Source organism: Pseudohaliea rubra DSM 19751 (assembly GCF_000764025.1).
GTDB lineage: Bacteria > Pseudomonadota > Gammaproteobacteria > Pseudomonadales > Halieaceae > Pseudohaliea > Pseudohaliea rubra.
Window position 1 is genome coordinate 1 of sequence record NZ_KN234752.1, and the last position, 57,671, is coordinate 57,671.

General features: G+C 67.3%; 49 protein-coding genes (1 of these 49 running past the window's edge). 25 read left to right on the forward strand and 24 right to left on the reverse strand.

Translation table 11 applies throughout. The features are described 5' to 3' along the window. On the forward strand, positions 1-949 hold a 949-nt coding region (locus HRUBRA_RS04585; protein ID WP_035514956.1), incomplete at its 5' end, for an esterase-like activity of phytase family protein. Here the strand turns inward: HRUBRA_RS04585 and HRUBRA_RS04590 are convergent. Then, positions 934-1,947: an adenosine deaminase gene (locus tag HRUBRA_RS04590; RefSeq protein WP_052094388.1), complete on the reverse strand. Its 1,014-nt coding sequence runs from the start codon at positions 1,945-1,947 to the stop codon at positions 934-936. The genes HRUBRA_RS04585 and HRUBRA_RS04590 overlap by 16 nt on opposite strands. 104 nt (positions 1,948-2,051) lie before the next feature. Here HRUBRA_RS04590 and HRUBRA_RS04595 point away from each other — a divergent pair, with 104 nt between their 5' ends. The 3 genes from HRUBRA_RS04595 (at position 2,052) to HRUBRA_RS04605 (ending at position 4,105) form a co-directional block, all read left to right on the forward strand. Then, positions 2,052-3,413, forward strand: coding sequence for an 8-oxoguanine deaminase (locus HRUBRA_RS04595; RefSeq protein WP_035514958.1), 1,362 nt, complete (start codon positions 2,052-2,054; stop codon positions 3,411-3,413). Between the two features lie 90 nt (positions 3,414-3,503). Next, on the forward strand, positions 3,504-3,779 hold the full coding sequence (locus HRUBRA_RS04600) for a type II toxin-antitoxin system Phd/YefM family antitoxin (protein ID WP_035514960.1): 276 nt from the start codon (positions 3,504-3,506) through the stop codon (positions 3,777-3,779). Continuing rightward, positions 3,779-4,105 (forward strand): type II toxin-antitoxin system RelE/ParE family toxin, encoded by a 327-nt coding sequence (locus HRUBRA_RS04605; RefSeq protein WP_035514961.1) that lies wholly within the window; start codon positions 3,779-3,781, stop codon positions 4,103-4,105. The genes HRUBRA_RS04600 and HRUBRA_RS04605 overlap by 1 nt, the downstream gene beginning before the upstream one ends. Positions 4,106-4,198: 93 nt before the next feature. Here HRUBRA_RS04605 and HRUBRA_RS15690 read toward each other — a convergent pair whose 3' ends face one another. The 8 genes from HRUBRA_RS15690 to HRUBRA_RS04650 form a co-directional block, all read right to left on the reverse strand. Then, the gene (locus tag HRUBRA_RS15690; RefSeq protein WP_268870532.1) at positions 4,199-4,333 is read right to left on the reverse strand and encodes a hypothetical protein; all 135 of its coding nucleotides are present in this window, start codon (positions 4,331-4,333) and stop codon (positions 4,199-4,201) included. Between the two features lie 514 nt (positions 4,334-4,847). Further along, positions 4,848-6,962 carry a nucleoside hydrolase gene (locus tag HRUBRA_RS14865; RefSeq protein WP_084592449.1) on the reverse strand — a complete coding sequence of 705 codons (2,115 nt, stop codon included), beginning with the start codon at positions 6,960-6,962 and terminating at the stop codon, positions 4,848-4,850. Further along, complete coding sequence (locus HRUBRA_RS04625; protein ID WP_052094389.1) at positions 6,962-8,251, reverse strand: allantoate amidohydrolase; 1,290 nt, start codon at positions 8,249-8,251, stop codon at positions 6,962-6,964. The genes HRUBRA_RS14865 and HRUBRA_RS04625 overlap by 1 nt, the downstream gene beginning before the upstream one ends. A gap of 19 nt (positions 8,252-8,270) precedes the next feature. After that, positions 8,271-9,512 carry a pyridoxal-phosphate-dependent aminotransferase family protein gene (locus HRUBRA_RS04630; RefSeq protein WP_052094390.1) on the reverse strand — a complete coding sequence of 414 codons (1,242 nt, stop codon included), beginning with the start codon at positions 9,510-9,512 and terminating at the stop codon, positions 8,271-8,273. Between the two features lie 3 nt (positions 9,513-9,515). Beyond that, positions 9,516-10,370: a sulfite exporter TauE/SafE family protein gene (locus tag HRUBRA_RS04635; protein ID WP_236629783.1), complete on the reverse strand. Its 855-nt coding sequence runs from the start codon at positions 10,368-10,370 to the stop codon at positions 9,516-9,518. Further along, on the reverse strand, positions 10,367-11,971 hold the full coding sequence (locus HRUBRA_RS04640) for a gamma-glutamyltransferase family protein (RefSeq protein ID WP_035514964.1): 1,605 nt from the start codon (positions 11,969-11,971) through the stop codon (positions 10,367-10,369). The genes HRUBRA_RS04635 and HRUBRA_RS04640 overlap by 4 nt, the downstream gene beginning before the upstream one ends. Then, a complete protein-coding gene (locus tag HRUBRA_RS04645) occupies positions 11,968-13,083 on the reverse strand; it encodes a purine nucleoside permease (protein ID WP_084592450.1) in 1,116 nt (371 codons plus the stop codon). The genes HRUBRA_RS04640 and HRUBRA_RS04645 overlap by 4 nt, the downstream gene beginning before the upstream one ends. Continuing rightward, on the reverse strand, positions 13,080-14,660 hold the full coding sequence (locus tag HRUBRA_RS04650; protein ID WP_236629784.1) for an adenosine deaminase family protein: 1,581 nt from the start codon (positions 14,658-14,660) through the stop codon (positions 13,080-13,082). Before HRUBRA_RS04650 ends, HRUBRA_RS04645 begins: the two co-directional genes overlap by 4 nt. 244 nt (positions 14,661-14,904) lie before the next feature. On the opposite strand from HRUBRA_RS04650, the gene puuE reads away from it, so the two are divergent. The 3 genes from puuE (at position 14,905) to HRUBRA_RS04665 (ending at position 19,112) form a co-directional block, all read left to right on the forward strand. Then, on the forward strand, positions 14,905-15,828 hold the full coding sequence (puuE, locus tag HRUBRA_RS04655; protein ID WP_035514965.1) for an allantoinase PuuE: 924 nt from the start codon (positions 14,905-14,907) through the stop codon (positions 15,826-15,828). Beyond that, entirely contained in the window at positions 15,821-16,426 is a 606-nt protein-coding gene (locus HRUBRA_RS04660) for a cupin domain-containing protein (protein WP_084592451.1), read from the forward strand. Before puuE ends, HRUBRA_RS04660 begins: the two co-directional genes overlap by 8 nt. Positions 16,427-16,721: 295 nt before the next feature. Then, positions 16,722-19,112, forward strand: a complete 2,391-nt coding sequence (locus HRUBRA_RS04665) for a TonB-dependent siderophore receptor (RefSeq protein WP_035514966.1) — start codon at positions 16,722-16,724, stop codon at positions 19,110-19,112. A 456-nt stretch (positions 19,113-19,568) separates the two neighbouring features. On the opposite strand, the gene HRUBRA_RS04670 is transcribed toward HRUBRA_RS04665, so the two are convergent. Beyond that, positions 19,569-20,927, reverse strand: coding sequence for a uracil-xanthine permease family protein (locus HRUBRA_RS04670; protein ID WP_052094391.1), 1,359 nt, complete (start codon positions 20,925-20,927; stop codon positions 19,569-19,571). A gap of 149 nt (positions 20,928-21,076) precedes the next feature. Between HRUBRA_RS04670 and HRUBRA_RS04675 the strand changes: the two genes are divergently transcribed. The 8 genes from HRUBRA_RS04675 to HRUBRA_RS14610 all read left to right on the forward strand — a co-directional run bounded on the left by HRUBRA_RS04675 (position 21,077) and on the right by HRUBRA_RS14610 (position 29,001). Continuing rightward, complete coding sequence (locus HRUBRA_RS04675; RefSeq protein WP_035514967.1) at positions 21,077-21,295, forward strand: AtzG-like protein; 219 nt, start codon at positions 21,077-21,079, stop codon at positions 21,293-21,295. Then, positions 21,292-22,674 carry an AtzE family amidohydrolase gene (locus tag HRUBRA_RS04680; protein ID WP_035514969.1) on the forward strand — a complete coding sequence of 461 codons (1,383 nt, stop codon included), beginning with the start codon at positions 21,292-21,294 and terminating at the stop codon, positions 22,672-22,674. The genes HRUBRA_RS04675 and HRUBRA_RS04680 overlap by 4 nt, the downstream gene beginning before the upstream one ends. Positions 22,675-22,730: 56 nt before the next feature. Then, the gene (locus HRUBRA_RS04685) at positions 22,731-23,744 is read left to right on the forward strand and encodes an adenosine deaminase (RefSeq protein ID WP_035514970.1); all 1,014 of its coding nucleotides are present in this window, start codon (positions 22,731-22,733) and stop codon (positions 23,742-23,744) included. Between the two features lie 67 nt (positions 23,745-23,811). Beyond that, positions 23,812-25,044 carry an NCS2 family permease gene (locus tag HRUBRA_RS04690; RefSeq protein ID WP_052094408.1) on the forward strand — a complete coding sequence of 411 codons (1,233 nt, stop codon included), beginning with the start codon at positions 23,812-23,814 and terminating at the stop codon, positions 25,042-25,044. A 30-nt stretch (positions 25,045-25,074) separates the two neighbouring features. Then, positions 25,075-25,659: a phosphoribosyltransferase gene (locus HRUBRA_RS04695; RefSeq protein ID WP_236629786.1), complete on the forward strand. Its 585-nt coding sequence runs from the start codon at positions 25,075-25,077 to the stop codon at positions 25,657-25,659. Between the two features lie 65 nt (positions 25,660-25,724). Further along, positions 25,725-26,657, forward strand: coding sequence for a ChaN family lipoprotein (locus HRUBRA_RS04700; RefSeq protein WP_035514972.1), 933 nt, complete (start codon positions 25,725-25,727; stop codon positions 26,655-26,657). Beyond that, positions 26,654-27,238 carry a nucleotidyltransferase family protein gene (locus HRUBRA_RS04705; protein ID WP_035514974.1) on the forward strand — a complete coding sequence of 195 codons (585 nt, stop codon included), beginning with the start codon at positions 26,654-26,656 and terminating at the stop codon, positions 27,236-27,238. The genes HRUBRA_RS04700 and HRUBRA_RS04705 overlap by 4 nt, the downstream gene beginning before the upstream one ends. Before the next feature lie 134 nt (positions 27,239-27,372). Further along, the gene (locus HRUBRA_RS14610; RefSeq protein WP_052094392.1) at positions 27,373-29,001 is read left to right on the forward strand and encodes a GGDEF domain-containing protein; all 1,629 of its coding nucleotides are present in this window, start codon (positions 27,373-27,375) and stop codon (positions 28,999-29,001) included. Here the strand turns inward: HRUBRA_RS14610 and HRUBRA_RS14615 are convergent. From HRUBRA_RS14615 to HRUBRA_RS04735, 5 genes are read right to left on the reverse strand one after another with little or no spacing between them, the layout of a single operon-like run. Next, on the reverse strand, positions 28,998-30,038 hold the full coding sequence (locus tag HRUBRA_RS14615; protein WP_052094393.1) for a tetratricopeptide repeat protein: 1,041 nt from the start codon (positions 30,036-30,038) through the stop codon (positions 28,998-29,000). The genes HRUBRA_RS14610 and HRUBRA_RS14615 overlap by 4 nt on opposite strands. Positions 30,039-30,088: 50 nt before the next feature. Next, positions 30,089-31,429, reverse strand: a complete 1,341-nt coding sequence (locus HRUBRA_RS04720; protein ID WP_035514976.1) for an ATP-binding protein — start codon at positions 31,427-31,429, stop codon at positions 30,089-30,091. Next, a complete protein-coding gene (locus HRUBRA_RS04725; RefSeq protein ID WP_035514979.1) occupies positions 31,426-32,109 on the reverse strand; it encodes a response regulator transcription factor in 684 nt (227 codons plus the stop codon). Before HRUBRA_RS04725 ends, HRUBRA_RS04720 begins: the two co-directional genes overlap by 4 nt. A 2-nt stretch (positions 32,110-32,111) precedes the next feature. Next, a complete protein-coding gene (locus tag HRUBRA_RS04730) occupies positions 32,112-32,468 on the reverse strand; it encodes a hypothetical protein (protein WP_035514981.1) in 357 nt (118 codons plus the stop codon). A 40-nt stretch (positions 32,469-32,508) separates the two neighbouring features. Then, complete coding sequence (locus tag HRUBRA_RS04735) at positions 32,509-33,024, reverse strand: glycine zipper 2TM domain-containing protein (RefSeq protein ID WP_052094394.1); 516 nt, start codon at positions 33,022-33,024, stop codon at positions 32,509-32,511. Between the two features lie 166 nt (positions 33,025-33,190). Between HRUBRA_RS04735 and HRUBRA_RS04740 the strand changes: the two genes are divergently transcribed. Continuing rightward, positions 33,191-33,673: a hypothetical protein gene (locus HRUBRA_RS04740; protein ID WP_035514983.1), complete on the forward strand. Its 483-nt coding sequence runs from the start codon at positions 33,191-33,193 to the stop codon at positions 33,671-33,673. Positions 33,674-33,717: 44 nt separating this feature from the next. On the opposite strand, the gene HRUBRA_RS04745 is transcribed toward HRUBRA_RS04740, so the two are convergent. Next, positions 33,718-35,436 carry a gamma-glutamyltransferase family protein gene (locus HRUBRA_RS04745; RefSeq protein ID WP_035514984.1) on the reverse strand — a complete coding sequence of 573 codons (1,719 nt, stop codon included), beginning with the start codon at positions 35,434-35,436 and terminating at the stop codon, positions 33,718-33,720. A gap of 148 nt (positions 35,437-35,584) precedes the next feature. Between HRUBRA_RS04745 and HRUBRA_RS04750 the strand changes: the two genes are divergently transcribed. From HRUBRA_RS04750 to HRUBRA_RS04760, 4 genes are all read left to right on the forward strand, one after another. Further along, entirely contained in the window at positions 35,585-36,805 is a 1,221-nt protein-coding gene (locus HRUBRA_RS04750) for an aspartate aminotransferase family protein (RefSeq protein ID WP_035514985.1), read from the forward strand. 4 nt (positions 36,806-36,809) lie between these two features. After that, the gene (locus HRUBRA_RS15125; protein ID WP_144244383.1) at positions 36,810-36,941 is read left to right on the forward strand and encodes an arginine N-succinyltransferase; all 132 of its coding nucleotides are present in this window, start codon (positions 36,810-36,812) and stop codon (positions 36,939-36,941) included. Next, entirely contained in the window at positions 36,938-38,416 is a 1,479-nt protein-coding gene (gene astD, locus HRUBRA_RS04755; RefSeq protein WP_035514986.1) for a succinylglutamate-semialdehyde dehydrogenase, read from the forward strand. Before HRUBRA_RS15125 ends, astD begins: the two co-directional genes overlap by 4 nt. Positions 38,417-38,516: 100 nt before the next feature. After that, a complete protein-coding gene (locus HRUBRA_RS04760; RefSeq protein ID WP_052094395.1) occupies positions 38,517-39,746 on the forward strand; it encodes a hydrolase in 1,230 nt (409 codons plus the stop codon). Between the two features lie 388 nt (positions 39,747-40,134). Here HRUBRA_RS04760 and HRUBRA_RS04765 read toward each other — a convergent pair whose 3' ends face one another. Next, entirely contained in the window at positions 40,135-40,344 is a 210-nt protein-coding gene (locus tag HRUBRA_RS04765) for a cold-shock protein (protein WP_035514987.1), read from the reverse strand. A gap of 385 nt (positions 40,345-40,729) precedes the next feature. Here HRUBRA_RS04765 and HRUBRA_RS04770 point away from each other — a divergent pair, with 385 nt between their 5' ends. From HRUBRA_RS04770 to HRUBRA_RS04785, 4 genes are all read left to right on the forward strand, one after another. Further along, positions 40,730-41,770 carry an efflux RND transporter periplasmic adaptor subunit gene (locus HRUBRA_RS04770; RefSeq protein ID WP_236629787.1) on the forward strand — a complete coding sequence of 347 codons (1,041 nt, stop codon included), beginning with the start codon at positions 40,730-40,732 and terminating at the stop codon, positions 41,768-41,770. Continuing rightward, complete coding sequence (locus HRUBRA_RS04775) at positions 41,763-44,897, forward strand: efflux RND transporter permease subunit (protein ID WP_035514990.1); 3,135 nt, start codon at positions 41,763-41,765, stop codon at positions 44,895-44,897. Before HRUBRA_RS04770 ends, HRUBRA_RS04775 begins: the two co-directional genes overlap by 8 nt. Before the next feature lie 139 nt (positions 44,898-45,036). Further along, positions 45,037-47,433 (forward strand): TonB-dependent receptor, encoded by a 2,397-nt coding sequence (locus tag HRUBRA_RS04780; protein WP_035514992.1) that lies wholly within the window; start codon positions 45,037-45,039, stop codon positions 47,431-47,433. Between the two features lie 155 nt (positions 47,434-47,588). Further along, positions 47,589-49,019 carry an alkaline phosphatase D family protein gene (locus tag HRUBRA_RS04785; protein ID WP_201771535.1) on the forward strand — a complete coding sequence of 477 codons (1,431 nt, stop codon included), beginning with the start codon at positions 47,589-47,591 and terminating at the stop codon, positions 49,017-49,019. Positions 49,020-49,341: 322 nt separating this feature from the next. Here the strand turns inward: HRUBRA_RS04785 and HRUBRA_RS04790 are convergent, their stop codons facing one another. From HRUBRA_RS04790 to HRUBRA_RS04800, 3 genes are read right to left on the reverse strand one after another with little or no spacing between them, the layout of a single operon-like run. After that, positions 49,342-50,487 carry an aminotransferase class V-fold PLP-dependent enzyme gene (locus HRUBRA_RS04790; protein WP_052094397.1) on the reverse strand — a complete coding sequence of 382 codons (1,146 nt, stop codon included), beginning with the start codon at positions 50,485-50,487 and terminating at the stop codon, positions 49,342-49,344. Then, the gene (locus HRUBRA_RS04795; RefSeq protein WP_035514996.1) at positions 50,484-51,653 is read right to left on the reverse strand and encodes a PrnB family protein; all 1,170 of its coding nucleotides are present in this window, start codon (positions 51,651-51,653) and stop codon (positions 50,484-50,486) included. Before HRUBRA_RS04795 ends, HRUBRA_RS04790 begins: the two co-directional genes overlap by 4 nt. 41 nt (positions 51,654-51,694) lie before the next feature. After that, positions 51,695-53,926 (reverse strand): S9 family peptidase, encoded by a 2,232-nt coding sequence (locus HRUBRA_RS04800; RefSeq protein WP_084592453.1) that lies wholly within the window; start codon positions 53,924-53,926, stop codon positions 51,695-51,697. A 303-nt stretch (positions 53,927-54,229) separates the two neighbouring features. Between HRUBRA_RS04800 and HRUBRA_RS04805 the strand changes: the two genes are divergently transcribed. Next, a complete protein-coding gene (locus HRUBRA_RS04805) occupies positions 54,230-54,697 on the forward strand; it encodes a hypothetical protein (protein WP_035514999.1) in 468 nt (155 codons plus the stop codon). Between the two features lie 75 nt (positions 54,698-54,772). On the opposite strand, the gene HRUBRA_RS04810 is transcribed toward HRUBRA_RS04805, so the two are convergent. From HRUBRA_RS04810 to HRUBRA_RS15760, 4 genes are all read right to left on the reverse strand, one after another. After that, complete coding sequence (locus HRUBRA_RS04810; RefSeq protein WP_035515001.1) at positions 54,773-55,615, reverse strand: alpha/beta fold hydrolase; 843 nt, start codon at positions 55,613-55,615, stop codon at positions 54,773-54,775. Then, positions 55,612-56,568, reverse strand: coding sequence for a cupin-like domain-containing protein (locus tag HRUBRA_RS04815; protein ID WP_084592454.1), 957 nt, complete (start codon positions 56,566-56,568; stop codon positions 55,612-55,614). Before HRUBRA_RS04815 ends, HRUBRA_RS04810 begins: the two co-directional genes overlap by 4 nt. Then, the gene (locus tag HRUBRA_RS04820; protein WP_035515004.1) at positions 56,565-57,197 is read right to left on the reverse strand and encodes a chalcone isomerase family protein; all 633 of its coding nucleotides are present in this window, start codon (positions 57,195-57,197) and stop codon (positions 56,565-56,567) included. The genes HRUBRA_RS04815 and HRUBRA_RS04820 overlap by 4 nt, the downstream gene beginning before the upstream one ends. A gap of 299 nt (positions 57,198-57,496) precedes the next feature. Further along, a protein-coding gene (locus HRUBRA_RS15760; RefSeq protein WP_084592455.1) for a type II toxin-antitoxin system HicA family toxin crosses the window boundary here: on the reverse strand, positions 57,497-57,671 show its 3' portion. The gene runs 26 nt beyond the window's last position; the window shows 175 of its 201 coding nt (coding positions 27-201); its start codon lies off the right edge, out of view — the gene reads right to left on this strand; its stop codon occupies positions 57,497-57,499.

Below are 57,671 nucleotides of genomic sequence, written 5' to 3' on the forward strand. Positions count from 1 at the left end.
CGACGACCTGCGCGCCGCGTCCTGCCCACGGGGCACCCCCTTCGCCCCGCTGCCGCCGATCCCTCTGGACAGCACGCCGGTGGAGCTCGCAGCCATCGACGCGGACGCCGACCTGCCCGGCGCAGCGTTCGCCGGCGGCTGGCACCTTGCCAGCACGGACCCGGCCTTCGGCGGCCTGTCCGGGCTGGCAGTCCGCGCCGACGGGGCACTGCTGGCGATCACCGATCGCGGCGCCTTCGTGGTCATCGAGCTCCGGGACGGCATCCCCGCCAGCGCGCGCCTCGCGCCCATGGGGCTCGAGACGGCCGACGACAAGACGGCTCGCGACGCCGAGGGGCTGGCGCTTCACGAAGAGCTCGCCCTGGTCAGCTTCGAGCACCGGCACCGGGTCCTCGCCTTCGCCCTGGGCCGCTGCGGCGCCGCAGCCCGAGGCGCACCGGTCGCGGCCTTCGGCGCTGCCGTCAGCGGCCTTTCACGCGCGCTGGCAGCCAACGGTGGCGCCGAGGGACTGGCGGTCACGCCCGGCGGGGCTCTCCTTCTGGGGCTGGAAACGAACGACGACGGGCTGCCGCTGGCGCAGCTGACCGAAGCCGGCACCGCCGCCGTCAGCACACGCATCGCGCCGAGAGGCCGGCCGGTGCTCACGGGCCTCGACGCGACCGCCACGACGCTCTACGCCGTGCTCCGGGACTACCTGCCGGGTGTCGGCAACCACATCGAGGTGCTGGCCATGCCCCTCGGCCCCGGCGGGCCCGCAGCGAGCAAGGTGCGCCGGGTGCTGCGGCTGGCGCCGCGCCACGGCACGGACAACTTCGAGGGGATCGCGCTAAGCCGCCGGGCCGACGGGAGCCTGCGCCTCTGGCTGGTTGCCGACGACAACTTCTCGCACCGGCAGCGGACCCTGCTCTACGCCTTCAACCTGGGGGATGATCCTCAGCCCTCGCCGTAGGCCGCCAGGTCCTCGCGCAGCCGTGCGCGCGCCGCCGACGACAGGAAACTCGCATCGATAGCGTTAGCGAGCAGGCGCCGGGCCGTGGGGATAGCGAGGCCGAGTTCCCGATGCAGGGCGAGGAAGTTCTCCGTGAGGTACCCGCCGAAGTAAGCCGGATCGTCGGAATTCACGGTCACCGCCACCCCCGCCTCGAGGAACTGCGGCAGGGTGTGGTCCGCGAGCCGGTCGAAGACACGCAGGCGCACGTTCGACAGCGGGCAGACCGTGAGCGGAATGCCCTCGCGGGCGAGACGCTCGACCAGCGCCGGGTCCTCCACCGCCCGCACGCCGTGATCGATGCGCTCGACACCGAGCACGTCAAGGGCGTCGCGGACGAAGGCGGCAGGTCCCTCCTCGCCGGCATGGGCTGTAAGCCGGTAGCCGCGCTCCCGGGCGGCAGCGTAAAGCCGCACGAAGTCCGCTGGCGGATGGTCGCGCTCGGCGCTGGCAAGGCCGATCGCGACGAAATGCTCGCGCCAGGGCTCGGCAGCCTCGAGCTGCGCCAGGGCCTCGGCTACCGGCAAGTGGCGCAGGAAGCTTAGGATCAGCGCCACCGACTGCCCCCAGCCCCGGCTCGCATCGTCGATGGCGGCGCTGAAGCCGGCCATGACCGTGTCGAGGGAAACGCCCTGCGGCGCATAGGTCTGCGGCTCGACCATGATCTCCGCGTGCACGATGCGCTCGCTGCGACACACGGCGAGGTAGTCGCCCATGAGGTGATAGAAGTCCTCCTCTGTACGCAGTACGGAGGCGCCGTGGTAATAGAGGTCGAGGAAACTCTGCAGGTCCGTGAAAGCGCAGGCCGCTTCCACGTCGGCCTCGCTCGCGTAGGGCAGCGCCACGCCGTTCTTCTTCGCGAGCTCAAGCAGGCGCCGGGGCTGCAGCGAGCCGTCGATGTGCAGGTGCAGCTCGCATTTCGGGGCGCCGCGGATCCAGCGTTCGAAGTCTTCACTCACGGGGGCTCTCCTCGCCGGTCATCAAGGCGCCCGATAATGGCCCCTGGCCCGCCGCGACGCAACGCGGCCGTGCTAACGTAGGCGTTTTTCTGCGGAGACTCACCGTGCAGGAACGCGAACCCGACCCCCTCTGGCTCGCCGAGCCGGCGGCCTGCTGGACCGGCGCCGATGCCGGCGGCGGCATCGTCATCAGCGGTAACCGCATCGTCGAGCTGGTTCCGGCGGGCGCTACGGCGCGCACCCCGGGGGCGCGGCGCGAGTCCGTGGCCGGCCTCGTGCTGCTACCCGGCCTCATCAACTGCCACCACCACTTCTACCAGACCCTGACCCGCGCCTTTCCCCCAGCGCAGGAAAAGGAACTTTTCGAGTGGCTGCAGGCGCTCTACCCGGTCTGGGCCGGGCTCGATGGCGAGGCCGTCACCGTCTCCACGACGCTGGCGCTCTGCGAGCTGCTGCTCTCGGGCTGTACCACGGCCGTGGACCACCACTACCTGTTTTCCGCGCGCACCGGCGATGCCATCGACCGGCAGGTCGAGGCCGCCGCCGAACTCGGCGCGCGGGTCGTGCTCACCCGCGGTTCCATGAGCCTCGGCACCTCCCGCGGCGGCCTGCCCCCGGACAGCGTCGTGCAGGACGAGGACGCCATCGTCGCCGACTGCGAGCGGCTGCTGGCGCGCTACCACGACCCGGCGGACGACGCGCTCTGCCAGGTCGCCCTCGCACCCTGCTCGCCTTTTTCCGTCTCCGGCGAGCTCATGGCCGCCGTCGCCGCGCTGGCGGCCGAACGCGGTGCACTTCTCCACACGCACCTCGGCGAAACCGAGGACGAGAACGCGTTCTGCCTCGCGCACTACGGCAAGCGCCCGGTGGATTATCTTGAAGCCGCCGGCTGGCTGCGCCCGGGTACCTGGCTGGCCCACGGCATCCATTTCTCGGACGCGGAGATCGCCCGCCTGGGCGCCGCGCGCGTGGCCGTGAGCCACTGTCCCTCCTCCAACCTCTTCCTCGGCTCCGGCCTCTGCCCGGCGCTCGACCTCGAAGCCGCCGGCTGCCCCGTGGGGCTGGGCGTCGATGGCTCGGCCTCCAACGACCACTCCAATCTCATGGAGGAGGTCCGCCAGGCGCTGCTCGTACAGCGGCTGCGCTACGGCAGCGCGGCCGTCGGCGCCACCGACGCCCTGCGCTGGGCAACAGCAGGGGGCGCAACGCTGCTGCAGCGCCCGGCCCTGGGCCGGATCGCCGCGGGAGCCGTAGCCGATCTCGCCCTCTTCGACCCGATGGAGGACCTGCGTTTCTCCGGCGCCGGCGACCTGGTCACGGCGCTGGTCACCAGCGGCGCGCGACGCGCACGGCACGTCATGGTCGACGGCCGCTGGCGGGTCCGCGACTACACGGTGGAGGGGGTGGACCTCGACGCCCTGCGCGCCCGCCATGCCGCCTGCGCACGGCGGCTGCAGGCGGGGTAATACCCGGACGCGCCGGGGCCCCGGCCTGACGCTGCTGATTGCTACATGACTTTTTTCGGACTATATTTGGTCCTGCAAAGGAGCGTGGACATGAAACTATCGAAACAAATCAAGCCGATCAGTTACCTGAAGGCCCATGCCGCAGAAATCGTGCGCAACCTGTCGGGGCAAGGCGAACCTCTGGTTATCACCCAGAACGGCGAAGCCAAGGTCGTGCTGCAGGGCATCGAAAGCTATGAGCAAACTCAGGAGACCATGGCCCTTCTGAAAATTCTCGCGCTCGGCTCCCGCCAGCTTGAGGACGGCAACGTCCAGCCCGCCGGCGATGTCATCGAGCGGCTTCGAGGCCGCAGCAAAAATCGCTGATGACCTTTCAGGTATTTCTGACCGACGATGCGTCGGCTGATCTGGAGGAGTTGTACGACTACGTTGCGTTCCACGATGCGCCGGAAAAAGCGGATTATCTTCTCGAGCAAATAGAGAAAGCTTTTTCGAGCCTCTCCGACAACCCTGAGCGAGGAGCCTATCCCAGGGAATTGCTGGCCATCGGGCTTCGCGAGTACCGTGAGATCTTTTGGGGGCCCTACCGCATCATCTACCGAGTCATGACCGGAAATGTTTACATCATGGTGATTGCCGACGGCCAGCGCGACATGCAAACACTACTGCAGCGACGCTATTTACGGGCCTGAACATCGCGGCACCACCCACGCACTCGCCGAATACATTCCCGCGCTTCGAACGCCATGATTGAAAAAATACAGTAAATTCAAGCGCTATCCGTGTCAGCTGATGCCAACCAGGCTCCCGAACAGCCTGGCTTCGACCACAGCGACCGCAAGCCGGTCGACGAAGAGCACGTGGTCGGCAGGCCCGATGTCTGTCTGGTACTCGCGCACGGCCACGCCGGACAGCCGCACCTACGGGTTTTTCCAGAAGAACGTGGTCAGCGAGTACACGCACGAGAAGGCCGTCGCCGACAAGGGCCAAAGTCGTCAACCCCGATCAGATCCGCACTGTCATCCGCACCTTCCGCGACAAGTGGCCGGAGCTCTTTCCCGGCCGCAGGGAGCTGCCGAAGACCCTGATCTTCGCCAAGACCGACAGCCACGCCGACGACATCATCCAGACCGTCCGCCAGGAGTTCGGCGAGGGCAACGATTTCTGCTGCAAGATCACCAACGGCGCCAGGAATCCCAAGTCCTCGCTCTCGGCCTTCCGCAACGACTACTACCCGCGCATCGCCGTGACCGTGAACATGATCGCCACCCGCGATGTTGCGCCGTTTCAAAACGCCGGTCTGACCGTGATCAACCCCTGGAGCACCGAATGAACACCGCCCTCATCGTTTCCAAAGTCTGGAGCTTCTGCACCACACTGCGCGACGACGGTGTCACGGCGACTACCTGGAGCAGCTGACCTACCTGATCTACCTCAAGATGGCGGACGAATATGCCCGGCCGGCGGCTGCGGCGTGGTCAGCGTATCGATAAACAGGGAAAACGCCGCCTCGGCATCGGTCTCGAGGCATACCTTAGCCGGCGTGCGACCGCTGTCGGGGGCCGGCCGCATGACACCGGCGCTGGCGGCATCGAGGTGCCGCCGCGGCGAGCCGTCGGCGGCCTGGTCGGGCATGGACAGGTCTGACCCGGGCAGCCAGGGTTTATCGGTCCCTGCGGCGGCCACCGCGAGCGGCAGGGACTCTCCGCGGCAGAAGCGCGCGGGATCGACCACGGTCATCGCTGCAAGGACATCCCAGTAGTAGTACTCCCCGGAATCGATAAACCAGTCGTTGGCGTCGAGCACCCGGTCCCACCAGGCCGCCGCCGGGTTATCGGCCCGGGCCTTCAGCTCTGCGGCGACCGCCGGGGTCACGCGCACGTCGTTGGTCACATCCAGGCCCACGACCTCCACGGGGATAGGACCGGCGAAGACCCGGTCCGCCGCGACCGGATCCACATAGAGGTTCCACTCGGCACGGGTGTTCGGATGGTCGTCCGTAAAGCCGGGCACAATGATATTTCCCGCCTCGTTCAGGTTGCCGCCCATGACCACCAGCCGGTCGACCTTCGCCGCATCCTCCGGGTAGCGCTCGAGCCACTGGGCGATGTTCGTCAGCGGGCCCGTGGCCAGCAGCGTCACCGGCCGGTCGCTGTCCGCGATCGCCGCGTGGATGAGCGCTACCGCGTATCCGTCCCACGGTGCGCGCCCGCTCGGCGGCACGGCAACGCCCGACAGCTTGTCCATATCGTCCTGCCAGGGCTCCGGGAACACGAAGTAGCCGTCCAGGGGCACCGGATCGCCGCAGGCTGCGGGAATCGCCGCGCCCGCGGCAGCCAGGTCTGCCAGAGCGAGGGCGTTGGCCACCCCCGGCGCGCAGTGTGCCTCACCGCTGCCCGCCACAGTGATGGCGCGCAGGTCCACCCCCGGGTGTCGGGCCAGGAACAGCAGCGCCGCCCAGTCGTCGATGGCCATGTCCGTATCGAAAACCACCGGCGTCGGCCGCGGCGGCGCCTCGGCAAAGCGCTCCCAGTCGGCGAGCAGGGCCTTGAGGGCGGCGGCACCGACCCGGTAGGCGGCCTCCAGCGCCGGCCGGCCCTCGTCCGGGTACGGCGCCGTGGTGCTCCAGGCTGCCGTCTTCCCCGGCGGCGGTCGGGTGAAGTTACTCGCCGTGCGCAGCACCAGTATCCGGTCCGTGTCTACAAGACCAAGGCGGGCGAGCCGGTGCAGGGCCGTGAGCGTACCGCTGTCCTCCATGTTCGAGGTCATGAATTCCCGGTCGGCGCCTGCGTAGAGCGGCACCCAGTCGTTGGCCCAGCGGTTCAGGAGCTCGCCGTGCCAGTAGGTGCTGGCCGAAAGGGTCTCACCGACGGTGACAAAAGGCGGCCGCTGGGCGTTCGGGAAACCGTCGTAGGCGGCGCGGAAGGCCTTCAATGCCGGCGTATCGGGCAGCGGCACATCCCGGGTCTGCTGAAAGGCCCAGTCCGCCAGCGCCGGGTTCAGGGCAAAGCTGATCGTGTCCAGGGTCCAGCCCGTGGACACGTCCTGGGGGCCCTGCGCGGGCTCTTCCGCGCCCAGGGGGATAAAACCGTAGGGCCAGCTGTCTGGAATCTCCCGGCCATCGATCTCATAAACCAGGTCGCCATCGACCACGGCGCGGGCCCAGGCAGCGGAGCCCAGGGACAGGTCCTCCGGGTCGGCGCCGGCGATGCCGGCCACAAGCCAGTAGGCGCGGGAGAGGTCAAAGCGCTGGTCGAGGCCCAGGGCCATGATCGATGCAGTCGCGTTGGGGATACCACCCCCCACACAGAGCAGCAGCACCCCCTCCTCGGTCAGGAACAGCGGGTATTCGCCGAGGGGAAAGGGATAGCTTTCGGCGATGGCCGACCGCTCGACCCAGTACTGCAGCTCCCCGGGACGGTCGCCGGTTGGCTCGCCGTACTCGAACATGGTGACCACCACGGCGCGCACGGGCACCGGCTCGGCCAGCGCCGCAGGCGCGAGCACGGCAGCGAATAGCGCACCGTACAGGGTCAGAACGAAACGCATCAGGGGTTCTCCTCTCCTTCGCGGGCCGCCAGGGCCCGCAGGGTCAATTCCAGGGCGGCGAGGGCCGCGGCAACATCCTCCTCCGTCACCGCCTCCGCCGGATGATGGCTGATTCCGCCGGCGCAGCGGACGAAGAGCATGCCGACGTCAGTGATCGGCGCCAGGCTCATGGCGTCGTGGCCGGCCCCGGAGACGATGGAGACGGGGCTCAGGCCCAGGGCCAGCACCGCATCCTCGAGCACGCGCTGCAGCCAGCTCGCGCACTCGACCGCTGTGGCCCGGTGCGTCTCCTCCCAGCTCACGCGCATGCCCCGGCTGGCAGTAAGCCGGCCGATCTCATCCTGCAGCGCCTCCACCGCAAGATCCCGGGTGCGGTCACGGCCGGCGCGGATGTCCACGCTGAACTCGCAGTCTCCGGGGATCACGTTCGGCGCCCCAGGGTAGCAGCGCAGCTGGCCCACGGTGGCGACAATCTCGAAGCGTTCGGCGATACGCTCCACGAGGTGCACAGCGCCGGCGGCGGCCACCAGCGCATCCTGACGCATGTTCATGGGCACCGTGCCGGCGTGACCGGCGCGGCCGCTGACCCGCACGCGGAAACGCCGGGCACCGGCAATGCTCGGTACCACGCCGAGAGGCTGGTTGTTGTCCTCAAGCACCGGCCCCTGTTCGATATGGACCTCGAGATAACCCACAAGGTCCTCTCCCGCACGACTGGCACGGCCGATGTTGGCGGGATCGCACCCGAAGGCCGCCAGGGCATCACCGAGGGTCGTGCCGTCACCATCGCGCAGGTCGAACCAGGCCGGCTCCCAGCTGCCGGCTACGGCACGGCTGCCGAGCAGCGTGGTGCCAAAGCGGGCGCCCTCCTCATCACCGAAGCCGAGGAGATCGACATGAAACGGTAGCGCCTCGCCCGCGGCACGCAACGCCGCCATGGCCTCCAGGGCGAGAAGCACGCCAAGGATGCCGTCATACTTGCCGGCATTGCGCACCGTATCGAGGTGTGAGCCCAGGAGCAGGGTCCGGTGAGGCCCTGGCCCCGGGGCGGCAAGGCGGCCGCACAGATTGCCGGCGGCGTCCTGCCAGGCGGCGAGCCCCGCGTCCTCCAGCCAGCCGGAGACCCGGGCGTTGCAGCGCGCGTGCTCTTTTGTCAGGTAGCTGCGGTAAACACCGTCCGGCAGCGAGGAGAGCGCCGCCAGCTCGTCACAGCGCGCCATGATCCGGGCTGCCGCCGAGCGCTGGGCTGGGGTGGGCTCGAAGGCGGGCAACTCCGGCGGCGCGTCCATGGTCAGGCGTACCCCGGCGTCACGAGAACGCGCCGAGGGCGGCGGCTACCGCCTCGCCGGGCGGTGCGGCGAAGCCCTCGCAGCGCAGGCACTGCTCGAGACAGGCCAGGGTAGTGAGCACTGTATCGCGGCGGGCGTTGTAGCCCATGGTGCCGATACGCCAGATCACTCCGTGCAGCGGACCGAAGGACGTGCCGATCTCGATGCCGAAGTCCGCCAGCATGCGGCCGCGAACCGCCTCACCGTCCACGCCCTCGGGAATGTAGACCCCCACCACGTTGTGCATACGATGCGCCTGATCCCCGAAGAGGGCCAGGCCCAGGGCCGCAAGCCCTGCGGCGAGGGCATTACCGGCGATGCGATGGCGCTCCACGACCTCGTCGATGCCTTCCTCGAGGGCAATGCGCGCGCACTCGCGGGCGCCGTAGAGCATGCTCGTGGCTTCCGTATGATGGTTGAGCCGGGCCTCACTCCAGTAGTCCATGATCATGGCGAGGTCGAAGTAGTTCGAACGGATGCGCTCCCCGCCGGCGTCCTCATCATCGGCGGCCCGGATGCCCCGCTCGACGTGACGCCGCGCCTGGATCACCGCCGCCGCGCGGTCCGAGAGGGTCACCGGGGCAATGCCCGAGGGCCCGCCGAGGCATTTCTGCAGGCCGGCGGATACGGCATCAAGGCCCCAGGCGTCTGTCTCGAAGGCATTGCCGACAATGGAGGCGGTGCAGTCGCAGTAAAACAGCACATCGCGCTCGCGGCAGAGGCGCCCGAGCTCGTCCAGGGGCTGGCACATCGTTGTCGAGGTATCGCCCTGCACCGTGGCCAGGAGCTTCGGCCGCACGCGATCCAGGGCCTCGGCAACCTGAGCCGGGTCGCAGACCTCCCCCCAGGGTACGGCGATGGTGTGCACCTCGGCGCCGCAGCGCTCGGCGATCTCTGTGAGAAGCTGGCCGAAGCGGCCCATGATGGGCACAAGCACCCGGTCGCCGGGTTCGAGCAGCGACACGAGGCAGGCCTCGATACCACCCCGGGCCGTGCTGTCGACCATAAAGGTCCAGCGATTCTCTGTGCGGAAAACGCCGCGGTAAAGCGCCATCGTCTGGTTCATGCAGTCGGTCATGGCCGGATCGAATTGCCCCACGAGCTGGTAGGACATAGCGCGGAGCACCCGCGGGTCGCAGGTAATCGGCCCCGGGCCCATGAGCAGGCGCGGCGGCGGCAGGAAGCTGGCGCGCAGCGCCGGCGGCAGGTCATTGAAGTTCATGGATCACCCTCCTTGGCTGAGCAGGGGGCCGAGCACGGGCCCGGCCAGTTGCCACAACATGCGGCCTCCCACCACGAGGAGGAAAACCGAGAAAATACGCTTCAGGGCCACGCCCGACAGCCTGCCGCCGATCTTCACGCCCAGTGGCGCGAACAGCATGGTCATGGGCACGATGGCGAGGAAACCCGGCAGGTTCACCGCGCCGACGGTGCCGACGGGGGCATCCGCCGGCGTCTCCGGCAGCACCAGCATAAGCAACGCCCCGGGCAGGGCGATGACAAGCCCGAACAGGGCCGAGGTGCCGACGGCCCGGTGGGCGACCACGTTGAAAGCCGTCATGGCGGTGACCCCGAGGGTACCACCACCGATGCCCATCATGACCGAAATCCCGCCGATCACCGCAGCGATCAGCCACTGCCAGGGCTGGGCCGGCAGGCCCTCCCGCAGCGGTGGCGCGTTCGGTCGGAACAGGTTGTTGAGGGCTATGGCCAGGGCCACCGCACCGAAGACACCGGTAAGCAGAAGCCCGTTGACCCGGGACGCCGTGATGCTGCCCAGCACCACGCCCGCGACCATGGGCGGCAGCCAGGCGCGGAACAGGTCGAGATCGATATTGCCCCGGGCGTGGTGGGCCCGCGCCGAGGCGATGCTGGTGGGCACGATCGTCAGCAGCGAGGTACTGGTGGCGATGAGCATGGCCGATGACGGCGAGATGCCGAGGGACTGGAACACGAGGAACAGCACCGGAACGATGACAATGCCGCCGCCGACTCCGAGGAGGCCCGCGAGGATCCCGGCGAGGACACCGGCGCCAAGCAGCGCAGCCAGCACCGGCAGCCACTCGACCACAGCGCTCACAGCGCGGCACCGGCGGTGCCGACCGGGGCTGCACCATCACTGCGCGGATCTGTTGCCGCCGTCACGCTGCCGTCCGCGGCCTGGCAGACAGCCCCGGCGTGGCCCAGGAGCTCACTCCGCGCCGGCACCTCGCGCAGGGAATGGCCGAGGGCGCGCAGCCCCGGGGCGAGCCGCGGGAACAGATCCGCCTCCAGCTTGAGGTCCTGGCTGTCGTCGCCCCAGGTCCGGCCGAGGAGCCAGCGGCCGCGGGCAATCGCATCGGCGAGGGATTCACCGCCGTAGTGATAGCGCGTAAACAGCGCCGCCTGGGTCTGCGGCTGCCCTTCCCCCCCCATCGTGCCGTAGGCCAGGCGCCGCCCGTCGTCGAAAAGCGCCAGCGCCGGGTTAAGCGTGTGCCGCGGCTTGCGCCGCGGGCCCAGGGCATTGCGGTCATCGGGATTGCGGCTGAAACCGAGGCCGCGGTTGTTCCAGCTGAGGCCGTAGTCCGGGTGCACCAGGCCGGCACCGAATTCCCAGTAGACGCTCTGGATAAAGCTGACCAGACAGCCGTTGCGATCCACGGCGCCCATCCAGACCGTATCGCCGCGCTCCGCGGACCGCGGCCAGGGGCTGGCGCTCGAGTCATCGATGGCGGCGGCGTGTGCGCGCAGTGCCGCTGGCTCGAGCAGCGTCGGCCAGCGCTCGGAGAGGCGGGACGGGTCCGCAACCTCCGCGTCACGAACCGTGAAGGCGCGCTTGGTGGCCTCCACCAGTGCGTGCACGGCTTCCAGCTCCGAGGGTGACGGGTGTGCCCGCCGCCAGACGTCGTGGATGGCAAGGATGAGCAACGAGGCAATGCCCTGGGTCGGCGCCGGCAGGTTGAACACGCGGGCCCCGGCGAGGCGCGCGGAAAGCGGCGTAACCCGCCGCGCCCGGTAGGCAGCAAAGTCGTCGCGGCGCAGGGGACTGCCCTCGGCTGCGAGCCAGTCGGCAAGCTCGGCAGCCAGTGCACCACGGTAGACCGACTCGGTGCCCTCGGCGGCAAGGCGCTCGAGAAAGACGGCCAGCCCCGGATTGGCGAGGGAGTCACCGGCGGCAAGGGGCCGGCCCTGCGGGCAGAAGACCGACTGGTAACCCGCCGCCGCCGCGAGTTCGGGCTGTACCTTTTCACTCGCCGCAGCAAGGCTGGCAGTAACCTCGATACCGTCACGGGCAAGGGCCGCCGCCGGCGCCAGAAGCTCACCGAGGGGCCGGGGCCGATAGCCGTACTCGGCCGCGCAGGCCCGGGCCTCGCGCCAGCCGTCGAGGGTGCCGCCAAGGCAAAGCGCCGCCGGACCACCGCGGGCCGGCACGCCGTCGAGGCCCTGCCCGGCATACCACTCCGGCGTGGCCAGGGCCGCGCTGAAGCCGCAGGCGTCGATGGCCACGGGATTCTCCCCCGGCGCCTGCAACAGCCAGAAGCCGTCGCCACCGAGGCTGTTCATGTGCGGATAGACCACGCTGATCGCCGCCGAGGCGGCGACCATGGCGTCGATGGCGGAGGCCCCATCCTCGAGCAGCGCCTGGCCCACCTGCGCCGCCGCCGCGTGCGGCGCGCTGAAAGCGACCTGTCGACGGCTCACGGCGCGTCGAGGTCCGCCGGGGTCGGGGTGCGCTCGCTGTAGGTCTCCCAGTTATCGAGCAGCGTGTCGATCACCCGGGAGCCGACGAGGTAGGCCGACTCCAGGGACGCATCGAGCCCGGCATAGCCCTCGTTCTCGGCAAGCAGATTCTCCGCGGCGCTGACCCCGGGCGGCGGCATGGTGTAGTTGCTGGCCGTGCGCAGGACCATCACCCGGTCGCGATCCACGCGACCGGCACGGTCCAGCCAGATGATGGACTGCATGGTGCCCGTTTCCTCCATGGCGGAGGTAACGAACTCCCCTTCGCCATCGGTCCAGTAGTCCACCCAGTCGTTCGCCCAGTCGTTGAGGATCTCGCCGTGCCAGAAGGTGAGCGCCGCGAGATTGTCACCTTTGAGCACAAAAGGCGGCTTCTGCGCATTGGGGTGCTCGGTATACAGCGCACGCGTTTCAGCGAGGGACTCATAATCCGGCAGCTCGACATCCTTCGTCAGCTGGTAGGCCCACTCCGTGAGCGCGGGGTTGAGGCGGAACATTTCCCCGGTCGGTTCCGGCCGGTCCTCGTCAAACGGCTCATCGGTGTAGCGGGCGAGGTAGCCATACTTCCAGTCCTCCGGCATTTCGCGAGGATCGATCTCGTGGGCGAGGTCACCGTCCACCAGATACTCGGCCCAGGCGGCGGAGCCGATGGAGGCATCCTCCGGATCGACGCCGGAGATGCCCGCTACCAGCCAGTAGGCGCGGGTCAGATCGAAGCGCTGGTCCATGCCGAGCATCATCACCGAGGCCGCGGCCTTGGCCGTGCCGATACCGGTCACCATGACCAGCAGCTTCGACGCCGGGTCGTAGTAGAGGTCGTGGTGCGCGGGGAAGTCGATGCGCTCGCTGAGGTCGCGGCGCTCCAGCCAGAGCTGGAACTCGCCGGCCTGGTCGTCCCGGTCCTCGCCGATCTCGAACATGGTCACGAGGACCGCGCGGACCTCCTTCGGCGCCGGAGTTGCAGGCGCCCCGGGCTCGGCGGGCGGTGGCGACGCAGGCTCGCAGGCGGCGAGGGCTAACAGGGCGCCGAGGCACAGGGCCAGGACGGAGGCCAGAGAGAGAGAGCGGATCATGGGGACTCCTCGGTTTCAGGGGATGCGGGTTCAGGGGATGCGGGTTCAGGGGATGCGGGTTCAGGGGGTACAGGTTCAGCGGGTACGGGGGCGAGGTCACAGAGCGCGTAGCGGCGGCAGAGGAAGCCGTGGCTGCGCGCGTTATCGGCGAGCGCCGCCGCGGGATCGTCGGCCAGGCGCCGCTCGAAATCGGCGAGGTGCAGGGCAAAGCGGCTCAAGAGCTCTATTTTCAGGCGCTCCGGAGCAAAGCTATGGCTCAGGCTGTTGCGCGACAGCAGCACCAGCTCATCCCAGGACAGGTTGAACTCGCGCACCGCGACGAAGAACTCATCGGTAAGGTTCGAGTCCCACATGCCGCGGTCGTCGGTGGACAGCGCCACGGGAATGCCCGTGCGCAGGTACTCGGGAAAGGGGTGCTGCGCGTAGTCATCGACGTACTCGAGCAGCAGGTTAGAGATCAGGTTGATTTCCACCAGGTAGGGGCCGTGGCGCATGAGCCGCATGGTAGCCGGGTCGGTGATCAGATTGACCCCGTGGCCGATGCGGTCAGCCCCGAGGAGCAGCGTGTCGCGGACATGGTGGTTCGGCTCGTCCACCTCACCGGCGTGAATAGCCAGGCGCACGCCGTGATGTTCCCGGCGCAGTTCCCGGAGCGTGTCGAGAAAACGCAGCGGGTACCCCTTATCGTTGTCCTCGCGGCCGACCATGTTCACGGCGACGAAGAGGTCCCGGTTGCGGGCGACGAAGGCGTACAGCGTACGCAGCATGTCCTCGGCGTTCGGTGCAAAACGCAGAAGCGCCACCTGCAGCTTGAGGGCGACGCCCGTGGCCACGGCGTCCGGCTCGCGCAGGCGCTGCCGGTAAACGTCCGCCATCTCGTCCGGCGTCAGTCGGCTCCCGTCGGGGCGCAGGAAACCAAGCACCCCGACCATGGTCTCGAGGTACAGCAGACCCTCCTGCCCGAAGGCCTGCATGTTGCGTACCAGCGCATCGGCGGTGAAGTACGGGTTCAGATAGAGATCGCCCATACGCTGCCAGTGGGTTTGAAAGAATTCGTCACGACCTTCGTGGGCCTTGTCGAGCACCATGCTGTTGAGCCAGGCCCGACGCTGCTCTGCATCGAGCTCCTCGAGGCGCACGAATTCGCCCTGCTCGCAGGGCGGCAGCTGCTCCCAGGTGCTCTCCTGCACCGTCAGAAACAGAAGCAGATAGGGGTCCTGGCCGAAGGCGTCGCCGCCGTAGGGCCGACAGTTGTCGATGCGAACGCGGGTGTAGAAATGATAACCGTGCTCCCGCTGGGCCAGGGCAAGGTCGTAAAGCCAGTCATCGAGTACAGAGCCGGAGAGGTGATTGTGCAGGTCACCACCCTTGGGCATGGCGTAGAGGAAGCGGTAGAGCTCCACGGCTGTGGCCTCGGCCTTGAAGCGCTCGAACCACGTTCCCGTGTCCGGCGCCGGCACCGCGGCCCCTACGCCCCCGGCGAAAGCCGCAAGCAGCGCGGCGGCTGCAAGGCACAGGCCACCAGCCCAGCCACGGCGCCGGCGCGGCGGCGTTGGCGAGGTGTGTCGTTCAGTCACGGAAAATCTCCAACATGGACAGCGTCGAACAGCGGTTCCAGAGCAAGAAGAATGCCACCGCCTCCCCCACGCATTACCTTGGTATTATGGCACGGCGGCGACACCGGTCGCACCAGTGCGGGGCATCCTGCGCCAGCGAAGTGCAATAACGGCTGCACACCCGAAGGCGGCCGGCGACCAGCGCGAGGCAGCGGTGGTATGGTACTTGCGTTGCCTGGGGCAGCCCCGAAGGAGAGCGCGATCCGTGACCGACCCCTACCCCCGAGACCTGCGCGGCTACGGCCGGCAGCCGCCGCCTTTCCGCCTGCCCGGCCACGCGCGCATAGCCGTACAGTTCGTCATCAACTACGAGGAAGGCGGAGAAAACTCCGTGCTCCACGGCGACCCCGCTTCGGAGACCTTCCTCTCCGACATTATCGGTGCCGAGGCCTACCCGGACCGGCACATGAGCATGGAGTCCCTCTACGAATACGGCAGCCGTGCAGGCTTCTGGCGCCTGCAGCGCCTGTTCACGCGCCAGCGGGTGCCGGTAACGGTGTTCGCAGTCACCAGTGCGATCGCGCGCAACCCGGAGGCCGTAGCCGCCATGCGTGAGGCGGACTGGGAGATCGCCTGCCACGGCCTGCGCTGGATCAGCTACCAGCAGGTGCCGGAAACGATCGAGCGCGAGCACATGCAGCGCGCCATCGCCTGGCACGAAGAACTCACCGGCGCGCGACCCCTGGGCTGGTACACGGGTCGGGACAGCCCGAACACCCGGCGCCTGCTGCTCGAGGCCGGCGGCTTCCTCTATGATTCGGACTCCTACGCCGACGATCTGCCCTACTGGGTCGAGGGCCCCGACGGGCCCCACCTGGTCATTCCCTACACCCTGGACACGAACGACATGCGCTTCGCCACCGCACAGGGTTTCAACAGCGGTGACCAGTTTTTCAACTACCTGCGCGACGCCTTTGATGTGCTCTATGCCGAAGGCGAACAGTGCCCGAAGCTGCTCAACATCGGCCTGCACTGCCGCATCGCCGGCCGCCCCGGTCGCTTCAGCGCCCTGCAGCGTTTCCTGGAATATATACAGACCCACGACCACGTCTGGCTCTGCCGCCGAGAGGACCTCGCCCGGCACTGGCATGAACACCATCACCCCGGGAAAGGAGACCCCCATGACTGACAGCTCGCGCCGGCGCCGCGGCGCCTCCCTCCTCGCCGCCACGCTCAGCGCAGGCGCCGTCACGGCCGCACCCTCGGTGGACGAACTGGTGCGCGAACTCCGCCTCGAAGCCCACGTGGAGGGAGGCTACTACCGCCGGACCTATGCCGCGGAGGACCAGCCGCGGGTCGAGACCGCCGCCGGCGAGCGCTACAGCATGTCCTCGATCTTCTACCTGCTCACCCGCGCATCACCCACCGGCCATTTCCACCGCAACCGCTCGGACATCGTCCACTACTTTCACCTCGGCGATCCCATCACCTACTACCTGCTCCACCCGGACGGGCGGCTGGAAACCGTGGTCATGGGCCAGGATCTCGCGGCCGGCCAACGCCTGCAGCTCACGGTCCCCGGGGGTATCTGGAAGGCCTCCTCCCTTGGAGAGGGCGCCCTGGGTTACGGCCTGATCAGCGAGGCGGTCAGCCCGGGCTTTGACTATGCCGACATGACTCTCGGCGAGGCGGCCGCGCTGGCCAGGCAGTTCCCGGAGCACGCCGCCCTGGTGCGCCGGCTGACGCATAGCAGCGAAGATGGGAAAAGTACCCAAGGCGGGCGTTGACGCTCCCCCCCACCGACCGCACCATTCCGGTGCGTCTGCGCCAGCCTGAGGAGTTCGCCGGTTCCGCGCGCCCCCCGTCGCCATCACGCGCTGGCTCCGGGCGTCGCCAACCCCCTGTTTTTACGTGATAAACGTCCTGTCGCCGGGACACCGGATGCCTTGGCATCAATTCTGCTAAGGGTTTGCCGAACGAAGCGCTACCGCTGAATCCGTGACGTTATAAAAACGTGGTCAAGAGCGTCGCGAACGGGCCCCGGCCAAGCCGGCGGCCACTTGGATTTTTTGAGGAGGAATCATGAACGTACCCGTGAAACGCCTGCCGCTGGCCGCGGCAGTTACCGCAACCCTGGTCGCCGGACAACCGCTGCTGGCCCTGGCGCAGGACAATCCGGCGCTGGAGGAGATTGTCGTCACCGGCTCCCTGCGCAGCCTGCCGGGGGAAGACGTCGACGTCTTCGGCTTCGGCAAGTCCCTGCTCGAGACGCCGCGCTCCGTGTCCACGATCAGCGCGGAGCAGATGGAGCGCTTCAACGTCAACGACATCGATGAGCTGGTTGCCTTTTCTCCGGGCACCTTCACACAATCCTTCTTCGGCGTTGCCGGCGCCCTGGACGTGCGCGGTACGCCCGGTGAAACCTACTTCCGCGGCATTCGCCGGGTCGACAACCCCGGCAACTACGCTACACCGATCGCCGCCGCCGACCGCGTCGATATTGTCCGCGGCCCGGCCTCACCGATCTACGGCCCCTCAAAGATCGGCGGCTACCTGAACTTCAACCCGAAATCTGCCCGGGCAGGCTCCGGCGAGTACCTCGACAAAACCACCGGTGGCCTGTCCTACACCACCGGCAAGTGGGACCGCCAGGTGATCTCCGGTGACATCGGCGGCGCCATCTCCGACAACGCCGGCTACTATCTCTACGCCGAGTACGAGGACTCCGACAGCTTCTACGACAACACGGCCACGGAGAACACCATCCTGCAGGCGGCCTTTGATGTCGACGTCACCGACAAGCTGCATATCCAGTTCGGTGCGATGTACCACGACTTCCTCGGCAACCAGGTAGCGGGCTGGAACCGCCTCAGCCAGGACCTCATCGACAACGGCACCTACGTCACCGGTACGGCGCAGTCGCTGGACGCCGACGGCAGCGGCAAGATCACCCACCAGGAGTACAACGCGGCGGGTATTTCCCAGTTCATTCTGTTCCCGAGCTTTGTGACCGAGGGCGACCTGAACCCGCTGAGCGCTCTTGAGAACCCGGGAACGACCACCCTCAGCCCAAGCAACGTGCTGGTGGACCCGAACGACGAGCTGGATAATGAAACGATCACGCTCTACTTCGATGCGATCTACACCGCCGACAATGGCCTGGAAATCAAGAACCAGCTGTTTTACGAAAGCCTTGAGAACAACAACGAGAATGCCTACGGCTTCTCCCAGCAGGGTGAAACCTGGGTCTTCGAAGAGAAGCTGGTCTTCGGCTACACCCTGGAGGGCAACGGCGTCACCTCGCGGCTACAGTTCTCGCCATCGGTACGCTACACGGACTTCGAACGCGGCCAGGACTATATCAACGAGTTCTTCGATCGCCGCGATCTGAGCCAGTCCGCTGCCGAGCGTGACCCGGCCCTGGACGCGCGCCTGCTGTCCACCCAGATCGATAACGACTACAGCGAGTACCAGTACGGCGACTACACCATGTGGGGACTGGCCTTCCTTGGCGATTTCACCTGGGACAATGGCCTCAACATCACCCTCGGCCTGCGCCAGGACTGGATCGACATGGAGTCGAATACGCCGCTGGACAAGCTGCTGTTCCCGCCGGAAGATCTGGTGGCGAACTTCCCGGGCGGCGTCGCCAGCTACAGCGACAGCAACGACATCTTCTCCTGGACGGCCAGCGTCAGCTGGGATTCACCGATCGGTCTGATTCCCTACGTGACGATGTCCGAGCAGTCGACGATCATCGCCGACCAGATGGGCGATCTGCCGCTGGAGCTGGTACGCACGGGTAACGCCACAGACGTGTCGGAGCTGTTCGAGGTCGGCATCAAGGGCAGCTACCTCGATGACTCCCTGTTCTTCGCCCTCAGCTACTACGAGCAGGAGCGCACGGACTTCAGCGCCCAGGCCATCGTGACCAATGCGTCCACGAAGACCGAGGGTATCGAGGCTGAACTGCGCTGGGTGGTCACCCCGCAGCTGGTGGTCACCGCCGGCTGGACGAACCTGGAGATCACCATGGTCTCCGCGGTTGAGGAAGGGACGCTGTTCAGTTTCTTCGGCGCGGACGACATCCCGCAGATTGACCCCGCTCTGGTCTACGGCGGCCAGGTCATCGGCCTGATCCCGGCCGGCGACGGTCTCAAGCAGGGCATCCCGGAGAATATCTACACGGCCACGGCCACCTACGACTTCGAGAACGGCCTTGCGGTCAACGCCAGCGTCATCGACGTTGACTCGACCTTCTCGGGCTTTTCCCGGAGCGTGGAGCTTCCGGCCTACACGCTGGTCAACGCCGGCGTAAGCTATGAGACGGAAAACTGGAAGGTGAGCCTCACCGGCAAGAACCTCACCGACGAGGAATACTTCCGCTCCAACTTCCCGAACCTCTTCGGCGGCCAGATTGTCCTGCCGGAGCTTCCGCGCCACTGGGTGGCCAAGCTGGATTACCGCTTCTAGCGGAGAAAACGACTGCATCCAGTCCATGCAGCTTCCAAGCCCTCGCAAGAGGGCTTTTTTTTTGGTTCATCGTAGAGTTCCAGGACGGCTGCCGAGGTCGCACTGTTCCGGGGTGAGTGCGGGAGAGTTCTCTCAGTCGCTCCACGATATTCGCTTGGTGAGAGAACTCTCCCGCACTCACCCCTGACGCCTACCGTACTCCCGGGGCATTCAACATCACCCCCGAAGTAGGGATGAGCACCGGAGGTAGGCGCGGCTACGGGAGGGTGCCCCCACCAAGCGAATATCGTGGAGCGACTGGGGCCACCCTCCCGTGGCCGCGCCGGCAAGCTAAGACAAGCTCACATTATGGTGAGTACCGCCGGTCGGGTAAGGCTGGGGCATACCCCCCACCCGCCACGGAAACCCACGATGGACCAAAAAAAGTTCTTCGAAGGTTTCCGGGGGGAGCGCGGGTTATCCGGGATTACGATGTACCGAGCCGGCCAAGGCAGTCCGCGGGACCGCAAGCTCCAGCGCCATAGCGAGGAAAGCACCGTTAGACACCGGGAACTGCAGGAACAGCGCACCGGCGCCGCCGAACCCGGCCCGTGCCGTGACCTCGGCGAGCAGCCAGCCGCCAACAGCAGAAATCATCGCGATGGCCCAGCCCCGGCGACCGATCGCGCCTCCGGCAAGGAGCCCCCAGCCGGCCCGTGCCACCATCAGGAACAGCAGCAGCGTGCAGCCATAAAGTACCGCCGCTGGCAGCGACTGCAGGAGTGCGGCAACCGCCGGCAGGAGGCCGAGAGCCACGAGGAAGGCCGCCACCACATAGCCGACGCGGCGGCTGGCGATGCCGGTCAGGCGGATTACGCCGTTGTTCTGGCTGAAGGTCGTGTTGGGAAAGGTGCCGGCCAGGGCCGCAAGGAGCGAATTCAAGGCATCGCCCAGGATACCGCCGCGCACCCGTAGCCAGTAGCCATCCCCCCGGGTGGACAGGCCGCTCAGAGCCGCTGTCGCGGTAAGATCACCGACAGATTCCGTGGCCGACACCAGGAATACCGGCAGCAGGAGCAGGAAGACGCCTACGTCAAAGCCGACACCGTAGGGGAGGAGCCGGGGCAGAAAAGGACCGCCCGGGCTCGCCGCAAAGTCGCCAAAGAGCCCGAGGGCAGCGGCGGCAGCAGCCCCGACGACCAGACCCCCGAGCACGCTGCACAGGCGATACCAGGGTGAGCGCCGGGTCGCCAGCCACAGGGTGAGCGCGAACACGCCCGTCGCCAGCAGGACGAGGGCGGCGGTCGGGGCCTCCGGCGCGGTGCAGGCGCGCACCAGGTTCCCGAGGGTCGACAGGACCAGCGTGAAACCGATGAGCAGCACCGTGGTGCCGGTCACTGTCGGCGTGAGCAGCCGCTGCAGGCGGCGGACCCCGAGGGCCAGCACGCCGGTAACAACGGCGGCGAGGGCGCAGCAGCCGAAGATCACGGCGAGGCGCTCCCGCGCCGGCATAGCCTCCGGAAGGCCATGGAAAGCGAACAGCACGGGCCCGATAAAGGTAAAGCTCGTGCCCTGGATGGCCAGCAATCCGGAGCCGATGCCGTGACGTCCGGCGACCTGGATCGCCGTAGCGATCCCCGAGACAAACAGGGAAGCGGCGAGGATGGCCTGGGTCTCGGCCGCCGGCAGCCCCATGCCCACGGCCATGATAAGCGGCGCCGTGACGATACCGCCAAAGACCGCCAGCAGGTGCTGCAGGCCCGCAAGGAGCGCCCGCGGCAGAGGCAGGCGCGCCTCGTGACCATAGAGCAGGGGGGCGGCGGCGAGTACAGACATGGCGGGGTTCTCCAGGGCAGGCCAGGACTTTTGCTGTGCCCCGGACCTGCAAGTTCGGTGCCGCCCGGGAAGCAGGGGCCGCTGGCATACTGTTTGCTGGCTATTTGGGCCGGAGCACGGCACTTGCGATGACAGGAGGACACGACGCCATGGATGACACCGCCATTACCGACGCCGAGCTGGACGGGCTGGCCGCCCTGGCGGGCCTGACGCTGGCTCCCGACTGTCGCGAAGGGGTCCGCCTGCACCTGGCTACCGCCCGACGCATGCTGACGCTGCTGGCGCCTCCGGGGAGCGGAGCAGACGAACTGGCCCTGGCGCCCGTCTTCGACCCAGCCCCGGCCGGGGACGGGGGCGACGCAGGGTGACTAGCGCCACAGCCATCGCCGGTGCCGTGCGCCGCGGTGAGGTGACAGCCGGCGAGGTGCTGGCCCGGACCCTCGCCCGCATCGCGGCGGGCAACGACACACTGAACGCCTTCACGGCGGTGACTGCGGCCCGGGCCCGGGCGCAGGCCGGGGCCATCGACCGCCGCATCGCCGCGGGGGACGACCCCGGGCCGCTCGCCGGCGTGCCCTTCGCGGTGAAGAACCTCTTCGACGTCGCCGGCCTGGTGACCACTGCCGGCAGCCTGATCAACCGCGACAACAACCCCGCCGCAGGTGATGCCGTGCTGGTGCGGCGCCTGGAGGCCGCGGGCGCCGTGCTGGTGGGCAGCCTGCATATGGGCGAGTACGCCTACGACTTCACCGGCGAGAACGTCCACGACGGACCGTGCCGCAACCCCCGGGACCCGACACGCATGACCGGTGGCTCCTCCTCCGGTGCCGGCGCTGCGGTCGGCGGCGGCCTGGTGCCCATCGCTCTGGGCTCCGATACAAACGGTTCGATCCGCGTGCCCGCCTCGCTCTGCGGTGTCTTCGGCCTCAAGCCCACCTACGGCCGCCTGCCACGCACGGGCACCTATCCCTTCTGCGACAGCCTCGACCACGTCGGCCCCCTCGCCGCCACGGTAGAGGACCTGGCGCGGACCTACGACACGCTGCAGGGCTTCGACAGCGGCGACCCGGCCTGCGCACGACGCGGGCTCGCGCCGACACTGCCGACGCTGGCCGACGGTCTCCATGGTCTCCGCGTCGCCCGCGCCGGCGGCTTCTTCGGCGCAGAAGACTATCCGCTCGCGCGGGCGGCCGTGGAACGTGTCTGCGTCGCCCTCGGGGCAGCGCGGGAAGAGCCCCTCCCGGGGGCCGCCGCCGGCCGCGCCGCAGCCTACCTGGTGACCAACGCCGAGGGCGCCGCCCTGCACCACATTCATCTGCGCCAGCGTGCGAAGGACTTTGACCCGGACACGCGCGACCGCTTCCTCGCCGGGGCCCTGCTCCCGGCCGACTGGTACCTGCGCGCCCAGGCCGCCCGGCGCGCCTGGCGGGCCGAGATGGCCGCGGTCTTCCGACATACGGACCTCCTCGTAGCACCCTGCACGCCGTGCGCGGCGCCGCCCCTGGGCACCCGCTACCTCGACCTTGCCGGTCGCCGGGAACTGCTGCGACCGAATCTCGGTCTGTTTACCCAACCCTTCTCCTGCATTGGCCTGCCGGCACTCTCCGTGCCGCTCTGGCTGCCGGGGGAGACCCTGCCCATCGGGGTACAGCTTGTCGCCGCGCCCTGGCGCGAAGACCTCTGCCTGCGCGCCGGCGAGGTCCTCGCTCGCAGCGGCGTTGCCGAAGCGCGACCGGGGGTGGTGTAATGCCGAACCCCGATCAGCGGCCCCCTCACCGACCTGCCAACCGCGGAGACACCGTCATGCGAGACTTCATCCAGGCCCTGCCCAAAGCCGAGCTGCACGTTCACCTCGAGGGCACGCTGGAACCGGAACACATCTTTGCCCTCGCCCAGCGCAACGGCATCAATCTGGAATACAAGCGCCCGGAGGATGTGGTCGCCGCCTACGACTTCCACGACCTGCCCTCCTTCCTGAAGATCTACTATGCGGCCATGGATGTGCTGCGCGAGGAAGAAGACTTCTATGAGCTGGCCTGGCACTACTTCCAGCGCGCGGCAGCGCAGAACATCGTCTATGTCGAACCCTTCTTCGATCCCCAGGCGCACACGGTACGCGGGGTGTCCTTCGAAACGGTGATCAATGGCATCAGCCGCGCCCAGCGAGACGCGGCGGAGAAGCTCGGCGTGACGAGCAACCTTATCCTCTGCTTCCTGCGGGATATGAGCGCCGAATCCGCTGCGGAAACCCTCGCCGCGGTGGAACCCTTCCTCGACCGCATCATCGGCGTCGGTCTCGACTCGGACGAAAAAGACAATCCACCGGCGAAGTTCGCCGAGGTCTTCGCCCGGGCCCGCTCCCTCGGCCTCAAGCTGACCATGCACTGCGACGTGAACCAGAAGGACATCCTCGACCACCTCCGCGAGTGCCTGGATCTCATCGCCGTCGACCGCATCGACCACGGCATCAATGCGCTGGAAGACCCGACGCTCTGTGACGCCATCGTCGAGCGCGGCCTCGGGCTGACGATCTGCCCCGTATCGAACCGCTTCGTGGTGCAGAACCTCACCGGCGACGAGATCCGGCAGATGCTCGCCAAGGGCATGCGCGCCACCATCAACTCCGACGACCCGGCCTATTTCCGCGCCTACCTCAACGAAAACTTCGAGGCGCTGGTGGACGAGGCGGCTTTCACCGAGGCGGAGATTCTCCAGCTCGTGCGCAACGCTTTCACAGTCAGCTGGCTCCCGGAGGCAGCGAAGACGGCCTACCTGGCCCGCGTGGACGAAGCGCAGCGCGCCGCGGCAGCGCACTGACGTGCCGGGACGGCTGGAAACACGCTTCGGCATCGAGGCGCAGGGCAGCACCGTCCGTCGGGAGATCATGGCGGGTGTTACCACCTTCCTGGCCATGGCCTACATCACCGTGGTCAATCCGGCGATCCTCTCCGAGGCGGGCATGGACTTCGGCGCCGTGTTCGTGGCCACCTGCCTCGCCGCCGCCATCGGCACGGCGATCATGGGCCTCTATGCCAACTACCCGGTGGCGCAGGCGCCGGGCATGGGCCAGAACGCCTTCTTCACCTACGGCATCGTGCTCGGCATGGGCTATGCCTGGCAGACGGCCCTGGGGGCGGTACTCATCTCGGGGATCATCTTCATCGTTCTCTCCGTGCTGCCGGTGCGCGAGTGGCTGATCAATGCGATCCCCCGCTCCCTGAAGCTCGGCATCTCCGCGGGCATCGGCCTGTTCCTCGGTATCATCGCCCTCACCGGCAGCGACATCATTGTCCGTGACCCGGCGACGCTGGTCTCCCTCGGTGACCTGGCCGCCCTGCCGGCAACGCTGCTCCTGGTGGGCTTCGTGGTGATTGCCGCCCTCTCGGCCCGCCGGGTAACCGGCGCTGTGGTGATCGGTATGCTGCTGGTCACGGTACTCGGCTGGTCTACCGGGGCCGCCGAGTTCCAGGGCGTGGTATCGAAGCCACCTTCGCTGACGACCTTTCTCTCGCTGGACCTCGCCGGCGCCTTCGACCTGTCCATGGTGACAGTGGTGCTGACATTGCTGCTGGTCGACGTTTTCGATACCGCCGGCACCCTGGTCGGCGTCGCCAACCGCGCCGGCATGCTCGATGAAAACGGCCACCTGCCGCGCCTGCGCAAGGCCCTGCTGGCGGACTCGAGCGCCACTGCCATCGGTGCACTCCTCGGCACCTCGTCCACCACCAGCTATATCGAGAGCGCCGCCGGCGTCGAGGCCGGCGGGCGCACCGGCCTTGCCTCGGTGACTACCGCGCTCCTGTTCCTGCTTTGTCTGTTCATTGCGCCGCTGGCCCAGAGCATTCCGTCCTTTGCCACCGGCGCGGCGCTGCTGTTCGTGGCCTGCATCATGGCCCGCGCGCTGGAGGATCTGGAATGGGCCAACGTCACCGAAGCGACGCCGGCGGTGGTAACGGCCCTCGCCGTGCCCCTGACCTATTCCATCGCCGATGGCATCGGCCTGGGCTTCATCACCTACGCGGCGATCAAGCTCGTGGCCGGCCACGGCCGCGAGTGCCCCGCCGCAGTGTATGTGGTGGCGACGATCTTCGTGCTAAAGTTCGCCTTTCTTGGCTAGGGTAACGGCGGCTCCATGGAAGGCGGTTTGATGGAAGAACAGGTCATGGACGACAAGGTCTATATCTCCGCGAACGACCTTCTGGTGGACTCCTTCCGCCTCGCCCAGAAGATCTACGACAGCGATTTCCGTCCCGATTTCATCATCGGCGTCTGGCGCGGTGGCGCGCCGGTGGGCATCGCGATCCAGGAGTACCTCGAGTACGTGGGTATCCACACGGACCACATCGCGATCCGTACTTCGTCCTACTACGGCATCAACAAGCAGGATAAGACGGTGCGCGTGCACGGCCTCGACTACATCATCGACAACGTCAATGCCGAGCACCGGGTGTTGCTCGTGGACGACGTGTTCGACTCGGGCCGCAGCATTCGCGCCATCTTCGACAAGCTACGCGCCAGAGCCCGGCGCAATATGCCGGAGACCATGCGCGTGGCCACCCCCTGGTACAAGCCGGCCAGGAACGTCACTGACATCACCCCGGACTACTACGTCCACGAGACCGACGCCTGGCTGGTCTTCCCCCACGAGCTGGTCGGCCTGACGCCCGAGGAAATTCTCGCCAACAAGGGCGACCTCGCAAGCACCATCAGTCCGGGGCTGCACCAGCCCTGAAGGCGCAGGAAAAAAGCTACAGGCTCACTACAATAGTCGGCTGACGCCCCTCACCGGAGCCCGGCATGTCGTTTCTATCCCCGCCTTTCCCGCCGCTTTGGCGCCTCTTCCTCGTTGCCATCACCGGCCTTTTCGTTGCCTGCAGCACAGCGCCGGGGGATCTTAGCGCGCCGACGCAGTACTGGTCTGTAGAGCGCGGCGAGTGGCTGACGCCGGCTGCCGTCGCCGCAGCTGTGACGGAGGCCGACTACCTGCTGCTCGGAGAAATCCACGACAATGCGTCGCACCATCGGGGCCAGGCGGACCTTTTGCGGCGCTTTCCGGGGGACGACGTGGCGGTGGGTTTCGAGCAGCTGGACAGCACCCAGGCGCCGGGCCTGGAGCGGGCGCAGGCGAGCGACGAGCCGCTTGCCGTCATGCCGGAGGCGGTGGCCTGGGCGGATGCCGGCTGGCCGCCGTGGACGCTCTACGAACCGGTGTTTGCCGCGGCCCTGGAGGCCGGTCATGACCTCGTCGCCCTGTCCTTTCCCCGGCGCGAGGCCTTCGCCGTAGCCGGGAACGGCTTCCCCGCGGTGCTGCCTGACGAAGCGCTCGCTGTCCTCGCACCCGACACACTTCTCGATACGGCAGCGCAGGCAACACTGGAACAGGAACTGGCTGACGCACACTGCGGCAAGCTGCCGGCAGCCATGCTGCCGGCCATGGCGACCGTGCAGGTGGCGAGGGATGCGCACATGGCCTGGCGCCAGGTCAACGCCGGAGAGCGCGGCGTGCTGGTGCTCGGTGCTGGCCACGCGCGCCGGGACCGTGCCGTGCCGCGCTTTCTCGAGCGGCTCCGGCCGGAAGCAAAGATCGCCGTGGTCGTATTCGTGGAACGGCGACCGGACGCCATCTTTCCGGCAGACTACCCGGAGGCACAGCCCGGCTTCGCAGATTTCGTCGCCGTGACAGACGCAGCAGAACGGCCGGACCCCTGCGCGGGCATCGCTGAATCGTGAGCGGTACCGTCGGCGTCCTGCTCCTCGCCGCCGGCCGCGGGACCCGCTTCGGCAGCGACAAGCGGCTGGCCCGGCTCCCCGGGGGCGAGCGCCTGCTGGACTGCAGCATTGCAACGGTACATGCGGCCGATCTGCCGCTATGCGTGGCCCTCGGACCCGGCGATGAAACCCTGGCAATGGAGCTTGAGGCTCGCGCCATCGCGGCGTTCCGCTGCGCCGATGCGCCCCGGGGCATGGGGGCAACCCTTGCCGAGGCCACCGGTCGGCTCCCCCCCTGGGAGGCGGTGCTGATCGCCCTGGCCGACATGCCTTACCTGCGCTCAGGCAGCCTTCGTGCCGTTGCAGCTGCCGCGACTGCTGCTCGCATCTGCGTGCCAGCCTATAAAGGATGTCGGGGGCACCCGGTTGCCTTCGGCAGACATTTCAGGAAAGAGCTGCAGCGCCTTGGCGGCGACCACGGCGCCCGGGGCCTTATCGAGCGCTTCCCGCAGTCAGTGAGCGACATCGTCCTCGACGACCCGGGTATTCTTCGCGATATAGACCGTCCCGAGGACCTTGCCAGTAGCGTTGCACCGACATGAGGCTGGGGCACCCCACTGCGCAGGCAGCCGGGTGACAACGACAGCAGATTTTTTGGGAAGCTTGCCCCAAAACCTGCTGTCGCCCCCCCTGTACTGGCGCTAAACTGACGCATAACGACAATGAGGGACGTCGCTTGCCCCTGTTTCCACCTGATGCCAATCCGCCGCTGTCGCGCTGGCGCCTTGCCGTGGTGGTCGCCATCGTCGCCTGGCAATCGCTGAATACGGCAGCGCTGCACGCGGGCTTGTTCGGGAACACCCTCACCCCCTTCTTTCCCACCCCCTGGGCCCACGTTCTGCTCAAGACGCTCGCTGCGGTGGCGCTGGGCTATGCCGCCATCCGCGGGCGCAACTCGCCAACGCTGCCGTCGCTCACGCTTCTCTGCGGCGCCCTCGCCCTCGGCGCCTGGTCGAGCCTGCTCTTCCAGTTCGACATGGACTTCTACCGCGCCCCCGGCGCACCCTGGGCAGACGTCCTGAGCCTGGTCAGCTACGCGCTGATCTGCCTGGCCATCCTCTGGCTGCCGACGCACGGCGCTGTCTTTACCTCCCAGCGCATGCTGCTGACCGACCTGCTCATTGCCCTCGGCGCCTTCGCACTGCTGGTCTGGGAATTCGTGCTGCTGCCGAGCCGCAATGCAGAAGCGGCGCCAGCGATCCTTTCGGTGCTCGTGGAAGTGGGCTACCCGGTGCTCAATGCCGCCCTGCTGTCCGCGCTGCTGCTGAAATTTCCTATTTCCCGCCTCGGCCCGAACCGCGTGGCCTTCCGGCTGCTGGCCACGGCGGTGCTGCTCCTGTTCCTCGCCGACACGGCCTTCGGCACCCACCTTTACCTGCAGCGCAGCGAAACGCTGCTGCTTGCGGCCGAGCTGCTCTACAGCTTCGCGGCCATTGGCATGCTGGCCGCAGGACTGCGCTATGCGCGAGCGACAAGCCTGCACCCGGCGCCCATGGCCAGGGAGAAGAGCCAGATCGATCTGTCGCCGGTGAGCGTGGCCATGATGGTCGCGGTGCTGAGTGCACTGTTCTTCGAAGTGCTGCTCAAGGACGAGCCCAGCAAGCGTATCCTTCTCGGCACCGGCGCGCTCATGATGCTGCTGCTCTATCGGCAGATGCTCACCCACGCACTGCGCAAGGCCTGGATGGAGGTTCAGGAACAGCGCCTGCAGGCTACCGTGGACGAGCGCACCCGGGAGCTCGCGGAGGCAAACCGCAAGCTGGAACAGCTCGCGGAGCTCGACGCGCTTACGGGGCTGCCGAACCGGCGGGCCCTGGAGCGCAAGCTCAACGAAAGCTGGCAGTTATGCGCGCGCCTGGGCGAACCGCTGACCGTGGCCCTCATTGATATCGACTTCTTCAAGCCCTACAACGACAACTACGGGCACCCGGAGGGCGACAAGTGCCTGCGCGCCGTGGCCCAGGCCCTGGCGATGCATCTGCGCCGCAGTACCGACATGGTGGCGCGTTACGGCGGCGAGGAATTCGCGGTCGTCATGCCACTTACGGCAGCGAAGGCGGCTGCGGGATTCATGGAGGACCTGCGTGCGGGTGTTGCCGCCCGCCACCTCATCCACGAGCACTCGACCGTAGCGGACCGCGTTACTGTCAGCATAGGCCTCGCCGATGCCCAGCCGAAAGCGGGCACCAGCTGGCAGTCACTGCTTGATGCGGCAGACAAGGCGCTCTACGCGGCGAAGGATGCCGGACGTAACCGGGTACAGCTGACCACAGGGGCCTCCGCCTCGCTGCACGAAGTCAGCTAACGTCCTTTCCCGGGACCGGTCGGCGGCGGACCGCCGGGGGCGATTGCCAGACAGTCGTCGCCGCCGGCGCGAATCGCGGCGCAGGCGGCCCGGGCCTCCGCCAGGCTGGCGAAGGGCCCCGCCTCCAGGCGCAAAAAGCTGCCGCGCTCACCGAGCTCCACCGGCATCAGCTCATGGCGCAGGCCCCCGAGCACGTCCTCGTGGCGGGCCAGCAGCGTGCGCCAACCACGCTCCGCGTTGGCCGCCTCACGGTAGGCGGCAAGGCGCAGGCGCGGTAGACCCTGGAGACTGCCTTCAGCGACGACCACGGCCGACGCGGCGGCGACGGGCTCGGGCGCTGACCCGTTGTCGGCAGGCGGCGAGGAGCTCGCTGACGCATCGGTCTCGGCGCCAGCCCGGCCGATCGGGACCGGCCCCTGCTCCGATCCCTGCTCAACTCCCTGCTCCGACGCCATCCCCCCCGGTTCCCCCACCTCAGCGGGCAGCGCCGGCAGCACAGCCGGGCGGATCCCCGCTTCCCGCAGCTCCGTGAAGCGGCTCCACGCCTCGCGGTTGCCCGCCATGGCGGCGCGGGCGTACCAGGCAGCGGCCACGGCACGGTCCTGTTCGACGCCGCTACCCTGTTCGTAGGAATAGGCGAGGTTCACCTGCGCCGGTAGGTGCCCGCGCTCTGCCGCAGCGCTGAACAGGCTGACGGTCTCCGCAAGATCCCGCTCCACGCCGCGCCCGTCGAGGTACAGCAGAGCCAGGTTGTATTCGGCGTCTGCCAGCCCCTGAGCCGCGGCCCGGCGATACCAGCGGGCCGCCGTCGCGGCGCTCTGCTTCACACCCTGGCCGCGCTCGTAGGCAAGGCCCACAGCGAACTGGGCGCGGGCGTGGCCGTCCTCGGCAAGGGGGAGCCACTGCGCAAGCGCCGCCCCGTGCTCGCCCCGGCGCCAGGCGTCCTCCCCGGCCGCGTAGTCATCGGCCAGCGCAGGGGATGCCAGCGCTGCCATCAGCAGTGCCGCAAGCCAGCGGCCGCTACCCCATCGATTCACGGCGTTTCTTCCTTCAGCCAATCGCGTTGCTTGCAGTGTAGCGCAAGGCCTCAGGGCAGGCGGATACACACCCGTGCGCCGCCCAGCTCGCTGTCCTCAAGAACCAGCTCGCCGCGCTGGGCATGGACAATTTCCAGCACCACCGCCAGACCGATGCCCTGTCCCTCCCGGCGACTGTCCGCCCGCGCCCCCCGGTGCAGGAGGAGATCCCTGAGCTCCGGCGAAATGCCGGCCCCGTCATCTTCCACCGTGAGCAACAGGCCCTCGCCGGCGCTGCCTCCTGCCACGGTGACGCGAACCCGGGCGGCGGCATACTTGCAGGCGTTGTCGAGCAGGTTGCCGAGCAGTTCCAGCAGATCGCGCTCATCGCCGCGGAAGCGGGAGGCCGCCGGGCAGTGCGTTTCCAGCGCGAGCTGCCGGTCGGCATAGACCTTGAGCAGCGTGGCCCGGAGCCGCTCGAGGACCGGAGCCACCGCCACACGCTGCAGGAGCCCGCTGCTGCCCCCCGCGGCCCGCTGCAGGTGCCAGCCGATCACCTGCTCCATACGCTCGAGCTGCTCGTCGAGCAGCGCCGGGTAGGCGGCGTCCCCGGGCTCGGCGTTGCGCAGCACCGCAAGCGGTGTCTTCAGGCTGTGAGCGAGATCGGCAAGGGTGTTACGCATGCGCTCCCGCCGCTGCTGCTCGCCATTGAGGAGGAGCTGCAGATTCTCTGTGACCGGACGCACCTCCCGTGGCCAGGGCCCGTCCAGGCGCGCAGCTTCTCCCGCCTCAATACGAGCGATAGCCTCCGCCAGCCGGGCCAGGGGCCGCAGGCCCCAGGCCAGGATCAGCCCCTGCATGGCCAGCAGCACGACGATCGTGGCGCCGAGCCAGAACCACAGGCTGCGCCGATAGGCAGCCACATCCGCATCCCGGGGCGCCGTGCTCTCGGCGACCAGGAAGCGCAGCGGCACTGCGTCGCCCGCCTCCGTCTCCCAGAGCACCTGGTAGCTGTGGCGGAGCAGGCCGGCGCGCTCCGAGCGGTGCCGCTGTCCCGGGGCGAGGTCCGGAGTACCGCCGGCGAGGGTGGCGATCGGCTGCGGCAGCAGCGCCGCCGAGGGCGACAGCCAGAGCGGCTCACCGCTGCCACCTGTAACGAGGGCATAGAGCCCGGAATTCGGTTGCGCCAGACGGGGTTCCAGGGGAACCAGGGGCAGCGTGAGACCGCCGTTGTAGTCGGCCTGCGCGAGCAGCGCCAGCACCTGCAGCTGCAGCCGCTCGCCGGCCGCCGCGTCGAGGGCGAGCCGGTGCGCGCGCTCGAGGTACCAGCCGGTGGCGCCCAGGGCCACGGGCAGAAGCAGCGCCGAGGCGAGAAACAGCCGGGCAGCCAGCGACAGGGGTCGCCGGCTCATGCGCTCGCCCGGTCCAGGGTGAAGCGATAACCGGCGCCGCGCACGGTCTCGATCGGGGTCAGGCTGCCGTCCGGGTCGAGCTTGCGCCGCAGCCGGGCGACAAACTGCTCGATGACGTTACCGTCGCGGTCGCTGTCGTGGTCATAGAGGTGGTCCAGCAGCTCGCTGCGGGAAATGACCTCCCCGGCCCGGTGGGCGAGGTAGGCCAGCGTATTGTATTCGTAGGCCGTGAGCGTCAGCTCCTCTTGGCCGCGGCAAACCCGGCGGGCGCTGAAGTCGATGCGCAGCGGCCCGTAGTCGGCCACGGCGGAGCGACGCCCCTCGACCCGGCGCAGCAGGGCGCGTACCCGCGCCTCGACCTCCTCCAGGTAGAAGGGCTTGGTCACATAGTCGTCGGCGCCGGCCTCGAGGCCGCCAACCTTGTCCTGCCAGTCGGCGCGGGCGGTGAGGATGAGAATGGGCATGGCCAGGCCATCGTTGCGCCAGCGGGCAATGAGATCGATGCCGGCAACATCCGGCAGACCCAGGTCGACAATGGCGATATCACAGGGGTATTCGCTGGCGAGCCAGGCCGCCTCGCGTCCGTCGGGGGCCTCGTCGACCACGAAACCCGCCGCCCGGAAATGACCGGCGAGGCGCTCATGAAGCCGCGCATCGTCCTCGACCACGAGCAGGCGCATGGTCAGTCCTCAATGGTCACGGTGGTCACGCGCCCGTCTTCGCGCAGGAGCCGCACGCGGTAACCGTCGCGGGAGCGACCCACGGCGAGCGCACGGCCGCCGTGGCGGCGCTGTGCTTCCGCTGCCGCCGCCCGCGCCCCGGGGTCACCGCCCGCCGGGGCCACCAGGGACTGCCGCGACGACGGGCCCCGGTCCCGGTCCTGATCCCGGTCATCACCGCGTTCCTCGCGTCCCCGCTCGAGAGCCCGCAGGATCCGCTCCTGCCAGGCCTCGAGGCCGTCATCGTCGGCGCGCAGACCGGCACTGCCGACGAGCAGCGCGACGGTAAGCAGGGGCAGGCATAGCCAGCGAACGGGCATGGGCGCGGTCCAGCGGCAGGCGGCCCCGGGCGCAACGGGCTCAGGGCAGCGGGTTCAGCTCCACACGGACCGGGATTGTGGCACCGGGATCACGGGCCGTGCGCGTTTCGTAGATGGTATCGCCATAGCGGTAGCTGACGCGATAGCCGCCGACACGCTCCCGCTCCCGCAACTCGTACTCCACGGTGCAGACGTCCTCGGTGACGTAGTAACCGTCATCGCGCGGCTGTCGCCGGCCGATGTCGTTGCCCACGGAGGCGCCGAGCACCGCACCGGCGCCGGCGATGACTCCCTGGTGGCCGGTGTCATCGCCGATGGCGCCGCCGAGGGTGCCGCCGAGCACCGCACCGAGGATCGCCGGTGTGGCGGAGCGATTGCGGCCGCGCTCGACCACGCGCACCCGTTCCTGTCGACAGGTCTCGTGGGGTATACGCTCCGAGACGACTTCGACGATCGGCTGCACGGACACCACCTGAGCGTCGATGACGGTGCTGTGGGACTGCCCCAGGGCAAGGGCCGGGGCGCTGAGTGCAAGGGCGAGTAGGGTCTTCTTCACGGTTGCGTCCTCCTGTTCAACCTGCCTGCCATGGTGCAGGCGGCTTCCTGAACGGGCGCTGAACAACCCCTCAACATCCTCGCCGGCCTGTTCAGCGGGCGTTCAGGAAGCACACGGCAGGATGAGGTCGTGCACGTAGCCGGTGTGCGCGACAAGGAGGCATACCATGAGACGCAGACTCACTACCCTGACCCTCGCGGCGGCGCTCAGCGCCATCGCCCCGGGACTGGCTATCGCCGACCGGGATGACCGCTGGGATAACGACGACCGCTGGGACAGGCAGGGCCACTGGGAACAGCGCGGCGGCGGAGACCGCTGGCGCCGGAACCACTGGCGCTACCGTTGGCACTGGTCCGGCTACCGGGCTCTGCCCCGGCAGCGCTGGGGTGGCAGTTGGTACACCGTCCCGCGGCATCCCTGGTACCCGCAGTACCGGCACGGCTGGCACCGGGGCACGAGCCTTCTCGGCGGCGCCATCATCGGGTCGGCAATCACCGGCTCGCTCTTCGACCGCAACGACTGCCGGGACTGCGTGCGCTACCGCGATCCGCGGCCGACGCGGGAGATCACCGGCTGCTACCGCATCGAACGCACGCGGGATGGCTACGAACGGCGTATCGAACTGCCCGCCGGCGCGTGCCGACGCTAAGAAGCTGCGACCGGAGCTCCGGGCAGGCACTCAGCCCCTCAAGCTCAGGGCGCAACGCGGCGCACCGTGCCCTCCCGCCGCGGGTCCGCGGCACCCACGAGCCCCGCGGGGGTGACGCGGATAATGTGCAGGCCCGAGTTTTCACCCTCGCGCTCCTGCACCGGGTAGCCGCGCTCCGCGAGCGCATCAGCGAGCTGGTTTCCGGTATCAGAGCCCACCTCCACCCGGACGGACCGGCCCCGGGCGATAATGTTCGGGAAGGCCACAGCCTCGTCCACCGACAGGTCCCAGTCAAAGACGCCGAGCACCGTCTTGGCGACGTAGGCGGGAATGGAGTTGCCCCCGGGAGATCCGGTGACCATCACCAGAGCGCCGCTGGCGTCGTCGAAGATCAGCGTCGGCGACATGGAAGACCGCGGGCGCTTGCCGGGGCCCACGGCGTTGGCCGGGTGCGGCCCGGTCGCCGGCACCTCCCGGGCGAAGTCCGTCAGTTCGTTGTTGAGAAGGAAACCCGCAGCCCAGCGTGAGCTGCCGAAGGGCGCCTCGACGGTGGCCGTGAATGACACGGCGTTGCCGTACCCGTCGACGATGGACAGGTGCGTAGTGCCGCCGATCTCCCGCGTCGTGTCGGCGCCGTGCAGCGCGGCCCGCGGCTCCGCGAGCAGCACCGCCCGCGGGTCGCCATGAGTGGCCTCGGCGTCCGGCGCCGCCCGGTCACCGGCGCGCGCGGCAAAGTAGCGCGGGTCCAGCAGGTGTTCGAGCGAGAGGGTCATGGCGCGCGGGTCACCGAAATAATGATCCCGGTCCGCGTAGGCCAGGCGCTGTGCATCGACGAAACTGGCAATACGGTCTTCCTGGTCCGGGTCATCGGGCAGCAGGGCGTCATAGAGGTTGGCGATCAGTATCTCCATGGCGCCGGAGGATGGCGGCGAGGCGCTGCAGATGCGCAGGGAGCGCCAGGGGCCGCAGACCGCATCGCGCTCGGCGGGTCGGTAGGCGGCGATATCCGCCAGGCTGAGCGCGCCGGGGTTGGGCTCCGCGGCGACCGCAGCGACGATCTCGGCGGCAACGGGACCGCCATAGAAAGCCCCGATGCCCTCTTCAGCGAGCGCCTTCAGCGTCTCTGCGTAATCCGGGTTCGTGCGCAGGTCGCCGGCCTTGAGCGCCTCGCCGCCCGGATAGAAATACGCCGCCGTGGCCGGGTTATCGTTGAGGCGCGTATACTTTCTCATACGCTCGAGAAGCCCGGCCAGCCGCGGCGACACCTCGAACCCCGCCTCCGCAAGGCGGATCGCCGGCAGGAACAGCTCTGCCCAGGGCAGCTTGCCGTGCCGGTCGTGGGCCTGCTTGTACATGGCCACCACACCGGGCACGCCGACGGCGAGACCACTCTGCCAGGCATCCAGGAAGCCCATGACCTCGCCATCGCGCATGAACATGTCGGCCCGGGCCCCGGCGGGCGCCGTCTCGCGCCCGTCGTGGAAAACGATGCGGTCCTCACCCCGGTCGTAGGCCAGCATGAAGCCACCGCCGCCAAGACCGGAACTCTGTGGTTCCACCAGGCCCAGCACCGCGTGGGCGGCGATGGCCGCATCGACGGCACTGCCGCCACGCTCGAGCATTGCCACGGCGGCATCGGTGGCATAGGGGTTGGCGACGGCCGCCATAGCGCCGTGGGGCCAGTCGTCACTGGCGGCCGCTGTCCGCAGCGGCAGGGCGACGACGAAGAAAACGATCAGCAGCAGGTTTTTCACGGGATTCATGGGCGCTTCCTGTCGAGACAGAAGGCGCATGGTACCGAAAGCAGGCGCAGAGGGCATAACCCCTGGCTGCTGGCGCCCGGGGGTTCCCTTTCCGCGCACCGCGCCGGAGGCGTAGACTGGACGCCGTGGCTAAGAGAGGAAGAGAACCATGCAGGTAACCCGAGCGACCTTTGACGAGGTCATGGTGCCCAACTACAACCCGGCCGCGATCATCCCGGTCCGCGGCGAGGGCTCACGGCTGTGGGACCAGGACGGCCGCGAGTACATCGACTTCGCCGGCGGCATCGCCGTGAACTGCCTGGGTCACTGCCATCCCGCTGTCGTGGCGGCGCTCAAGGAACAGGCGGACCGGCTCTGGCACCTGTCCAACGTCTACACCAACGAGCCCGCGCTGCGCCTGGCCCGCAAGCTCGTCGACGCCACCTTTGCCGATCGCGTCTTCTTCGCCAACTCCGGCGGCGAGGCCAACGAGGCCGCGCTGAAGCTGGCGCGGCGCTGGGCCGTGGACCACTTCGGCCCGGAGAAGGACCAGATCATCGCCTTCGAGCGCGCCTTCCACGGGCGCACCTTCTTCACGGTCACCGTCGGCGGCCAGCCCGCTTACGCCGAGGGCTTCGGACCGCGCCCGGGGGGCGTGGACCACGTGCCCTATAACGACCTGGCGGCGCTCGAGGCGGCCATGTCCGGGCGCACCTGCGCCGTGGTCGCGGAGCCCCTGCAGGGTGAGGGCGGCATCATCGATCCGGCGCCGGGCTTTCTCGCCGGCGTGCGCGAGCTCTGCGACCGGCACAACGCCCTGCTGATCTTCGACGAAGTGCAGACGGGTGTCGGCCGCACCGGCCACCTCTACGCCTACGAAGGCGCCGGGGTTACGCCGGACATCCTGTCGAGTGCCAAAGCCCTGGGCGCCGGCTTCCCCATCGGCGCCATGCTGACGACGGCCGCCATTGCCGGGAGCTTCAAAGTCGGCACCCACGGCAGCACCTATGGCGGCAATCCGCTCGCCTGCGCCGTCGGCGAGACCGTGCTCGACCTCATCAACACGCCCGAGGTCCTTGATGGCGTCAAAGCCCGCGGCGAGCGCTTCCGCGCGACGCTCGAGGCGATCAACGCCGAGCACCGGGTATTCAGCGAAATCCGGGGCCAGGGGCTGCTCATCGGCGCCGCGCTCGCGCCGGCCTACGCGGGCCGCGCCCGGGACTTCCTCAACGCCGCCCTCGATGCCGGCACCATGGTCCTTGTGGCCGGCGCCGACGTCATCCGTTTCGCGCCGTCGCTGGTCATCCCCGAGGCGGACATCGACGAGGGTATGCGTCGCTTCGCAGCCGGCGTAGCCGCCGTTGCCGCGCCGGCAGCGGCCGCGAGCTGATGTCATGATGGTCATCCGGCCCATCGAAGCCCGGGACTTTCCGGCCCTCGTGCGCTTTGCCTGCGAGTCCGGCCACGGCTTCACTTCGCTGCCAAAAAACGAATTACGATCATGGCAGGAGGAACACGCCGCATGAACAGTCACTTCTGGGACGGCCGGTGGCACCCGGGCAGCGGGGATCTGCTGCGCTCCACAGACCCGGCGCACGGCACGGTGCTCTGGGAGGGGCAGGCCGCCACCGCCAGCGATGTCGAGGCGGCCGTCGGCGCAGCCCGGGAAGCCGCCCCGGCCTGGGGCCGACGCCCGCTGGCCGAGCGCGTGGCGCTCGCCGAGGCCTTCGCCGCTGCAGTAAAAGATAACAGCGAGCGTCTCGCGAGACTCCTCGCCGCGGAAGTCGGCAAGCCCCTGTGGGAAGCGCGTACGGAAATCGCTTCCATGGTCGGCAAAGTAAAGCTGTCCATCGAGGCCCAGGCGGAACGCGCCGGCAGCCGCAGCCAGCCCCTCGGGGCCGGCACCGCCGCCCTGCGCCACCGTGCGCACGGCGTCCTCGCGGTCTTCGGTCCCTACAATTTCCCCGGCCACCTGCCCAACGGGCACATCGTGCCCGCGCTCCTCGCCGGCAATACGGTGGTATTCAAGCCCAGCGATCTCACCCCTGCCGTGGGGGCCGCCATGACCGAGCTGTGGGCGCAGGTCGGCCTGCCGGCCGGCGTGCTCAACCTCGTGCAAGGGGCCGTGGGCACGGGCGAGGCCCTCGCCGGCCACCCGCAGATCGACGGACTGCTGTTCACCGGGAGTGCACGCACCGGACAGCTTCTTCACCGACAGTTCGCCGGCCAGACCGGCAAGCTGCTGGCCCTGGAGCTCGGCGGCAACAACCCGCTCATCGTTGATCGGGTGGCAGACCTTGACGGCGCTGCACACACGATCATTCAATCCGCTTTCATTACCAGCGGCCAGCGCTGCACCTGCGCCCGACGCCTGTTCCTGCCCGCGGGCGGCGACGGCGATGCCCTCCTCGAAAAGCTACTGACAGCTACCCGCAGCCTGCGCCTCGGCGCCTGGGACGACGAGCCGGCGCCCTTCCTGGGCCCAGTGATTTCCGCCGGGGCGGCGTCCGGCCTGCTCGCAGCGCAGGATGCGCTCCTCGCCGCCGGGGCCGAAGCCCTCGTGCCCCTGACCGGCAACGCCCGCGGTGCAGCCTTCCTGACACCGGGCATCGTCGACGTCAGCACCCTCGGCGATGCACTGGCGGACGAGGAGCGCTTCGGCCCGCTGCTGCAGGTGCTTCGCTACGACGATCTCGACGAAGCCATCGCCGGTGCCAATGCCACCCGCTACGGCCTCGCTGCCGGTGTCATCGGCGACGCCGAGGACCGCTACCGCTACTGCCTGGAACGGCTCCGCGCCGGTATCGTCAACTGGAACGGCCCCACCACAGGCGCCAGCGGCGCGGCCCCCTTCGGCGGCATCGGCGACTCGGGGAACCTGCGCCCCAGCGCCTGGTACGCGGCAGACTACTGCGCCTATCCGGTCGCCTCCGTGGAGCTGCCGGCTGTCGCCGTGCCAGAGAACCCCGTGCCCGGTACCCCCTGGAGCAGGGACGCCTGACTGCCGTGGAGCCAAACAACCCCTTCGACCGGCTCTGGGACGATTACCTGACCCATGCGTCCAGCGCCGACAGGATCTTCGAAAACACGGACCAACGCACATGAGCAACCTCGACAGCACCATTCGCGATGCCGCCCTCGCCTTCGTCGCCGAGGGTGCCGACACCATGCGCGCCGAGACCATCGCCCTGGCCGGGATCAACTCCGGCAGCTACCACGCGGCGGGGGTCAACCGGGTGCGCGAGGCGCTGGCGACGCTGTTCGGGGACCTCGACGCCGAGGCCGAGGTACTGCCCTCACCGCCGCTGGAGGTACTCGACGACGACGGTCGCCTCCGCGAGCGTGCCCTCGGCGACGGTCTGCGGCTGCGCAAGCGACCCGCTGCGCCCTTCCAGGTGTTTCTCTGCGGTCATATGGACACGGTGTTTGCCGCGGACCACCCCTTTCAGACGGTAACGGCGCTTGATGACGACACCCTCGGCGGGCCCGGTGTCGCCGATCTCAAGGGTGGCCTCGTGCTTATGCACCGCGCGCTGCTGGCCCTGGAGCGCAGCCCCCTGGCGGAGAAGATCGGCTGGGAGGTGCTGCTGAACCCGGACGAGGAAATCGGTTCGCCGCTGTCGGCGCCCTGGATCGTCGAGGCAGCACGCCGCGCCGATGTCGGCCTGATTTACGAGCCCAGCTTCCCCGACGGCAGCCTCGCCGGCCGGCGCAAGGGTTCCGGCAACTTTTCTCTCCTCGCAAGGGGCCGCGCCGCCCACGCAGGCCGGGAGCACCACCTCGGCCGCAACGCCATCCGCCTGCTCAGCGAGGCGCTGGTCGCCATAGACGATCTCAATGGCCGGCGCGAGGGCGTGACCTTCAACCCGGGCTTCGTGCATGGCGGCGGCGCCGTGAACATCGTGCCGGATACGGCCGTGGGCCGTTTCAATATCCGCGTGGAGCAGCCGGAAGACACGGCCTGGTGCGAGCGGGAGCTCGCGGCGATCATCGACGGGCTGAACGAGCGGGACGGGCTGTCTCTGGCACTGCACGGCGGTTTCACCCGCCCGCCTAAGGTCCCGGGGCCCGCCAACGAGCGCCTCTTCGACCTGGCCCGGGACTGCGGCGCCAGCCTCGGCGTAGAACTCGCCGTGAAGCCCACGGGCGGCTGCTGCGACGGTAACAACCTGGCTGCTGCGGGCGTGCCCAATATCGACACGCTCGGAGTCCACGGCGGCGCGATCCACTCCAGCGATGAGTGGATGCGGGTCTCGAGTCTGGTGGAGCGCGGCCAGCTGAGTGCGCTACTGTTGCTGCGTCTGGCGGCGGGGGACTGGCGGGGCGATTGAGGGATTCGACAGCGGCTGTTTTTTCGGTTGGGCAAACTTGGTCGCGTATTTCAGGGGTGAGTGCGGAATTCTTTTCTCAGCTTTACCCAGCCGGGTCGCAGCTTCGCTATTCGTTCACCGCAGTTTCCCGGACCGGCGGCGGGAGGATGCCCCCAGTCGCTCCACGATATTCGCTTGGTGGGGGCATCCTCCCGCCGCCGGCCCTACCGTTTGAGCTTCAGAAGTACGCGAGGCGCAAGGGGTGAGTGCGGGGTCCTTCTCTCACCAAGCGAATATCGTGGAGCGACTGAGAGAAGGACCCCGCACTCACCCCGGAAATATGCGAAGAACTCAGAAAAAGACAAAAAAAAGGCCCGCTTGCGCGGGCCTTTTCGTCAGCGTCTTTCGATCAGACGATGACTTCGATGTCCGAAGCCTGCGGACCTTTCTGGCCCTGGCTCACGGTGAACTGGACTTTTTGGCCCTCGAGGAGGGTCTTGAAGCCGCTGCCGTTGATGGCGCTGAAGTGTGCAAACACGTCCGGGCCGTTGTCCTGCTCGATGAAGCCGAAGCCCTTGGTTTCGTTGAACCACTTAACCGTGCCGGTTGAAGTTGCCATGATGTCAATCCTTTCTATCCAATAAGGTGTGCTCCCTGGGAGCGGTCGTGCTTGAAGTCATGCTGTGCCTTATGGACAAATCGGACGTGAGCCGCTTGGGGCTGGGACGAACTCAGAGGACATAGTGCTGCAATACTCAAACATCCCCAGCATAGCACCGTTTTAAAGAAAAAGATTGCACTATTTCACAGTTGTTTTTCCGCCTGCCGCGGCGGCCACCGCATTATCCCCCGGGCGGCCGTGGCATAATGGTGCGTAGCGGCGGTGGAGAGCCGACAGACGGCCCGCTGCGTAACCGCCTGCAGGCGACCCTGGAACGCGCCGAGCACGTAAAGCTGCCACAGCGAACGGAACCTTGCCCTTGCTATCACGACTTCCAGGCCTTGTGAGGCCCCTTGCCATCCTCGCCGTCGCGGCTGCCGTGGCCGCGGTGATGATCAAGAGCCGGCCCGAACTCGAGGCCCGCAATGTTGCCACCCCGCCCCCACTGGTCGCCGTACAGCCCGTCACTCTGGCTACGGTCCCGGTCACGGTGATCGCGCACGGCAACGTTACCGCCTGGCGCGAACTCACGCTTACCGCCCAGGTTGCCGGGCGCATCCTCTGGAAGGCGCCGACCTTCGAGCCCGGCGTCGTGGTCGAGGCCGGCGAGCCGCTGCTGCGGATTGACCGCACCGACTACGAGCTGGCTCTGGCCGAGGCGCGGCGGGATCTTGCCAGCGCCGAGCTTGCGCTTGCCGACGCGAAAGCGCTGCGCCAGTCAGCGCGGATCGACGAAGCGGAGGCTACCGTTGCCGCCGCCCGGGCACGGATCGCCCGGGCAGAGCGGGATCTCGTCAACACGGAGCTCAGTGCCCCCTACCGCGCGGTAATCGACGAACAGGCAGTCGAGCTCGGGCAGTTCATCAGCGCGGGCACCAACGTGGGCCGCATTCTCGGCGCAGACCGGGCGGAAATCCGCCTGCCTGTTCCCCCGCAGGATGTCGCCTTCATCAACGGCGGCGAGGAGACAGCGGTAATGCTCTTCGCCGAAGGCGCCACCGATGAGGCGCGCTGGACCGGGCGGCTCAAGCGGATTGAGGCACGGGTCGATAGAGATACCCGAGTCATCCCGGTTGTGGTCGAGGTCGCCGATCCCCTCGACCGCAGCCGTCACCGGCAGCCCCTGCCCTTCGGCCTTTTCGTTCGTGCCGAAATCCCGGGACGGGCCGTGCAGGGCGCAGTGGAACTGCCTCAGGCTGCCCTGCACGGCGACGACGTCTTCCTCTTTGCCGACGGTGCCCTCGAGCGGCGCGCGATCACCGTGGCGCGCCTCAGCAACGGCAGGGCCCTGGTCACCGACGGCCTCGCCACCGGCGACAGGGTGGTCACCACGCGCCTGGAGCTCATGTTCGACGGCATGGCGGTCGCCCCCCTCGATGACTGAATACACCCCCCCGGACCGCCAGCGCGGGGCCGTCGCGTGGATGGCGCGCAACCCCGTGGCCGCCAACCTGCTTCTGCTCATCGTCATCATTGGCGGCCTCTACGCCATGCAGGCCCTCGACAAGGAAGTGTTTCCCTCCTTCCCCACGGAAACCTTCACGGTCACGGTGCCCTACCCCGGCAGCTCACCGGAGGAAGTGGAGCGCGGGATCATTCTGCGCATCGAGGAAGCCGTGCGCGACATCGTCGGCATCGAGGAGATCCGCAGCGAAGCGCGGGAGAGCGTCGGCGTCGTCACTGTCAGCATGGAGCCAGGGAGCGACATGGCCCGGGCCGTGAACCTGGCCAAGGTCCGCGTCGACGGTATCTCCTCCTTCCCTGCCGACGCCGAGAAACCGATCGTCGAGGAGATCGAGGCGGCCACCGGCGCTATCCGTGTCAGTCTCTTCGGCGATATCGAAGCGCAACAGCTCAAGGAACTGTCCGAGGAGATCCGCGAAGAGATTCTTGCCCTCGGCAACATCAGTGAGCTTACCGTACTCGGCGAGCGCGCTTACGAAATCTCCATCGAACTCTCCGACGAGCGCATGCGCCGCTACGGCCTCACCGTCGACGCTGTGGTCACCGCCATCCAGCAGCGCTCCCGGGACCTGCCGGGGGGCCTTTTGCGCACGGACGCCGGCGCGATCACTCTCCGCTCCACGTCCCAGGCCTACCGCGGCCGGGAATTCGAACAGCTCACGCTCATCAGCGGCGACGACGGCACCCGCATCCGCGTCGGCGACATCGCCACAGTGCGCGACGGTTTCGCGGAGCAACCGGTGCTCTCCCGCGTCAATGGCAAGCCGGCCCTGACCTTCGATATCGACCGCGTGGGCGCCCAGAACGTTCTCGAGATCACCACGCTCATCCGCGACTACGTGGCAGAAAAACAGGCTGAGCTGCCGCCGGGCCTCGGCCTGCAGGCCTGGGCCGACCAGAGCCGGATCCTCCGGGGCCGTATCGAGCTGATGCTGCGCAACGCCGCCTCCGGCGCCATCCTGGTGATCATCGCCCTGGCCCTGTTCCTCGATCTGGCCCTCGCTTTCTGGGTCGTGGTGGGGCTGCCCTTTGCGGTACTCGGTTCGCTGGCCGCGATCGGCTTTCTGGGCCTGCCCGTGTCGATCAATGTGCTGTCGGTGTTCGGCTTCATCCTTGTGCTCGGCCTCCTCGTGGACGATGCCATTGTCACCGCCGAGAGCGCTTACACGCGCCTTGAGCAGGAGGGCAAGGGCGTCGACAGCGTGATCGGCGGCGTACAGCGGGTGACCACCGCCACGGTCTTCGGTGCCCTTACCACCGTTGTGGCCTTCGGGCCGAGTCTGTTCCTTACGGAGGGCTTCGCGCGGATTCTGTCGCACATCGGCTACGTGGTCGTCTTCTGCGTCATCTTCTCGCTCATCGAGACCAAGCTGGTGCTGCCGGCGCACCTGCGCCACATCCGTGTGCCGCAGCCCGGAGATCGCCTCGGCCCGGTGCGACGGCTGCAGCAGCGTGTGTCCGGTGGCATGATCGCCTTTGCCCGGGGCCCCTATCGGCGCATGCTCGCCCGGGCTGTGCACTACCGCTACACGACCCTGGCGCTGTTCCTCGCCGGCCTCATGATCTGCCTGGCGCTGGTACCCTCGGGTATTCTGCGGGTGGTGTTCTTCCCTTCCGTGCCGTCAGACTCCATTCAGATCAATCTCGACATGCCCCAGGGCACCCCCTGGCAGCGAACCCACGACTACGCCAGGCGCATCGAGGACTCAGCCTGGGCCATGAACGAACGCTTCAAGGCACAGGACCCGGCCGGCCGCGACGTTATACGTACCCTGCAGCTTCTCTCGGAAACCGACACGTCGGCGCGGCTGATCATCGAACTTATCGTGAGCGAGGAGCGTGAGATCGACTCGGTGGTCCTCGGCGGCTGGCTGCGCGAGGAGCTCGGCCCCCTCCACGGCGTGCGCTCCTTCCGCCTCGATGCCGCCGCAGGCCCCGGGGGCTCGCCGATTGACGTGCAGCTGCGTGGGCGCGACCTCGAGCAACTGCGGCAGGCGGCGAGCGAACTCAAGGTGCAGCTGGCGCAGGTCGACGGCGTGCGCGATATCCGCGACAGCTTCAACGCCGGCGGCCGGGAGCTGGATATCCGGGTGACCCCGGAAGGCGAAGCCCTGGGCCTTACCGATGTGGAACTGGCGCGCCAGGTGCGCCAGGCGTTCTTCGGCGCCGAGGTGCAGCGGGTGCAGCGCGGCCGCGACGAGGTCCGGGTGTACGTGCGACTGCCGGAGGAGGACCGCTCGCGCCTCGACACGCTCCAGGAGCTCTGGATCAGCTTGCCGAGCGGCAACCGGGCTCCCTTCTCGGTGGTGGGCCAGGCCCGGGAGCAGGCGGGCCTCAGCGTGATCAACCGCATCGATCTGTCCCGCGTCGTCGATGTGCAGGCCGATATCGACAAGGCGGTCATTTCCTCGGCAGAAGTCATGGACCTTATCGAGGCCGCCATGCTGCCGGACATCCTCGCCCGGCATCCATCGGTGCGCTACAGCGTCGCCGGCGAAGTCGAAGAGCAACGCGATACGTCCCAGGCCCTGCTCTATGGCGGTGTGCTGGTGCTCCTGCTCATCTACGCGGCCCTGGCCATCCCCCTGAAGAGCTACCTCGAGCCGCTGCTGATCATGTCCGTGATCCCCTTCGGCGTGACCGGCGCCTTCCTCGGCCACCTGATCCTCGGCATGGACGTGAGTATTCTCTCCGCCATCGGCATCATCGGCCTCATCGGCGTTGTCGTGAACGACAGCCTGGTGCTCGTGGACTTCATCAACCACTTCATCGATGAGGGTCACGACTGGAAAGAGGCGGTGCTCGAGGCGGGGCCGATGCGTTTCCGCGCCGTGATTCTGACCTCCCTCACCACCTTTCTCGGCTTGCTGCCGATCCAGCTCGAAACGTCCATCCAGGCGCAATTCGTCAAGCCCATGGCCACCTCCGTGGCCTTCGGTGTGTTCTTCTCCACGGTGGTGACGCTGTTCCTGGTGCCGACGCTCTACTACGTGTCCCAGGACGTCCGCCGGGGCTTCCGGCGGCCGCGCTCTACCCACAGCAACTGAACGGGCGAGCGTCATCACCCTGTCACCGTTTCTTAACGCCGCAGTCATTCCCCGGTAATACCTCACACGTACCCTACAGTCCGTTTCGCTACGGGACGCGTTGTATCCCCCCGCATCAAAGCCGATCACGAGGACTGTCATGCCGCGCCAGAGCCACACCACTACCAACACCGGTCACAAGACCGCTATCCGTCAGTACTGCGCCGTAGCGGTGGCGCTGGCCAGTACCATGCCCGGCCTTGCGCTGGCGCAGGGCCCCATCGAAGAGATCACGGTCTATGCCCAGAAGCGCGAGCAGGGCCTCCAGGACGTGGCGCTGGCGGTATCTACCCTCGATGGCGACGATCTCGATGTCCTCAATATAGACGACCCCTTCGACTTCAGTGACCGGATTCCGGGTTTGGTCGCCACAGAGGTGCAAGGCTACCGGCGGACCTTTGCCATCCGCGGCATCGGCAATGAAGTGCCGGATAACGCGGCAACGAAGCCGGGCGTCGCCTACCATATTGACGGCGTTTTCATGTCGAACGACTTCGCCCTGTTCCAGGACCTTGTGGATGTGGAACGCGTGGAAGTCATCCGCGGCCCCGACGGCACCATCTATGGCAACAGCTCGTCCGGCGGCGCGGTGAACGTGATTACCCGGCGCCCGGAGACAGAGCAGGCATCCGGTTACCTCTCCGGCGAAATCGGCAGCTACAACACGCAGAACCTGCGCGGCGCCTTCAATCTTCCCCTGGGAGAGACGGTTGCAGCCCGCTTCAGCGCCTCGCAGCGCACCCGGGACGGCTTTACCCGGAATATCCCGAACCCGGAAGCCAGCGCGCTCAACGTAACCGGCGCCTTCGACGACCTCGATGATGAGAACAACACCTCTTTAGGGCTCCAGCTGCTGTGGCAACCGGTCGACCGTCTGTCAGCGCAGCTGAACCTCTACAGCTTCGACATGGATGTCAACGGGCCTGCGCTCAAAGGCGGTTTTGATACCGTGTCCAGTGATCGCCGCGTGGTCTCCCACGACACCACAGAGTTCTTCCAGGTTGAGAATGAAATGGCCAGCCTGATCCTCGACTGGTCCACGGACGTCGCCGAGATCCGCGGGCTGTTCAGCCATCAGCGCTACCGCATGAGTCGACAGCTTGACGCGGACCGCTCATCGCTGACGGCCAACGACCCGGCGCCGCTGACCCTGCCGGACTCCGGCGAGATCACGCTCCTGGGCCAGCTGCCCATCCGGCAGCATGTGGGCGGTCTCACCCAGCGGGACGAAACCTCCACGGCGGAAATCAATATCGTCTCAAACACCGGTGGCCCCCTGGAATGGCAAGGCGGTGCTTTTTACCTGACCACCGACGTCGAGAGCGACACGCGCAACTACGTCGACAATGACCGCGACGGACTGCCCGTGAATACGCGCATTATCGGCTTCGGCAATCCTGATCGCGATTTCCAGAATTCTGATACACGCTCTTTCGAATCGACCGCCGTCTTTGGTCAGGTACGTTTCGCCCTCAGCGACACCGTGGGACTCACCGCCGGAGCGAGGTGGACACGCAACGAGTTCGAGGACCAGCGCTGCAACATCTTCAGCGGCTGCCTGACCAATGAGGGACGCACGGGAACACCGGCGACCCCCAACGAAAGCAATGATAACGTCACCTACAAGGTGGCACTCGACTGGAACTGGGCCGACGACCGGCTGCTTTATGCCTCCATCGCCACCGGCATCAAGCCCGCCGCATCCAACAACGGCTTTGTCGAAGACGCAACCGGCGCCGGCTTCTTCCCGGAAGTGTTCGACGAAGAAGAGGTCACCGCCTGGGAAGTGGGCAGCAAGAACCAGTTCTTTGACCAGCGCCTGCAGGTGAACGTGTCAGCCTACTACTACGATATCGAGAATTACCTGTTCAACTCGGCTGGCCTCAATCTGACCGGCAACGGCGTGAGCGGTGGCTCCAACCTGCCCGAGTCCGAGGTTTACGGTATCGAGCTCGAGTCCATCGCCTCACTCGGTGAGCGCTGGCGCCTTGACCTTTCCCTCGCAATGGCCGACTCCGAAATAAAAGAGGGGCGACCGGCGATCGACCGGGCGGAGCAGGTCAACCGCACTGCAGGGCTCAGTGACCCGGCGTTGATCGAAGAGACGATCCGCTCCCTGGCTCAGGACCTGGACGGCAACGAGTTGCCGAAGATCCCCGACCTCGTCGCCAATGCCCGCCTGTCCTATCGCTACCCGGTCGCCCTCCTCGGTCGCTCTGGCGATCTCCTCAGCACCCTCAGCTACACTTACCGGGGGGATTACTACAACCGGGTGTTCAATTCCGTGCGCGATGAGGTACCGTCCTATCATCTGGCGCACCTGAACTTCCGCTACCTGCCGACAGACGCCCCCTGGGAGCTGGCACTGAACATTCAGAACCTCTTCGACGAAGACGAGATTGCCTCGGTACATACGGACGATTTCTTCCAGGGCGTAACCAGCTTCCAGCTGCTTCCGCCGCGTATCGTCACACTCTCGGCAAGCTACCGGTTCTGAGCGTGGACAAGCCGTGCCATGAAGGAACGGGCCTCCGGCGGCGCGGCTTGCTCCGCCTGGGGCTTACCGGTTCGCTGGCTGCGGGCGCCGGGCCCGCCTTCGTGCGAGCGCGCGAGGGTGGGCCCGGCAGACCCCTTGCGGCGGAAGGCGTTCAGGTGGGCGATATGCGCGCAGACTCGGCGATCATCTGGTCACGCTGCGACCGGCCCGCGCGCATGGAGGTCCGCGTCTCGACGCGCCCGGATCTGAAAGAGCTGCTTGGTCGCTACAGCGTCGATGTGCTTGACGCCAGCGACTACACGGGCCAGGTACTGGTTGCAGGGCTCCCGGCCGGCAGTGAGATCCACTATCAGGTAAGTTTCCTCGACCTCGCGGACTACCGGACCCGCAGCGCAACGCTGACCGGGCGTTTCCGAACGCCGCCGGCGGCACACAGGCCGCTGCGCTTTCTATGGTCCGGCGATACCGTCGGCCAGGGTTTCGGCATCAACCCCGACCTCGGCGGTATGCAGATCTATGAAACCATGCGTCGCCTCCGGCCTGACTTTTTTATCCACTGCGGTGACATGGTCTACGCAGACGGTCCCCTGGAAGAATGGAAACAACTGCCCGACGGGCGCCAGTGGCGAAACCTGACCAGCGAAGCGAAAGCAAAGGTCGCGGAAACACTGGACGAATTTCGCGGCCAGTATCGCTACAACCTCCTCGACAGCAAGCTGCGCCGCTTCAACAGCGAAGTGCCCATGTACGCGCAATGGGATGACCATGAGGTAACCAACAACTGGTTCTGGGAACGACGGCTGAACGACGATCCGCGCTACCGGGAGCACTCCGTTGCCCTCCTCGCCGCTCGTGCCATGCGGGCTTTCCGCGACTATGTGCCGGTGCGTCAGCACCCCCTGGACGCCGGCCGCCTCTACGACAGCTTCCGCTACGGGCCTCAGCTCGAAGTCTTTCGCATAGACCTGCGCAGCTACCGCGGACCGAACAGCGACGCGCAGCCCCGGGAGCTTTCCCCGGAGCTGCGCATTCTCGGCAGCCGACAGTTCGCCTGGCTCGAGCGCGCGCTGCGTGAATCCACCGCCACCTGGAAAGTGATCGCGTCCGATATGCCCCTCGGGCTGGTGGCCCACCACGACTGGAAGACGGAGCGCGGCGCCGAGGCCGTAGCCCTGCGCGACGGAACGCCGGCGGGACGAGAGGTCGAGATCGCGCTGTTACTCAAAAGCCTTCGCGATCACGAGGTCCGGAATGTGCTGTGGCTCACTGCTGATGTGCACTACACGGCAGCCCACTACTACGACCCGGCGCAGGCGCAATTCAGGGATTTCCTGCCCTTCTGGGAGTTTGTCAGCGGCCCGCTGAACGCGGGGACCTTCGGACCCAATCGCCTGGACAATACCTTTGGCCCACAGCTCGTCTATCAGAAAGTGCCGCCGGCGGGAGCGCAACCGCTGTCACCGCTCGATGGCATGCAGTTTTTCGGCCAGGTCGATATCGACCCGGAGAGCGAGGTGCTCACGGTGCGCCTGAAGGACCTCGCGGGCGAGACGCTGTATACACAGGAACTGACGCCCGCCGGCTGACAGCTCTCGACGTCCCTTCCCTCCAAGCTGCTGGCCAGGCGCTACTCCGACGCCGGCCCCCGCCAGTGCGCCATCCGCACCAACGCGCCGGTCGCTCCCAGCTCTGGCAGCTGGTGCTGTCGCGCGCCGGCGAACGGCCGGGCTACTGCTCCTGGCGTCCCGAGACGAGCTCGCCGGAATGGACCGCCGGCACGTGAGTATCCTCGCCTTCGAGGGACGCCCTTTACATCCCCAGACACCACCGGAAAGCCTGCCTCCAGCGAGGCCTCCTCCTGCGCAACCGTCTGCACCAGCGCCGTGACGGGCAACGCTCGCCGGCGCCTCAGGCCACGCCCGCGGCCCGAAGCGCAGCCAGCGCCGTGTCGATATCGGCCTCATCGTTGTAGATGTGCGGCGACAGGCGAAAGCCCGAGGCGCGGCGATCCGCCTGCACGCCGGCCTTGGCCAGCGCAGCGGCCACGGCGTCGTTGGCACGGCCGAAATCGAGGATAACCGTTCCGCTGCGCTCACACGCAGCGGCGGGGGAACTGAGGCTCTCGCCGGGCACCGCAGCACGCAGCCGGTCACCGAGCATGAGGTTGTGCCGGCGGATGCGCGGAACGCCCACCTCCAGAAGCACCTCAAGGCTATGCGCCGCAAGCGCATAGGGCGCGATCGACGGCGTGCCGCCCCAGAAGCGCAGCGCCCCCGGGTGATAGCGGAAATCGTGGATGTCGAACGCGAAAGGGTCGGCGTGGGAGAACCAGCCGATCGCGTCGGGCTCGCAGCGCTGCACCAGCGCCCGGTCCACCCAGAGGAAGCCCGCGCCCGGGCCACCGCAGAGCCACTTGACGCAGGACCCCAGCAGGAAATCAGCGCCCAGCCCGCTCACGTCGACAGGCAGAATCCCCACGGCCTGAGCTGCATCGACGACGCTGAGGGCGCCCCGTTCCCGGGCAATGTCACACACCGCCGCCACGGGCACCTGAACACCGGTGTTCGATTGCACCTGAGTCACCAGCACAAGGGCGATGTCGTCGGTGATCCAGGGTCGCCAGGCGGCGGGGTCCCGTTCGTCAACGCCGGCCGGGAGAAAGCAAGGCTCCAGGCCCAGGTTCCGGGCCCGCTCCACCACGAACCCCAGGGAGGGGAACGCCCGCTCGCTGAGAAGGATTTTCCGCCGCGACGTAAGCCCGGGCACACACTGAAGGACGCGGGCAAAACCCATGGAGACGTCAGGCTGCGGGCAGAGGTCGTCGCTGCGCGCGCCGAGGAGCTTCCCGAGGGCCGACCGGAAGCGCTCCACGGCCGCCAGCCACGCCGGCCAGGGTTCGCCGACGCCGCTTAGCCAGGGTTCGTAAAAGGCGGCCGTGAACGCCTCCCGGCTGCCCACGGGCGGGCGACCAACGGAGTGATTGAGCAGATAGCAGCCGGGACCGCGGTCAAAGCGGTTGCGCAGTGCTCCGCCCTCGCCACCCTGCGCACTCACCGAAGGCTCTCCCGGAGCTTCCGGATGTCGGCATAGCGCGAGGGAATGTCGTCGCGGTCGGCAGCCTGGCGGAGGTCCCGCAGCCGTGCAAGTGCCCGCAGAAGCACCGGCAGCGGGGGCCCGCTCGCGGTGAGCTTATCGTGGTGCTCCTGATCCATGTGCTGTGCGGGCTCCTCGATAAACTTCGCCACCAGCTGATCGTGGTGCTGCGCCGCCGTCTGCCCGTGCAGCTCGCACAGCTCGAGAAACAGCGCCAGATTTTCCCGACAGGGCTCCCGGCGGCGCTCATCCTCGTCGAGCGCGAGGAAGTCATCCATGAGGCTGCGCCGACGCATGCAGTCGCGGAGGATCACCTGGTCCTCGGGCATCATGTACAGGAATTTGTCGACCAATAGCTGTGAGTAATAGGCGTGGTCCGCCCGGCACAGGCCCAGGAGCATATCGATGACGTTGATACCGGCGAAGTCGCCGGCGTTGGCACCACGGTAGACGTGCTGCCCCACCCGGTGCGGCTTGAAGTAGGGGCGCACGCTGTAAAAGAAGCGGTCCATATCGAGTTCAGCGAAAAGGCGCTCGTTGGAAACAACAACGGCACCGAGCGCGTCCCGCGCCGCGCGCAGAAGGTCGGCCGCCACCGGGTGTGACACGCCGAGCGGCAAGACACGCAGCAGGGCGTCGCCGGCCCGCTTGTAGCTGAGGATGCCGCGGGTGTTGTAGTCCGTGAACAGGTACTCGTCGCGGAGTGTGGTGAAGCTCTTGTAGCGTCCCTCCACGGCGCGGTTGTGGGTGGTGAGATGGCTGGTCGCAAAGCGCGGCGTGACGCCCAGGCTCGCCCCGAGCTGCAGGGCAAGGGCCGAGGCCTCGGGCAGGCCACCGTCCTTCGCATGCTGATCGGCCGCGCCGTGGCGGGCGCAGGCGGCCATGAACAGGCCGACGTTGCCGAGCAGGTCAAAGCCCGCATCGAAGCCCTCGTCGGTATTGCCTTCGGCAAGCAGGCGGGCGATATGCTCATTGCCCTCGGCTTTCAGCCGGGCCTTGAGATCCTCCCCCACCCCGGCAACCCGCGCACGGTCATCCTGCGCGAAGTAGTGCTCCTCAAGCTGTGTGTTGAGTTCCGCAAAGGTGCTGCGGACCCAGTGGTCAAAGTGTTCTACGTTGGTGCTCATGGAGCGAAAGTATACGCCTTCGCGCCCGCCCCGGGGCGCCGCTAGAGATGCTCACGGAAGTAGCGCGTCATGGTGGTAAAAACGTGCAGCCGGTGATCGGCGATGCCGTGACGCTGGTTCGGGTAAACCAGCATGTCGAACTGCCTGTTCGCACGAATGAGCGCATCGGCGAACTGTAGCGTGAAGGAAAACTTCACGTTCTCGTCGCCGGTGCCGTGCATCAGTAACAGCTTGCCCTGCAGCCGATCGGCGTAGTTCATCAGATTGACCCGCGCGTAGCCGTCCGGGTTCTCCTCCGGCGTGCCCATCCAGCGCTCCACACCCACGGCCTGGTAGCGGGTCAGATCGATCACCGGCGCCACACTGACCGCGACTTTGAACAGCGGCGCGGCCTTGGTCATGAGCGCCGCGGCCAGGTAACCGCCGCCGCTCCAGCCCCAGAAGCCGATACGATCGCCGTCGACCCAGGGCAGGGATTTCAGGTAGTCCACCCCCTCGATATAGTCGAGCACCGCCCATTTACCGTACTCGCCATAGGTCAGGTTCTTGGCCACCTTGCCGCGGCCGGCGGTGGTGCGGTTGTCCATGGCGAACACCACGTAGCCTTCCTGGGCCAGGTAGCGATGCCAGAGATCCTGGGTAGGCCCGCGCTGCGTGCCCCAACGGTTCACAACCACCTGCGAGCCGGCATTGCCGTAGCCATAGGCGATGACCGGGTATTTTTTCGAGGGGTTGAAGTCTGCCGGCTTGATGAAGAAACCATTGAGCTCGATGCCATCATCCGTCCGGAAGGTGACAAATTCCGTGTGCGCCATGGCGTAGGCGCCAAAACGCGGCACCGCGTCGTCGACCAGCATCGTCAGCGTCTCGCCGTCTGCGGCACGCAGAGCGAGCGTGGGCGGCGTACGCGCATCGGAGTGGGTGGCGAGGGCGTAAAGGCCGTCCGGCGACAGCTGCCAGCGATGCCAGCCCGCTTCGGTCGTGAGCCGCTCCACCGGACCGCCGCTCAGGGGCACACGGTAAACATGTTGATCGATCAGCGACTCACGCTTCGCGTAGAAGTAGGCCCAGCCACCGACTTCATCAACGCCGATCACGTTGCCCACGGTCCATTCGCCGCGCGTGAGGGGGCGGGCCTTGCCATCGACGTTGATACGGTAGAGATGGCGCCAGCCGCTGGCCTCGCTGGTCCATAGCACGGAGCCATCGGCGAGGGGTCTCAAGTCGTCTGTGATATCGAGCCAGGCGGGATCGGTATCCGTGTGCAGGAGCTCGATACCCTCCCCGTCAGCACCAGCCCGCCATAGGCGAAGGGTCTTGTGGTCTCGGGTGAGGTGCTGCACGTACAGGTGCTCCCCCGTCGAGTCCCAGTGCAGCTGTGGCAGGTAGTCATCTGGATCGTGCCCGATGTCGATAGCAGTGGTCTCCGCCGTGCGCAGGTCAAAGACATGCACGGTATTCACCGCGTGCACCTCGCCGGTATTCGGGTAGTGAAAATCGCGCACCCTGCTATAGCTGTGCAGCTCATCGATAAGCGGGTAGCGCGGCACCGCCGTTGCGTCCATGCGCCAGAAGGCAAGGCGCTTCGAGTCCGGCGACCAGCGCCAGCCGTCCACCCAGCCGAACTCGGTGCTGCCGTAATCGAAGATGCCGTTGAAAATGTCCTGATTGCCGTCCCGGGTCACCCGCCGCCGCTCGCCGCTCGCCAGCTCGACAACCAGCAGGTTGTTGGCGAACACGAAGCCCGCGTGCCGCCCGTCCGGTGACAGCTTCACCAGCTGCAGCGCCTGCCCGGGCTCACCGAGGAGCCGCAGGCGCTCGTCGGCCACCTGGTAGACGTACCACAGGGCGCTCTCATAGCCCTGCCAGTCTGTGCTCGCGGGACCTTTCAGAAGCAGGAAGCCGCTGCCCGGGTGCCACTGGAAATCGCTCACGCGGAAGTCGGCGGGCAGGCCGGGAATGTCGCCGAGGGGCAGTATGGACTCTTCCCCCGTGACCGGATCGCGACGGACGATGACCTGGCCGCCCCCCGTTTCCCCGAGCCGGGCGTAGCCGCCACCCGCAGGCAGCCACTGCAGGGCCGCCGGAAGCCGGGCGGTAAAGGTATCGCTGGCGAAAATCGTTTCGAGGTTCAGGGGCTTCCCCGCCCCGTCCCCGGCACGGGCCAGGCCCGGCAGCAGGCACAGCGCCAGGAGCAGCATCGGCCAGCGGGCCGGCCGGGGCGCGGGGAAACGGCGGTAACGGGCCGGCAACCCGGGTGTGATCGTTGACATAAGTGCGTCGCCTAGAGAGCCGCGGGGAGGCCCGGCGTGCCGGGCCCTCTGAGCATAGCAGCAGCGCGGGCGACCGGGACAGGCTGGTGAGCGCGATAGCTCCTCAGCGGTCGCCGGTGGCCCTCGATCACAACCACCCGCTGCCGGCCCGCAGACTTGGCAGACTGAGTTGCGTCATCGGCGCGGCCCGGACGAAACTCACGGCCACTTCTTGACCCATATCAATTGCAAATGCGACTTATTCGCATTATTGTGTTTCCCAGGGTCCCCCATCGGGGCCTTGAACAGGAAACGGGGGCACCCATGCGATTGAAATTTCTCTGCAAGACTCATCGCCAGTCACTCCTTGGCGATACGGACGCGGCACGCTCACTCTGGCTGGGCTTGCAGGATAGCTTGAAAGAAGAAGCCGCGGTCGCTACACCACGGCGCGTGCAGCAGGCCGGTACCGCCCTTGAGGCGGCCGGCATTTACCTTCTGGCCAATCCGGCGGCAGATGCCGCCCTGCTGCAGCGCTACGTCGACTCGGCGCAACAGTTGATCGAGCTGTTGGTTCAGCTCAGGCAGACCCACCTCGCCATCATCGTCATCTCCGGCACCAATGCCCTCGTGGAGCACCTCGCCCGGAGCGGCGCCGATCGGGACGCGGCCCTGGCGGCCTGTCGACGGCTGACGCGCCAGGGCATGGGGCATATCGAAGGTGGTCATCGAGGCTGCAGGCCAGGGCACCCGGTGCCCCAGCCCCGGGCGCAGACTGCAACGCTGCACTGAGCCGGAGCCGCTGCAGGCCCGGGCGACCCCTGAGGCCCTGGTCGCCGACCGCGGCAGTTACGGCCTCTGCGTTCTTCAGCCGACCTGCTCCGCCACCGGTTGCGCTGTGTGGCCCAGCATGAACGTTTCGTAATCGTCGAGAAGCTCGGGCCGTTCGAAGTGCAGGAAGTGGCCCACCCCATCCACGAGCAGGCATTCGCAGCGCGGGATCATGCGCTCGGCTATCCACATGTCGTCGAGATCAATAATGCGATCCTCGGCACCATTGACGATAAGCGTCCTCGCGCGAATACGGGAAAGATCCACCGTGTCCTGCAGCTGGCCGAGCGTTAGGATATTCCGGCAGTGCTGGTAAAACACATCGGCGCTGTCGTCGCTCAGATTGGCAAACTGCGCGGTTATCTGGCGCTTGTAGCTGGGACCGATCTGCTGCCCGAACATATCGATAATCAGGTCCGCCCCCGCCGCGTAGTCGCGGGTCTCGTAAAGCTGCTGCGCGTGCGCAACGATATGTTCCATGACGGCATTCGGCTTCATGCCGAAACTGCTCAGCACCAGCTGCTGCACCGCGTCGGGCTCCCGCGCCGCGTAGCCGGCTGCGATCGCCGTGCCCCAGCTGCTGCCCGCCAGCGTCAGCTCACCGTAGGGCGCCGCGTTCTTCAGAAGGGCATCCACCACCTCGAGCTGCTCTTCAACGGTGACGTGCGCGTCTCCCGACAGAATGCGGGAACGACCGACACCGGGCATATCGAACACGATGACCCGAAAGTGCGGCGCGAAACGCCGGGTAATCGAACGCCAGACCGCCATGGTCTGGAGGACGCCGCTCACGCAGAGCAGCACGTTGGGATGATCGCCGTAGACCCGGAAGGGGATCTCGAAACGACCGTGCTGGAGCACTTGCTTTCCGGTTTTCATAGCTTCGGTTCCACATCTTCCGTCCCGGACGAGAGGAGCGCCTTGGCGCGCTGTTCAGCGCGGAGGCACTTCCAACGATACCACCTGGCCGGGGCAAGGCGATTCGCAAAACGGTCCCAGGGCGAGGTCACCAGGAGGCACAGCGCCGCGCGGGCCCGATCGCCCCAGTGCACCGGGGCGGCACGCAGGGAGACACTCATGCCCGCCTCGAGGTAATGAAACTCGTGCCACCAGCCCGCCGGCATGTACAGCGTCTCGCCCGGCTCAAGCACCAGCTCCAGGCCAGGAGCGCGGGCAAGGGCGGGAAAACGCGCCAAATCCGGGGCATCGAGATCGACGTAGCTGCGCACTGTGCACGGATGGCGATAAAGCGCAGCCGAGGCAGCTGGCGGAAACAGGCGGACCCTGCGGCGACCACGGATGACCGTGTGCAGTACGTCCGCCCTGTCGATGTCGTAGTGCAGCGGCGTGGTGCTGCCGCCGCAGCCGAAGAAACTGAACACAAAGCGACGGGACAGGCGCAGGCCGACATCGGGCAGGCGCACATCGTCCAGCAGCTCGGGGAGCTGTCGCGACAGGTTGTAGAGAAACATGCGCAGATCGCGCCCACGGTACTGCGTCGCCTCGAGGAAATCCGCAAAGCGCATAGTGTCGATACTGCCCATGTAATTGGACCCCGGGCTGCCGAAACTCGCATCATAGACCCGCACCATGTGCTCCCCGAAGCGCCTGCTCAGGCCCTCCGGGGTCCACCGCCGGAGGGCCGGCCAATCGACCGCCAGGTCGCTGATGACGGCGGGGCGACGCGCGGAAATCGCCTCCCGCAGAGCGCCACCGTCGCCAAAGGCTACCCGGGGCAGCGCCTGCCAGCCCGGGCGCAACCCGGCCTCTGCCGACCCTGCCGTCGCGCAGTCCATGGCGGGGACGGTGAACGCTGCCCCCTCGCCCCTCATAGCGCCGCCCCGGGGGCCACCAGCGCGAGCAGATCCTCCCGGTCGCAGACGGGATCGGCACCAAACCAGATCGACCAGATCAGCTTGGCAAAAGCAAGGTCGCTTGCGGCAAAGACCCGCTCACCGTTGAAGTTCACGAACAGCCTCCCGCCGTCCAGCCAGAAAAACTGCAGCTGATCGCCAGCCCGGGCGCCGCGGTCAATCGCGGCAAGAAAGCTCGCAATGGTATCGCGGGCCTCCTGCAGCCACTCAGGCTGCGCATTGCGCCGCAGGCTCCGATCGAATTCCTCGCGAATCTGTTCAACGCCAAGGTCCCGCTGGAAGTGAATCATCAGCGCCTTGCCGCGACCGTCCGTTACAACCTCTCCCGGGTCGAGGGGCGATCCGCCGGCGAGCTCGGCGTAGTGGGCGATTTCGTAGACGCGAAAAATGAAAAAGACACGCTCGGTCCTGCCGGTGAGAAGCAGTCGGTGGCGCTCGCCTGCCTCCTCGATACTGACGACGGGCGGGAAGGCAGGTTTTGCGCCAGCCAGGAGGACTGGCGATAGAATCAACGCGGCCACGAACAACACAAGGCTGACATAGCGCTGAGACCCGGACGGGTCATGCGCGGAAAACGTATGCGACATGGAACTACCCCTGACGATGCGCGACCAGTGTAGCTCAGGTCGGGCGCCTTGACTGCCTCGCCGCTGCCGTCCCAGCGGGCAATGAAACTGTCGATAGCGAACAAGGTGCTGGCGTTATGCGGCATCTGGGTGCGGGCGGGCTACTTCTTTCCTTCGGAGGTATCGTATCAAACCGAATGGACGACCAAGCCACACATCTGCCAGCGCTTCCACTAACCGCGCGAATTTCTGGACTTCGCGCTAGGCATGCCAACCGGGGCATCCAGGGCTGATCTGAACAAAAACCAGGCACGCCAAAGTTAGAACGCCTTTGGCAAGCCAGCTTGTTTCAAGACTTCGTTTGCCGTGTGTCGGGATTTTATTTTGTTGTCGACCGGGAAGGATCTGTTTGTCACCGGGCTATGCCAAAACTCATGGTCGCCCTTGCCCTGGCGCTTGAAGTAGCACCCTGCCTCAGAGAGTAGGGCTTTAACC

Bases quoted from the DNA above. Each gene is read 5' to 3' on its own strand.
- HRUBRA_RS04600 (WP_035514960.1), top strand. From the start codon at position 3,504: ATGAAACTATCGAAACAAATCAAGCCGATCAGTTACCTGAAGGCCCAT.
- HRUBRA_RS04605 (WP_035514961.1), top strand. From the start codon at position 3,779: ATGACCTTTCAGGTATTTCTGACCGACGATGCGTCGGCTGATCTGGAG.
- HRUBRA_RS14865 (WP_084592449.1), bottom strand. From the start codon at position 6,962: ATGCGTTTCGTTCTGACCCTGTACGGTGCGCTATTCGCTGCCGTGCTC.
- HRUBRA_RS04625 (WP_052094389.1), bottom strand. From the start codon at position 8,251: ATGGACGCGCCGCCGGAGTTGCCCGCCTTCGAGCCCACCCCAGCCCAG.
- HRUBRA_RS04630 (WP_052094390.1), bottom strand. From the start codon at position 9,512: ATGAACTTCAATGACCTGCCGCCGGCGCTGCGCGCCAGCTTCCTGCCG.
- HRUBRA_RS04645 (WP_084592450.1), bottom strand. From the start codon at position 13,083: ATGATCCGCTCTCTCTCTCTGGCCTCCGTCCTGGCCCTGTGCCTCGGC.
- HRUBRA_RS04660 (WP_084592451.1), top strand. From the start codon at position 15,821: ATGACTGACAGCTCGCGCCGGCGCCGCGGCGCCTCCCTCCTCGCCGCC.
- HRUBRA_RS04665 (WP_035514966.1), top strand. From the start codon at position 16,722: ATGAACGTACCCGTGAAACGCCTGCCGCTGGCCGCGGCAGTTACCGCA.
- HRUBRA_RS04670 (WP_052094391.1), bottom strand. From the start codon at position 20,927: ATGTCTGTACTCGCCGCCGCCCCCCTGCTCTATGGTCACGAGGCGCGC.
- HRUBRA_RS04675 (WP_035514967.1), top strand. From the start codon at position 21,077: ATGGATGACACCGCCATTACCGACGCCGAGCTGGACGGGCTGGCCGCC.
- HRUBRA_RS04685 (WP_035514970.1), top strand. From the start codon at position 22,731: ATGCGAGACTTCATCCAGGCCCTGCCCAAAGCCGAGCTGCACGTTCAC.
- HRUBRA_RS04690 (WP_052094408.1), top strand. From the start codon at position 23,812: ATGGCGGGTGTTACCACCTTCCTGGCCATGGCCTACATCACCGTGGTC.
- HRUBRA_RS04695 (WP_236629786.1), top strand. From the start codon at position 25,075: ATGGAAGAACAGGTCATGGACGACAAGGTCTATATCTCCGCGAACGAC.
- HRUBRA_RS04700 (WP_035514972.1), top strand. From the start codon at position 25,725: ATGTCGTTTCTATCCCCGCCTTTCCCGCCGCTTTGGCGCCTCTTCCTC.
- HRUBRA_RS04720 (WP_035514976.1), bottom strand. From the start codon at position 31,429: ATGAGCCGGCGACCCCTGTCGCTGGCTGCCCGGCTGTTTCTCGCCTCG.
- HRUBRA_RS04725 (WP_035514979.1), bottom strand. From the start codon at position 32,109: ATGCGCCTGCTCGTGGTCGAGGACGATGCGCGGCTTCATGAGCGCCTC.
- HRUBRA_RS04730 (WP_035514981.1), bottom strand. From the start codon at position 32,468: ATGCCCGTTCGCTGGCTATGCCTGCCCCTGCTTACCGTCGCGCTGCTC.
- HRUBRA_RS04740 (WP_035514983.1), top strand. From the start codon at position 33,191: ATGAGACGCAGACTCACTACCCTGACCCTCGCGGCGGCGCTCAGCGCC.
- HRUBRA_RS04745 (WP_035514984.1), bottom strand. From the start codon at position 35,436: ATGAATCCCGTGAAAAACCTGCTGCTGATCGTTTTCTTCGTCGTCGCC.
- HRUBRA_RS04750 (WP_035514985.1), top strand. From the start codon at position 35,585: ATGCAGGTAACCCGAGCGACCTTTGACGAGGTCATGGTGCCCAACTAC.
- HRUBRA_RS15125 (WP_144244383.1), top strand. From the start codon at position 36,810: ATGATGGTCATCCGGCCCATCGAAGCCCGGGACTTTCCGGCCCTCGTG.
- astD (WP_035514986.1), top strand. From the start codon at position 36,938: ATGAACAGTCACTTCTGGGACGGCCGGTGGCACCCGGGCAGCGGGGAT.
- HRUBRA_RS04760 (WP_052094395.1), top strand. From the start codon at position 38,517: ATGAGCAACCTCGACAGCACCATTCGCGATGCCGCCCTCGCCTTCGTC.
- HRUBRA_RS04765 (WP_035514987.1), bottom strand. From the start codon at position 40,344: ATGGCAACTTCAACCGGCACGGTTAAGTGGTTCAACGAAACCAAGGGC.
- HRUBRA_RS04775 (WP_035514990.1), top strand. From the start codon at position 41,763: ATGACTGAATACACCCCCCCGGACCGCCAGCGCGGGGCCGTCGCGTGG.
- HRUBRA_RS04780 (WP_035514992.1), top strand. From the start codon at position 45,037: ATGCCGCGCCAGAGCCACACCACTACCAACACCGGTCACAAGACCGCT.
- HRUBRA_RS04795 (WP_035514996.1), bottom strand. From the start codon at position 51,653: ATGAGCACCAACGTAGAACACTTTGACCACTGGGTCCGCAGCACCTTT.
- HRUBRA_RS04800 (WP_084592453.1), bottom strand. From the start codon at position 53,926: ATGTCAACGATCACACCCGGGTTGCCGGCCCGTTACCGCCGTTTCCCC.
- HRUBRA_RS04805 (WP_035514999.1), top strand. From the start codon at position 54,230: ATGCGATTGAAATTTCTCTGCAAGACTCATCGCCAGTCACTCCTTGGC.
- HRUBRA_RS04810 (WP_035515001.1), bottom strand. From the start codon at position 55,615: ATGAAAACCGGAAAGCAAGTGCTCCAGCACGGTCGTTTCGAGATCCCC.
- HRUBRA_RS04815 (WP_084592454.1), bottom strand. From the start codon at position 56,568: ATGAGGGGCGAGGGGGCAGCGTTCACCGTCCCCGCCATGGACTGCGCG.
- HRUBRA_RS04820 (WP_035515004.1), bottom strand. From the start codon at position 57,197: ATGTCGCATACGTTTTCCGCGCATGACCCGTCCGGGTCTCAGCGCTAT.